Raw genomic sequence first — 57,671 nt, forward strand, 5'->3', positions numbered from 1 at the left:
CGAACGGCGCCAACGCCCGCTCGCACTCCGCCATCCGCTCCGCGAACACCGCCGACGACTCCAGCAGCTCCACACCCATGCCGACCCACTGCGAACCCTGACCGGGGAACACGAACACCACCCGGCCGTCGGCTCCCACCGGGCCACCGGCGAGCACGGCGCCGTCGGCGGGCACGCCACCGTCGGCGAGGACGTCCAACCGTGCGGCGAAGTCCGCCGCGTCCCGCCCGACCACGACGGCCCGGTGCTCGAACGCGGACCGGGTGCCCGCCAGCGCGGCGGCCACGTCCGCGGCCCGCACGTCGCCGTGCCCGGCCAGCCAGGTGGACAGCCCGGCGGCCTGGGCGCGCAGCGCGGCACCGGACCGGGCGGACAGCACCCACGGCACGACGCCGTCGGCCTCGACGACCTCGGCGGGCGCGGCGGCCGGGGCCTCCTCCAGGATGACGTGGGCGTTGGTGCCGCTGATCCCGAAGGCGGACACGCCCGCGCGGCGCGGCCGGTCGGACGCGGGCCAGGCGCGGGCCTCCGTCAGCAGCCGGACCTCACCGGCCGACCAGTCGACGAACGGCGAGGGCTGCTCGGCGTGCAGGGTGCGCGGCAGCAGCTCGTGCCGCATCGCCTGCACGACCTTGATCACGCCGCCGATGCCCGCGGCGGCGGAGGTGTGGCCGATGTTGGACTTGAGCGAGCCGAGCCACAGTGGACGGTCGGCCTCCCGGTTGGCGCCGTACTCCGCGAGCAGCGCCCCGGCCTCGATCGGGTCGCCCAGCCGGGTGCCGGTGCCGTGCGCCTCCACGGCGTCCACGTCGATCGGCGCGAGTTCGGCGGCGGCCAGCGCGTCGCGGATGACCTCGCGCTGCGCGGTGGCGTTCGGGGCGGACAGGCCGTTGCTGGCGCCGTCCTGGTTGACCGCGCTCGACCGCAGCACGGCGAGGACGCGCCTGCCGTTGCGCACGGCGTCGGACAGCCGTTCCAGCAGCACGATCCCGACGCCCTCGGACCAGCCGGTGCCGTCGGCGTCCGCGCCGAACGCCTTGCAGCGCCCGTCCGGGGCCAGGCCGCCCTGCTGGCTGAAGGACACGAAGGGATCGGGCACGGGCATGACCGTGACGCCGCCCGCGAGCGCGAGGGTGCAGTCCCCCGCGCGCAGCGCGCGGGCCGCGAGGTGCAGGGCCACCAGCGACGACGAGCACGCCGTGTTCACGGTGATCGCCGGGCCGCGCAGCCCGAGCGTGTAGGAGACCCGGCCGGACACGACGCTGGTGTGCGTCCCGGTGTCCAGGAACCCCTCCGCGCCGGACGGGACGTCGAACACCGGGGAGCCGTAGTCGTTGGCGATGGCGCCGACGAAGACGCCGGTCCGGCTGTCGCGCAACGACGACGGCGCGATCCCGGCGCGTTCCACGGCCTCCCAGGAGGTTTCCAGCACCAGCCGCTGCTGCGGGTCCATCGCCAGGGCCTCGTTCGGGGACACGCCGAAGAACCCGGCGTCGAAGTCGCCCGCGTCGTCGAGGAAACCGCCCTCGCGGCAGAAGGTCTTGCCGGGCACCGGAGCGCCGGGCCGGTAGAGGTCGGCGGTGTTCCAGCCGCGGTCCCCCGGCCACTCCGCGATCACGTCGCGGCCCTCGGCGAGCAGGTCCCACAGGTCTTCCGGGGAGCGAACCCCACCGGGGTAGCGGCAGCTCATCGCGACGATCGCGATCGGCTCCCCCGCCTTGGCCTCCAGGTCGCGCACCTGGGTGCGGGCGTCGGCCAGCTCCCCCATCGCGCGACGCAGGTACCCGAGCAGCTTCTCGTCCTCGGCCATGTGATCAGACCGTCCCGAAGTGGTCGCCCGCGCGCCGTGACCCGTGCCAGAACATTGGTTACCCCGTCTTCGACTTCCGCGCAGAACTCGGCGGCCCTCCCGGACCCAGCCCAAGCTAAGAAGTGCGCATAGCGCGGAAATATCGCCCTTCACCAGCGACAACACATCGGGGTGCGGCGCTATCGGGACGATAGTGCCGATGCCCGATCATCAGGACCGAGGTCACCCGAACGACCGGGACGCCGCGCGGACGTGGGAACGCGGCGCGGGGCGACCGGGCGTGACGATCCGGCGCGGGCCGCCTCGGGGACCGGTCCGGGAGGAATCACATGAGCACGCAAGGAACGACGCCGCAGTACCCCGTCGGCGACACCAGCAGGTTGACCGCGGACCCGTGGTACGGCGAGGCCCGCGACGAGGCCCCGGTGGCGAGGGTGCGGATGCCCTACGGCGGCGAGGCGTGGCTGGCGGTGCGGCACTCGTCGGTGCGCACGGCCCAGTCCGACCCCAGGTTCAGCCGCGCGGCCTCGGCCGAGCTGGGCGAGGCGGCACCGCGCATGGTGCCGGGCACGCCGCCCGTGGGCTCGGTGCTGACCATGGACGGCGCCGACCACACCAGGGTGCGCAGGTTCATGGCCAAGGCGTTCACCGTGCGCCGCATCGAGAAGCTGCGGCCTCGGGTGCAGGAGATCGTCGACGGGCTGCTGGACGAGATGGTCGCGCACGGCTCGCCCGCCGACCTGAAGAAGTTCGTCGCGGAACCCCTGCCGGTCATGGTGATCTGCGAGGTGCTGGGCATCCCGGTCGACGAGCGCGCCGACTTCCGCGTGCTCACCGAGACCATCATGTCCGGGGTGTTCACCTCGGACGAGGCGCAGGCGTCGATCGCCCAGTTCCTGAACTACCTCAACGGTTTGGTGGCGGCCAAGCGCGCGGAGCCCGGCGAGGACGTGCTCAGCACGCTGGTCACGGCGGTGGACGGCGAGGACCGGCTCAGCGAGATCGAGCTGGCGTCGCTCGCGGTGGCGCTGCTGGTCGGCGGGCACGAGACGATCCTCAACACCGTCCTCAACTTCACCTACACGCTGCTGACCAACCCGGACGAGCTGGCGAAGCTGCGCGCCCGCCCGGAGCTGATCAACCAGGCGGTGGAGGAGCTGCTGCGGCACGTCCCGATCAACTCCGGCGGCGCGTTCGGCACGGTCGCCACGGAGGACGTGGAGTTCGGCGACGTGACCGTGCGCGCGGGCGAGACGCTGGTGGCCGACATCGCCTCGGCCAACCGCGACGCGAGCGTGTTCCCCGACGCGGACGTGCTGGACCTGGACCGGAAGAACATCCAGCACCTGACGTTCGGCTTCGGGCCGCACCACTGCATCGGCGCGCAACTGGCCAGGGTGGACCTCCAGGTCACCCTCGGCACGCTGCTGCGCCGCTTCCCCGACCTGCGGCTCGCCGTGGCGCCGGAGGAGGTCCAGTGGCGCGAGGGCGTGCTCATCCGCGGTGTGGAGGCGCTTCCCGTGACCTGGTGAGCGTTCGGCGCACCCCCGGTTCGACGACGTACCCTCCCGGTCGGACGTGATCACGGTGCACCCGGTCTCATGACAGCCCCGGCCACCGGTACGGGCCCCGCACGCCGCCCGCCGAGATCACGGTCGACAGCACGTCCTCGGCCAGGCGGTCGAGCGGCTGCCACCGGACCGGCAACCGGCACCACCTGGCCGACCTGGACAACGGGTGCCGTTCGTGCACGGGCCACCACCTCCGCCGTGAGGACCGCCGTCGCGGCCGCCACGAGGCGCGCCGTGAGCCGCGGGGCTGCCGCGGCGAGGACCGGAGGACCGACGGAGGGGGCGGGGCCGCTGGCCCCGCCCCCTTCCGCGTCCTCAGGTCACCAGGTGATGGGCAGTTCCACGACGCTGCGCATGAACGTCCCGGTGCGCCACTTCAGCTCCTCCTCGGGCACGGCGATCCGCAGGTCCGGGAAGCGCTCCAGCAGCGTCTCCAGCGCGATCTGCATCTCCATCCGCGCCAGCGCGGCGCCGAGGCAGTGGTGGGGGCCGTGGCCGAACCCCACGTGCGGGCCGGGGTGGCGGGTCAGGTCCAGCTCGTCCGCCCGCTCGAACACGTCCTCGTCGCGGTTGGCCGAACCGAGCGACGCCACCACCGGTTCCCCGGCGCGGACCAGCACACCGCCGACCTCGACGTCGACCAGCGCGTAGCGGGCCAGGACGGGGCCGAGGCCGAGCGGGATGTACCGCATCAGCTCCTCGACGGCCTGCGGCACCAGCTCCGGGTCCGCCCGCAGTCGCGCCAGCTCCTCGGGGTGGCGCAGCAGGGTGTAGACGAAGTTGGGGATCTGGCTGGTGATGTTCTCGTGCCCGGCGCCCAGCAGCACGATCGCCAGGCTGAGGATCTCGTCGGCGGTGAACCGGTCGTCCTGGTCGCGGGCGAGGACGAGACCGCTGAGCAGGTCGTCGGCGGGCTCCTCCTGGCGCTGCCGCAGCAGTTCCGACATGTACCCCACGAGGCTGCCCAGGCGCTGCTGGGTCTCCGCCTCGCTCAGGGTGGTCGCCGACGCGAACACCTCCGACCAGTCGAGGAACTGGTGCTGGTCGGCCACGGGCACGCCGAGCATCGTGCAGATCATCGTGACGGGCAGCGGTGACGCGAAGTTCTCGATGAGGTCGACCGGTGAGCCGTGCTCGACCATCCGGTCCACCAGGTCGTTCGCGACCTGCTTGGCCTTGGGGCGCAACCGTTCCACGTTGCGGTGGGTGAACGCCTTGCCCGCCAGCCTGCGGACGCGCGAGTGCTCCGGCGGGTCCATCGACAGGATCACGCCGGGGCCGACGGTCTGCGGTGACGTGCGCGGCTCCGCAAGACCGGCCGCCGCCGCGGCGGCGCGGCTGAACCGCTGGTCCCCCAGCACGAACCGGACGTCCTCGTGACGGGAGGCGAGCCAGCCGTCCTCGCCGTACGGCATCGTGACCCGGACCAGGGTCCGGCCCGCGCGCGCCGTCGCGTAGCGCTCGTCCAGCTCCAGGTCTTCGGCGCGGTTGAAGGGATAGCCGACCGGCTCGGCCCGAGTGGTGTCCACGGTGTCCTCTCCCAGGTGCTCGCCGGGCCGGGCGGGCGCAACAGGTGGCCCGGCCTGCCGGTCGGGAAGGCTAACCACCCGCCATAGCGCCGATCTAGCGGCGGCGGCGAGGCCTCCACGCTATCGGGACGCTAGCGGCCGTGACCGACGATGGCCCCCGAACACCCCGATCCACGAGCAGGAGGTCCCGTGACGGCCGCGGCACACGAGGAGGCTCGTCCGCTCGTCGTCGTCGGCGCGGGCGTGATGGGCACCGGCATCACCACGCTGGCCCTGGTGCACGGCGTCCCCGTGACGCTCGTGGACGTGGACCGCGCCGTGCTGGACCGCGCCGAGACCGCGATCACCCGCAACCTGCGGACCGCGACACTGCTCGGCGCCGCCCCGTCCGACACGACACCGGGGCCGCTCACCACTGTCACCTCACTGGCGGACGCCCTCTCCGGCCCGGCCCCGGTAGCCGTGATCGAGGCCGTCGTCGAGGACCCGGCGACGAAGGCCGCCGTGCTGGCCCAGGTGTCCTCGGCCGTGTCGGCGGGCACCCCGATCATCTCCAACACCTCGTCGATCCCCGTCGACGAACTGGCCGCCGCCGTGACGCGTCCGGCGGACCTGCTGGGCACCCACTTCATGAACCCGGCCTACCTCATCACCACCGTCGAGGTCGTCCCCGGCCCGCGCACCGCCGCGGACGTGGTCTCGTCGGCGAAGAAGCTCCTCGGTGAACTGCGCCGCACACCGATCGTCGTGCGCGACTCGCCGGGGTTCGTCACCAGCAGGCTCCTGCACCCGATGATCAACGACGCCGCCCGCCTGGTGCAGGAGGGCGTCGCGTCCGCCGAGGACGTCGACGCGCTCATGCGCGGCTGCCTCGGCCACCCCACCGGCCCGCTGCGCACGGCCGACCTCATCGGCATCGACAACCTCGTCGACGCGCTGGACGTGCTGCACCGCCGCATCGGCGACGAGCGCAGCCGCCCGTGCGAACTGCTGCTGGAGAAGGTCCGCGACGGCCACCACGGCCGCAAGAGCGGTCGCGGTTTCTACGACTACGAAGAGGCGCAACCATGACGGTCTCGGCCACCCCGGACACCATCGAGCAGGAGCTGATCGACTTCCTGGAGACCCGCACGAAAGCGGGCTGGACGGCCACGCGCGACCTGTTCGGCGAGGGCGGGCTGTCGTCGCTGTTCGCGATGGAACTGGTGGTGCACCTGGAGCAGCGCTACGGCGTCACCGTCTCCGGGGCGAACCTGAAGCTCGCGAACTTCCGCACGGTGAAGGCGATGGTGGAGCTGGTCGTCCGCCTCCGCGACGAAGCCTGAGAGGCGGGGACGGCCGTCGCGGTGCGCGAGACCGGCGGCTCGTGAGCTCCGAGCGCTAACGAAGCGGGCTTCCGCTCGATGTACGGGAGGAAGCCCACCGCACCGGAGTCGCCCATGCCCCGCAAGCCCGCCCTCACGTTCGCAGGCGCGTTGCGCATCCTCGGCAAGCACGAGCCCGAGGCGGTGGACAAGCTCGACAAGGTGCTGGGCGGCACCATCCTCGCCGCGGGCGCCGTGGCCGTGGTCGGCGGCGGCGCCGCGCTCGTACCGGCGGCGCTGCTGGCCGCGGTGTGGGGCTGGGTCGACCAGAAGAACGAGGCCACCGGGTTGTTGCGGGGCCTGGTCGGGAAGTTGTCCGACCGGATGGCGGGCACCAGGGGTGTGGCGCGCCGGGACCTGATCACCGCCGCGCACAGCACCATCGTGGCCGCCGCGTTCTTCGAGGCGCTGGAGGAACGGCTCGGCGCCCAGCGGATGCGCGCGCTGGCGGTCACCGACGCGGAACGGCGGCTGCTCACCGGCCTGCGCAAGCGCGCCACGAGGGACTACTACGACGCCCTCTACTGGTCGGCGATCCCGGCTCCGTCACCGTCGTGCGGGTTCCAGGATAACCTGCCCCGCCTGGCCCGCTGGCTCGACGAGGTGATGGCGGAGGCACACGACTTCTTCAGCGGTCTCACCGCCGGGGCGGGCGTCGGCAGGGTGTTCGGTCCGGCCTTCCGCGGCCTGGTCCTGGACGGCTACCAGTCGCACTACCTGGCGCTGGCCGAGAAGGCCCCGGAGTTCGTGTTCTGGGCACTGCTCGGCGAGCACGCCGCCACGAGGCACCACTTCGACACCCTCAACGCCGATGTGCGGGCCGCCTTGGAGTCGCACGGGCAAGCACTCTCCCGGATCCAGGTGCTGCTCGGTCTGCTCTCCGACCGCGGCCTCGACATCGGTCGGCAGCGCGAGGGGCTGCGCAAGGCGAACACGGCCCTGCTCGCCAAGCCCATCGTGCCGAGCGACACCGAGCGCTACGACGCCGACGTCACGTTCCCGACGATCGAACGGGCCTTCGTCACGCCGCACTACCGGATGGCGGCGCACGACAAGGACAGCCGCCCCGCGGACGAGGGCTGGTGGTCGACGCGGCCGGTCGCGCAGGACCTGGAACTGATGCTCGCCGCGCACTTCACCTCGGCCGACTCCACATCGGTGCCGATGCTGCTGCTGGGGCACCCCGGTGCGGGGAAGTCGATCCTCACCAAGGTCCTCGCCGCCCAGCTTCCACCGGAGGAGTACACCGTCGTCCGCGTGCCGCTGCGCGGTGTGTCGGCGGGCGCCCCGATCCCCGACCAGATCCAGCAGGCCCTGGACATCGCGAGCAACAACCGGCTGGGGTGGCAGGCGCTGTCCGACCACGCCGACACCGTGCTGGTGGTCCTGCTGGACGGACTGGACGAGTTGTTGCAGGCCGCCGACTTCGACCGCAGCGGGTACCTGCGGGAGGTCATGGAGTTCCAGCGGATCGAAGGCGAGCAGAACCGACCGGTGGCGGTCGTCGTGACGTCCCGGACCGTGGTGGCCGACCGGGTGGACGTGCCGCCCGGCGCGACCGTGGTCAAACTCGGCGAGTTCGACGACGACCAGGTCACCGCCTGGCTGGACGAGTGGCGCGCCACGAACCTCCAGGCGATCCGGTCGGGGGCGGTGCGCGAGCTGACCGCCGCCGAAGCGCTGCACCAGGCCGACCTGGTCAGACAGCCCCTGCTTCTGCTCATGCTCGCCCTGTACGCCGCCAATCCCAGGGCGCCGCAGCTCGACGCGGGCCTGTCGAAGTCGGACCTCTACGAGCGGATCTTCGACAGCTTCGCCCGACGTGAGGTGCGCAAGCACGCGGTGGGCCGGTTGCGCGGCCAGGAGTTGCAGCGCCGCGTGTCGGACCAGGTGTTCCGGCTGGCGGTCGCGGCGCTGTCCATGTTCAACCGCGGCGTGCAGAGCGTGCGGGAGACGGACCTGCGGTCCGACCTCGCGGCGCTCACCGGACGGGACAACCTCCCGGACGACGAAGGTGCCAGGCTGCTCGGCGAGTTCTTCTTCGTCCACGCGCCGGAGGCGACGACGCGGACGAAGGAGCGCGCCTACGAGTTCCTGCACGCCACCTTCGGCGAGTACCTGGTGGCGCGGCACGTCGTGGACGAACTGGCGGGCCTGGCCAACGCCGCCTACGGTGGCCGCTACCAGGACCGCGCTCCCAACGACGAGGTGCTGTTCGCCCTGCTCTCGCACCACGCACTGGCCGAGCGGCGGTCCATCGGCGACTTCGCGAAGGAGATCTTCGCCGCGATGCCGTCGGACGAGCAGGACGACGTCCGCCGGGCGCTGGTGGACCTGCTCCAGTCGTTCCGACAGCGGCGACGGTCGACGGAGTTCGACACCTACCGCCCGACACCGCTCGACTTCGTCCGCCAACTCGCGGCCTACTCGGCGAACCTGACCACGCTGTCGATCCTGTTCAGCGATCCCGAGACCGGGTTCCGACTGGTGGGCGCGTTCGGCGACGACGACACCGAGGCCACGGCGAACTGGCGGTCGACGCTGTCGCTGTGGCGGTCCGGTCTGGACCACGACAGCTGGCGAGCGCTGCTGTCCTCGTTGAACCTGGAGGGCGCCGCACTGGTCGACCGCGCACCGGAGTTCATCTCGTTCGACATGCGCGGTGCGGACGAGTACTGGACCGCCAGGGTCGGCGGGGACGACGCGCACGCCTCTCGGATCCGCCGTGGCATCGCCCTGGTCGACAGCTCGGTGTTCTACAACCAGGGTCCGGACTGGGCTGACGAGACGCTCACGTGGGTGCAAGCCCAGGTGTTCTCCCCCGTGGGCACGGATCACCTGCCAGAACTGGTCGCCCCACCGGAGAACACCCACTACGCGGACGTCGAGGCCGTGGGCGACGCGCTGGTCGTCCTCCTGCGCACGCGTACCCGCACGCTCTCCCAGGAGTTCGTCGTCAAGGCGGTGCAGACCCTCGCCCACTACCCGGACACCTTCGACATCAGCCCGAGGACGGTGCTGGCCATCGCCTACGTTCACCCGAAGGTGCTGCTGCACACCCCGAGGTTCCAGAACCGGGCGTTCTACGCCGGTGTGCGCGACGCACTCCACCTGGTCCTGGACCACGGCAAGCAGCTCCTCGACCCTGGGCTGCACGCGCAGTGGGACAAGCTGCGGACGCGGCTCCTCGGCAAGGACGTCCCCGAGCGGTACCCCTCGGACCCGTTGAGCGAGGTGTTCAGCCACTTCTGAGCGCCGGTCGCGTGGGGATGGGGGACGGCCGTCCCCCATCCCCCTACGTCGTCTTCCGCCGCACCAGCGTCACCCCGTCCGCCATCGTCAACAGCACGATGTCCACCGACTGGTCGTCGCGGATCAGGGCGTTGACCTTCCGCACCCCCTCGGTGTCCGGATCGGTCACCGACGGGTCGGCGACGCGGCCGAAGAACAGCGTGTTGTCCAGCACCACCAACCCACCCGGCCGCACCAGCCGCAACGCCCGCTCGTAGTACGCGGGGTACCCGGCCTTGTCGGCGTCGACGAACACGAGGTCGAACCCGTCCGCCCCACCGCCCTCCAGCAGGGCGTCCATGGTGGACTCCGCCGGTCCGACCCGGAGGTCGATCAGGTCCTCCACCCCGGCCCGCCGCCAGAACGGGACGCCGATGTCGGCCCACCGCCCGGTGATGTCGCACGTCACCAACCGCCCGGTGGACGGCAGCGCCCTGGCCATGCACAGCGTGCTGTACCCGGTGTAGGTGCCCAGCTCCAGCACGGACCGCGCGCCCAGCAGGCTCACCAGGAGCCCGAGGAACTGGCCCTCCTCGGGCATCACCTGCAACGAGCGGCCGCCCGGCAGTTCCGCCGTCTCCTCCCGCAGCTCGCGGAGGACCTCGTCCTCCCGCAACGACATCTCGCGCACGTACTCGGCCAGCGCCGCCGAGACGTCCACCTGCTCAGCCATGGGCCACCTCCAGGTCGACCGCGTCGAGCGTCACGACCGGCGACGCCTGCCGCGGTTCGGGCAGCAGGTGCAGCCGTAGCACCCCCTCGGCCGCGGTGGACCCGAGCGGGAGGAGGCACGCGCAGGCCTCGTCGTCGAACCCGGCGAACCGGTAGGCGATGTCCATCATGCGGTTGCGGTCGGTCGGCCGGAAGTCCGCCGCCAGGTGCACGCCCGCGCGGGCGGCCCGGTCGACGATCCAGTTGAGCAGCGTGCTGCCCGCGCCGAACGCCACCACCCGGCAGGACGTGGCGAGCAGTTTCAGGTGCCACACCTCGGGCGTCCGGTGCAGCAGGACGATCCCGACGGCGCCGTGCGGGCCGAACCGGTCGGACATGCCGACCACCAGCACCTCGTGCTCCGGATCGGTCATCAGCGAACGCAGGGCGGCGTCGTCGTAGGGCACGCCGGTCGCGTTCATCTGGCTGGTGCGCAGCGTCAGCTCCGCCGCGCGGGCCAGCTCCCGCTCGGTGGCGCGCACGACCGTCATGCGGAGGTCCAGCGTGCGCAGGAAGTCCTCGTCCGGGCCGGTGAACCCCTCGCGCTCGGCGTCCCGGCGGAAGCCCGCCTGGTACATCTTCCGCCGCCGCGCCGAGTCCTCGGTGATCACCGGCGGGCTGAACTCGGCCAGCCCGGCCAGTTCCGCGGCCTGCTCGGCCGGGTAGCAGCGCACCTCGGGCAGGTGGTAGGCGACCTCGGCGCGTTCGGTGGGCTGGTCGTCCACGAACGCGATGGTGGACTCGGCGAAGTTGAGCTTCTCCGCGATGGCCCGCACGGACGCGGACTTCGGGCCCCAGCCGACGTGCGGCAGGACGAAGTACTCCGCCAGCCCCACCTGTTCGAGGCGTGCCCACGCCACGTCGTGGTCGTTCTTGCTGGCCACCGACTGGAGGACGCCGCGGGCGTCCAGCTCGGTGATCACGCGCCGGATCTCGTCCGGCACGACCACGTCGTCGCCTTCGGCGAGAGTCCCCCGCCACAGCGTGTTGTCGAGGTCCCACACCAGGCACTTCACGATCACCCGATCGTCTGTCATGCCGCTCCGTTCTCGTCAGCCCGTGCTGAAGTCGGTGTCGAGCAGTGCGAACAGCTCGTCGGCACTGGCGGTCTCCAGTTCGCCGCCGCGGGAGGGCGTTCCCCGCTCGGTGGGCGCGCCGCGCTCGTCCCAGCGCCGCAGCAGCGCGCGCAGCCGCGCGCCGACCTTCTCGTCGGCGGGCAGCCCGTCCAGGACGCCGTTGAGGCGGTCCAGGTCGGCCAGCGCCAGCGCCACCGGGTCCGGCGGCGCGCAGAGCCGCTCGTGCAGGTGCCGCGCGAGCGCGGCGGGGGTGGGCTCGTCGAACACCACGGTCGCGGCGATGGCGAGCCCGGTCGCGGCGACCAGGCGGTTGCGGAACTGCACCGCCAGCAGCGAGTCGAACCCGGCGGCGGCGAACGGCGCGTCGGCCTGGACCCCGCCCGCCCCGGTGTGGCCGAGCGCGGCGGCGGCCTGCTCGGTGACCAGGGTCAGCAGGGCGCGCAGCTGCTCGTCGGCGGAGAGCCCGGCCAGCCGTTCGGCCAGGCCGTCGCCGCCGGTGGTGTCCCGCCGTCGCGCCTCACGGGTCTCGGGCAGTTCCGCCAACAGGTTGAGCTGACGCGGTGAGGACACGGTGGACACGATCGACGTCCAGTCGACGTCGAGCACCGCGACCTCGGGCTCGTCGTGGTCCAGCGCCTGCCGGACGGCGGCCATCACCTCGTCCACGTCGACCGCGCGCTGCTGCGGTTCCCAGCCGCCGACCGCGACCGCGACGGCCCGTCGACCCGCCACCCGCGCCAGAGCGGCCGTCCCGACGCACCGCGCACCGGCCGCGCCCTGCCGCGCCGCGCCCCACAACCCGCCGAGCGGGTGCAGCAGGACGACGGTGTCGGCGGCCGGGATGTCCGGCAACACCCCGAGATCCACGTCCGGCAGCACGCCCCCGGCCGGTTCGGACGGGAGCACCTGGATGACCGTGTCCGGGTTCTCGTCGACCTCCTCCACGCCGTTGCGGTCGAGCCACGCCGTCAGCTCGGCGGCGAGGGCCGCGTCGGCTCCGCGGACCTGGACGCGACCGGGTTGCCACGGCCGGTCGCCACGCGGCGGCGAGCCGAACGGCACCAGCCTGCGAACACGAACCCCGTCGGCCCGCACCCGGAGCTGGTCCTCCTCGCCACCGAGCACACCGGCCAGGCGGGCGATCACCGTGTCGTCGGCCTCACGCGGAAGGTCGACCAGACCGCCCCACCGCTCCGGCTGCTCCAGCCCCAGCACCTGCCCGGTCCCCCACACCCGCGCCTGGTCGGGGTCGTGCTCGGCGTCGGTGGTGACCAGCCACAACGGGATCGCCGGGTCCAGTCGGCGCACCAGGTCGAGGGTCGCGTCGGGCGGCAGCGCCGACACGACGCCGATGGCCATCCCGACGTCCTCGGGATCGGTGACCACACGGGCGCCGGGAAGTGCCGCAGCGGGGTGGCCGTCCACAGGGGTGACGACCACCCAGCCGTCGAGGGGGCGCGGTGCGGGGTCCGGCAGCCTGCGCCATTCCGTGCGGTAGGTGAGCTGCCGGGCGGGCGCGGCACCGGAACGGCCGGGGGTGGGCAGCCAGTACCGCTCGTTCTGGAACGGGTACGTCGGCAGCGCGACGAGCCGTCCCGCGCCGGTGATCGTGGTCCAGTCCACGTGGGCGCCCGCGACCCACGCCTCGGCCAACGCGGTGAGCAGCCTGCGGCGGCCCCCGGCGTCGCGGCGCAGCGTGCCGAGCGCGGCGACGGGCCGGTCCGCCGCGGTGCCCTCGATGGCGGCGACCAGCACCGGGTGCGGGCTCACCTCGACGAACACGGTGTGGCCACCGCTCACGAGCTGGTCGGTGGCCGCGCCGAAGCCGACCGGTTCCCGCAGGTTGCGGTACCAGTACCCGGCGTCCAGCGCGGTGCCGTCCACGAACTCGCCGAGGACGCTGGACAGCAGCGGCACGTCGGTGGCGCGCGGCTCGATGCCTGCCAGCGCGGCGAGCAGCTCGTCGCGCAGCGGCTCGACCTGGGCCGAGTGCGCGGCGTAGTCGACCGGGATCGACCGGGCCCGCAGGCCGTCGCGCACGCAGTCGGCGACCAACTCGTCCAGCGCGTCCGGCTCCCCCGCCACCACCACGGCGTCCGGCCCGTTCACCGCGGCGATCTCGATCCGACCGGCGTACCCGGCCAACCGCTCCCTTGCCACGGCCTCACCGGCGGCGACCGCGACCATGCCGCCGTGCCCCGAGATGGCCAGGATCGCCCTGCTGCGCAGCGCGACCACCCTGGCACCGTCCTCAAGGGACAGCGCCCCGGCCACCACGGCGGCGGCGATCTCACCCTGCGAGTGACCGACCACGGCCGTGGGCTCGACACCGTGCGAACGCCACACCGCCGCCAGGGACACCATCACCGCGAACAGGGCGGGCTGCACGACGTCGACCCGCTTCAACGCCTCCTCGTCGCCCAGCACCTCCCGCAGCGACCAGTCCACGTGCGCCGCCAACGCCCGTGCGCACTCGTCCAGCCGCGCCGCGAACACCGGCTCCTCGGCGGCCAGTTCCAGCGCCATGCCGGTCCACTGCGTGCCCTGACCGGGGAAGACGAACACGACACCGCCACCGGTCGCACGGCCCCGCACGACGTTCGGCGCGGTGTCCGGCGACGCGAGCCCGGCGAGGTGGTCCCCGACGACCACGGCCCGGTGCTCGAACCGCGGCCTCGCCGCGAGCGTCCGCACCAGGTCCGCCGGGGCGACGGGACCGCCCCGCAGGAACTCACCCAGCCTGGCGGCCTGGTCGCCCACCGCGCGAGCGGTCCGGGCGGACAGCGGCAGCGGCAGGTCATCAGCCGGGGCGCGCTCGACGACGTCGTCGGGGACGTGTTCGAGGACCACGTGCGCGTTGGTGCCGCTCATGCCGAACGCGGACACGCCCGCGCGGCGCGGGCCGTCCCACGGCCGGGGTTCCTCCAGCAGCAGCGCGTTGCCGGTCGACCAGTCGACCTGGGCGGACGGCTCGGCCACGTGCAGGGTGCGCGGCTGCACGCCGTGCCGCATGGCCATGACGACCTTGATGATCCCGGCGATGCCCGCCGCGGCCTGGGTGTGGCCGATGTTCGACTTCACCGACCCCAGCCCGAACGGCCGGTCGCGGTCCTGGCCGTAGGTGGCCAGCAGCGCCGTCGCCTCGATGGGGTCGCCCAGGGTGGTGCCGGTGCCGTGGGCCTCCACGAGGTCCACGTCGGACGGTTCCAGGCGCGCGTTGGCCAGCGCCTGCCGGATGACCCGCTGCTGCGCGAGCCCGTTGGGCGCGGTGAGGCCGTTGGACGCGCCGTCCTGGTTGACCGCGGTGCCGCGCACCAGCGCCAGCACCGGGTGCCCGAGGCGGCGGGCGTCGGACAGCCGTTCCACGACCAGGACCCCGACGCCCTCGGACCAGCCGGTGCCGTCGGCGCCGGCGCCGAACGACCGGCACCGCCCGTCCGCGGACAGCCCGCGCTGCCTGCTGAACTCCACGAACAGGTCGGGGCTCGCGACGACGGCCGCACCGCCGACGAGCGCGAACGAGCACTCGCCCGCCCGCAGCGACTGGCCCGCCAGGTGCAGCGCCACCAGCGACGACGAGCACGCCGTCTCCACCGTGACGGCGGGGCCCTCGGTGCCGAGGGTGTAGGCGATCCGGCCGGACGCGACGCTGGTCACCGTTCCGGCGAGCAGGTGGCCCTCGACCTCGCCCGCGGGGCCGGTGCCGTACCCCTGCCCGGCGACGCCCACGAACACGCCGCCCGTGCTGCCGCGCAACGAGGACGGGTCCACGCCCGCGCGTTCCAGGGCTTCCCAGCTCGCGGTCAGCAGCAGCCGCTGCTGCGGGTCCATCGCCAGGGCCTCGCGGGGTGAGATGCCGAAGAACGCGGCGTCGAAGTCACCCGCGTCGGCCAGGAACCCGCCGCCGCGCGCGTAGAACGTGCCCGCGTGGTCGGGGTCGGCGTCGTAGAGCCGCCCCAGGTCCCAGCCCCGGTCACCGGGCAGCTCGCCGATGGCGTCGCGGCCCTCGTCCACCAGCCGCCACAGGTCCTCCGGGCTCGCGACCCCGCCGGGGAACCGGCACGCCATCGACACGATCGCCAGCGGTTCGTCCGGGGCGGACGCGGTCGTGGGAGCCGCGGTGGCGGGCACGTCGTCGCCCAGCGCGGCGGCGAGCGCGGCGATGGACGGGTGGTCGAACACCACGGTCACCGGCAGCGCGCGACCCGTGCGCTCCACCAGGCGGTTGCGCAGGTCCACGGCGAGCAGCGAGTCGAACCCGAGGTCGCGGAACGAGCGGTCGGCGTCCAGGGCCACCGCGTCGGCGTGCCCGAGGACGTCCGCCGCGAGTTCGGCCACCTCCCGCCGCGACAGCGCCCGCACGGGTGCGTCCACGGTGGGCTCGACCGCGGGCCGGGCCTCGGGCAGGTCGCGGAACAGCGCGCTCGGGCGGGTCGCGGTGAACGTCGGCAGGAAGCGCGACCAGTCCACGTCGGCCACGACGATCGCGGTCTCGTCGGTGTCCAGGGCGTGCCGCAGCGCAGCCAGCGCGACGGCGGGCGACAGAGCGGTCAGGCCGAGCCGCTGGGCCCGGAGGCCCGTCTCGCCCGCGCCCATGCCCTCCCCGGCCCACGGGCCCCACGCCACCGACGTGGCCCTGCGCCCGCGCCTCCTGCGGTCGACGGCGAGCGCGTCCAGCGCGGCGTTGGCGGCGGCGTAGCCCGCCTGTCCCCCGCTGCCCCAGGTCGCGGCGACCGAGGAGAAGAGCACGAACGCGTCCACGTCACCGACGAGGGCGTCCAGGTTCTCCGCGCCGAGCACCTTGGCCGCCGCCTGCGCGGCGAGGTGGTCGGGCGTGCAGTCGGCGAAGGCGCGGTCGGTGGCGACCCCGGCGGCGTGGAACACGCTCGTGAACGGCCCCGCCTCGGCGACCAGCCGCTCCACCTGCTCGCGGTCGGCGACGTCGCACGCCAGCACGGTCGTCGGCACGCCGAGGTCGGGGACCTCGCCGCCGGACCGGCTCACCAGCACCAGCTCGTCGGCGCCGTGCTCGGCCAGCCAGCGGGCGACGTGCCCGCCGAGCCCGCCGGTGCCGCCCGTGACCAGCACCCGGCCGCTCGGCCGCCAGCGCGAGCCGGACCGGGTCCGGTCCGCGCGCACCAGCCGGCGGGCCCGCACGCCGTCCCGGCGGACCGACACCTGGTCCTCGCCGGACTCCCCGCCCAGCACCGCCACCAGGTCCGCCACGTCGGCGTCCGGCGACCAGTGGACGAGTCCGCCCCAGCGGTCCGGGTGTTCCAGCGCGGCCACGCGGCCCATGCCCCACAGCTGGGCCTGGCGCGGGTCGTCGGGGTCGGCGAGCACCCACACCGGGGCCTCGGCGCCCGCGACCACGTCGACCAGTTCGGCGGGCGAGGTGCCGGGCAGCACCAGCACCCCGGCGGGCTCGCCCTCGCCCAGCGCGGCGGCGATCCGGTCGGCACCCGGCGCGTCCCCGACGAGCCGCCACGACCCCGTCCGCGAGGCCTCGACCGGGACGGGCGTCCACTCGACCCGGTACAGCAGCCGGTCCACCGCCGCCGTGGCCGCGAACCGCCCCTCGGGCCAGAACCTCTGGCGCTGGAACGGGTACAGGGGCAGGTCGACGTGCTCGCCGCCCGCGAGCCACCGCACCGGCACGCCCCGCACGTGGGCGTGGGCCAGCGCGCCGACCACCGTCTCCACCTCGGAGCGGTCGTCGCGCAGCAGCGGCACGGCCCCGTCGACCAGCGTCGACAGCACCCCGCCGGGGCCCACCTCGAACACGGTGGCCGCCCCCAGGGCGCGGACGCCGTCGGCGAACCGCACGGTCTCGCGCACGTGCCGCACCCAGTGGTCCGGCGACCGCAGCTGCTCGGCGCTCGCCGGGGCGCCGGTGCGGTTGGAGATCACGTCCAGCCGCGGCGCCCGGTAGGTCAGCCCTGCCGCGACCTCGCGGAACTCGGCGAGCACGGGGTCCATGCGGGCCGAGTGGAACGCGTGGCTGACCGGCAGCAGCTTGGTGCGCCTGCCCAGGGCGCGGAAGGCGTCCGCGACCCGCTCGACGGCGTCGGCGTCACCGGACAGCACGACCGCGGTGGGACCGTTGACCGCGGCGACGTCCAAGCCGGAGTCGGCGACCTCGTCCTCGGTCGCCTCGACCGCGACCATCGCCCCGCCCGGCGGCAGCGCGTCCATCAGCCTGCCGCGCGCGGCGACCAGGTCCACGGCGTCGGGGAGGTCCAGCACGCCCGCGAGGTGCGCGGCGGTCAGCTCTCCGACGGAGTGGCCGAGCAGCACGTCCGGCCGCACCCCGCGGTCGTCGAGCAGCCGGGCCAGCGCGACCCCGACGGCGAACAGCGCGAGCTGCGTGTACCGGGTGCGGTCGAGCAGACCGTCCCCGCCGTCGAACAGCACCTCGCGCAGCGGCCGGTCGAGGTGCCGGTCGGCGAGCGCGCACACCTCGTCCAGCGCGGCGGCGAACACGGGCTCCGCCGCGTACAGCTCCGCCCCCGCCCCGACCCGCTGACTGCCCTGGCCGGGCAGCAGGAAGGCGATCCGGCCCGGTTCACCCGCGACGCCGGTGGTCGTCCGCTCGCCGATCACGGCGCGGTGCGGCAGGTGCGCGCGCCGGGTGGCCAGCGCGTCGGCGAACTCCGGACGCGCCCGCTCGACCTGGACGCGCAGCGCCTCCGGGCTCGCGGCCGACACCAGCAGCGGCGTGGGCAGCCCGGCCGGTCGGGGCGCGGGGGCGGGCGCGGGTGGGGCGCTCTCCAGGATCACGTGGGCGTTGGTGCCGCTGACGCCGAACGCCGACACGCCCGCGCGGCGCGGACCGTCGTGGGCGGGCCACGGCTCGCGCTCGGTGACCAGCCGCAGCACGGCCGGGTCCCAGTCGATCTCCGGGTTCAGCTCGGTGGCGTGCAGGGTCGGCGGCAGCTCGGCGTGCCGGAGCGCGAGCACCGTCTTGATCACGCCCGCCACGCCCGCCGCGGCCTGGGTGTGGCCGATGGCGGACTTGACCGCGCCCAGCAGCAGCGGCCGGTCCCGCCGCCCGTAGGCGGCGCGCAGGGCGTTGCCCTCGACCGGGTCGCCGAGCCGGGTGCCGGTGCCGTGCGCCTCGACGACGTCCACCTGCTCCGGCGCCACGCCCGCGTCGGCCAGCGCGTCGGCGATCACCCGCTGCTGCGCCACACCGTTGGGGGCGCTGAGGCCGTTGGACGCGCCGTCCTGGTTGACCGCGCTGCCGCGGATCACCGCGTGCACCCGGTGGCCGCGGGCGTGCGCGTCGGACAGCCGCTCCAGCACCAGCACGCCGACGCCCTCGCTCCAGCCGGTGCCGTCGGCGTCGGCGGAGAAGGCCTTGCAGCGGCCGTCCGGGGCCAGGCCGCGCTGCCTGCTGAACTCGGTGAACAGCCACGGCGTGCTCATCACCGTCGCGCCGCCCGCGATGGCCTGCTCGCAGTCGCCGCGCCGCAGCGCCTGCACGGCCAGGTGCAGCGCGACCAGCGACGCCGAGCAGGCGGTGTCCACGGTCAGGGCCGGGCCCTGGAGGCCGAGCACGTAGGAGATCCGCCCGGACAGCACGCTCGCCAGGTTCCCGGTGAGGCGGTGGCCCTCGGGCACGTCGGCGCCACCGGCCAGCGCGACCGGGTAGTCCTGGCCGTTGGTGCCGACGAACACGCCGACGGGACGGCCGCGCAGGTCGGTGGGCGCGATCCCGGCGTCCTCCACCGCGTGCCACGTGGTCTCCAGCAGCAGCCGCTGCTGAGGGTCCATGGTCAGCGCCTCCCTCGGCGAGACGCCGAAGAACCCGGCGTCGAAGTCGGCCGCGCCGCTGAGGAACCCGCCCTCGCGGGAGTAGCTGGTGCCGGGGTGGTCGGGGTCGGGGTGGTAGAGCGCGCCGACGTCCCAGCCGCGGTCGGTGGGCCACGGCCCGACGGCGTCCCGCCCGGACACCAGCAGCCGCCAGAGGTCGTCGGGGGTGTCCACGTCGCCGGGGAAGCGGCAGCCCATGCCGACCACGGCGATCGGCTCGTGCTCCGCCGCGGCGGCCCTGGCCGCGACCGGCGCGTCCGTCGGGCCGTCGAGGTGGTCGGCGAGCGCCTGCGGCGTCGGGTGGTCGAACAGCGCGCTGGTGGGCAGGCGCAGGCCGAGCGCGGCGTTGAGCCGGTTCCGCAGCTCCAGCACCGTCAGCGAGTCCAGGCCCAGCTCGGCGAACGCCGTGCGCACCGGCACCGCGTCCCCCGACGCGTGCCCGAGGACGGCGGCGAGGTGGGTGCGGATGACCTCCACGGTGGACCCGCGCGCCTCGGGTTCCGCCGCCACGCCGGGGAGTTCGGCGACCAGCGCCCTGCGCAGCCCGGCCGCCTCGGCGTAGCGGCCCCAGTCGACGTCGGCGACCACGGTCAGCGGGTCGGTGACCCGGCCGAGCAGCTCCACGGCCCGCTCGGGGTCCATGCCCGGCAGCCCGCGGGCGGCCAGCTTCGCGGCGAGGGCGTCCTCCAGCATCCCCGCCCCGCCCCACACGCCCCAGGCGACGGACAGGCCCGGCTGCCCGGCCGCGCGGCGGCGGGCCACCAGCGCGTCGAGGGAGGCGTTCGCGGCGGCGTAGTTGGCCTGCCCTGCGTTGCCGACCACGCCCATCACGGACGAGAACACGACGAACGCGTCCAGCTCGCCCGCGAGGTCGTGCAGGTTGACCGCGGAGGTGACCTTGGCCCGCAGCACGGACTCCAGCCGCTCCGGGGTGAGCGCGTCCAGCGCGGCGTCGTCGCGGACACCCGCGGCGTGCACCACGGCGTCCACCGGGTGTTCGGCCAGCAGCCGCGCCAGGTCGTCGCGATCGGCCACGTCGCAGGCCAGCGCGGTGACCGCCGGTCCGAGGTCGGGAAGGCCGGGGGTGTCCGGGCCGCGGCGGCTCACCAGCAGCACCCGCTCGGCGCCCGCGTCGACCAGCCAGCGCGCGACCGTCACGCCGAGGCCGCCGGTCCCGCCGGTCACCAGCACGGTGCCCCGCGGCGTCCAGCCCTCCGGGGAGCGCAGCCCCGGCAGCAGCCTGCGGCCGTGCAGACCGCTCCGGCGCACCGCGAGCTGGTCCTCGTCGCCGAACGCGAGCGCGGCCACCACCAGCGCGGCACCGGCCGGGTCCAGGTCGCGGGGCAGGTCGATCGCGCCGCCCCAGCGGTCCGGGTTCTCCAGGCCGAACGACTTGGCCAGCGCGATCGTCGCGGCCTGCTCGGGTGAGAGGTCCTCGGTGCCGTCGACGGCCACCGCGCCGCGGGTCAGCACCCACAGCGGCCGGGTCGTCGACCGCGCCAGCTCGACCGCAGCCCACAGGTCGGCGTGCTCGCCCAGCGCCAGCACGCCCGCGAAGTCGCCGTCCGGCAGGCCGTCGGTGGTGACGTCGAGCCCGGCGTCCCGCAGGGCCGTGACGACGTCCGCGCCTGCCCCGTCCTCGGGCAGCACCGCCAGCCACCGCCCGGTGGGAGCGGCCTTCGGCGTGAGCCTGCGCCAACCGATCCGGTAGCACCACGAGTCGTCCACCGCGGCGGACGCCACCGCCCGCGCGGGCTCCAGCCACAGCCGTTCGCCCTGGAACGGGTAGGTCGGCAGGTCGACGCGCCCGGTCACGCCGTCGAAGAACGGCGCCCAGTCCACCGCGACCCCGTGGACGTGCAGCCTGCCCACCGCGGTGAGGAACTGCCGCGGCCCGTCCTCGTCCCGCCTCAGGGTGCCGGTCACGGCCGCGTCCGGCACGGCCTCCGCGATCCCCGGCGTCAGCACGGGGTGCGCGCTCGCCTCGACGAACGCGCGGAAACCGCGGTCCGCCAACGCGGTCACGGCGTCGGCGAACCGCACGGGCTGCCGGAGGTTGCGGTACCAGTACCCGGCGTCCAGGTCGGCGCCCTCGGCCCAGTCCGCGGTCACCGACGACAGGAAGGGCACCCGCGCCGCCCGCGGCGCGATGCCGTCCAGCGCCGTGCGGACGTCCTGCTCGATCCGTTCGACCTGCTCCGAGTGCGACGCGTAGTCCACCGGGATACGCCGGGCCCCCGGCACCGACGCCACCCCGGTGACACCACCGGACACCACGACCGACGACGGGCCGTTCACCGCGGCCACCGACACGCCGTCCGGCAGCAGGGCCAGCACCTCGTCCAGCGGCAGCTGCACCGACGCCATCGCACCGCTGCCCGCGAGGGCGAGGATCGCCCTGCTGCGCAAGGACACCACCCGCGCACCGTCCTGGAGGGACAGCGCCCCGGCGACCACGGCCGCGGCGATCTCGCCCTGCGAGTGGCCGAGCACCGCGTCCGGCTCGACACCCGCCGAACGCCACAGCTCCGCCAGGGACACCATCACGGCCCACAGCACGGGCTGCACGACGTCCACGCGCTCCAGCGCCTCGGCGTCACCGAGGACGTCCGCGAGCGACCAGTCCACGAACGGGTCCAGCGCGGCCTCGCAGTCGGCCATCGACCGCGCGAACACCGGCGACCACCCCAGCAGGTCGCGGGCCATCCCGACCCACTGGGAACCCTGGCCGGGGAAGACGAACACGACCTTGCCGCCGGGACCGGTGCCCTCGACCACGAGCGACCGCAGGCCGTCCAGCAGCTCCTCGCGGCCGGCACCCACGACGACGGCCCGGTGGTCGAACGACGTCCGCGTGCGGACCAGCGACGCCCCCACCGCGGCGGGGTCGAGCGCGTCGTCCGCGCGCACCCGTTCCAGCAGCCGGGCCGCCTGCTCGCGCACCGCGTCCCCCGTGCGGGCCGACAGCACCCACGGCCGGACCGCGAGCGGCGCGACGGCCGCCGCGGGCTCCTCCTCGGGTGCTTCGGCCAGCACCGCGTGCGCGTTGGTGCCCGAGATGCCGAACGACGAGATCCCCGCGAGCCGGGGCCGGTCGGCGGTCCGGGGCCACGCCCTCGGCTCGGCGAGCAGCGCGAGGTGCCCCTGCGACCAGTCCACCCGCGTGGACGGCACGTCCGAGTGCAACGTCCGGGGCAGCACCTCGTGGCGCAGGGCGAGCACCGTCCTGATCACCCCGACCACACCGGCCGCCGCCTGCGTGTGGCCGATGTTCGACTTCACCGAGCCCAACCACGCCGGACGTTCCGCGTCACGGCCCTGCCCGTAGGTCGCGAGCAGCGCCTCGGCCTCGATGGCGTCGCCGAGGACCGTGCCGGTGCCGTGCGCCTCGATCGCGTCGACGTCGCGGGCGGTCACCCCCGCGTCGGCCAGCGCGGCCCGGATCACCCGCTGCTGCGACGGCCCGTTGGGCGCGGTGAGCCCGTTGGAGGCACCGTCCTGGTTGATCGCCGTGCCCTTGACGATCGCGAGCACCCGGTGGCCGTTGCGGCGCGCGTCGGACAGCCGTTCCAGCACCACGACCCCGACGCCCTCGGCCAGGCCGAACCCGTTCCCCTCCTCGGCGAACGACCGGCACCGCCCGTCCGGCGACAGCGCCCCGAGCTGCGAGAACTCCACGAACGTGTCCAGCGTCGGCAGCACGGTCGCCCCGCCGGCCAGCGCGAGGTCCGACTCGCCCGACCGCAGCGACCCGACCGCGAGGTGCAGCGCCACCAGCGACGACGAGCACGCCGTGTCCACGGTGACGGCGGGCCCCTCCAGGCCCAGCGCGTACGCCACCCGACCCGACGCGACACTGCCCGTGGACCCGGTGAAGCCGTACCCCTGCAACCCGGACGCCGGGTCCAGCGGCGACCCGTACCCGAGCGTGTAGAGCCCGGTGAAGACGCCGGTCCGGCTGCCCGGCAGCGTGTCCGGCACGATGCCCGCCGACTCCAGCGCCTGCCACGACGTCTCCAGCAGCAGCCGCTGCTGCGGGTCCATCGCGAGCGCTTCCCTCGGTGAGATCCCGAAGAACGCGGCGTCGAACCGGTCCGCGTCGTGCAGGAACCCGGCCTCGCGCTGGTAGTGGCGGCCGGGCGTGCGGGGTCGCGGGTCGTAGCCCGCGGTGTCCCAGCCCCGGTCCACCGGGAACGGGCCGACCGCGTCCACGCCGCGGGCCAGCACCCGCCAGAGGTCGTCGGTGCCGTTCACCCCGCCGGGCAGCCGGCACCCCATGCCCACGATGGCGATCGGATCGTCGTGCACCCGAGCGGGCCGTGCCTCTTCGACGGCCGTGGTCCGTCCGTCGAGGTACTCGGCCAACCTCGCCGGGGTCGGGTGGTCGAACACCACCGCGACGGGCAGCGGAACGCCCAGCGCCTGCGAGAGCTTCGCCCGCACCTCCAGCGCCGTGACGGAGTCCAGCCCCAGTTCCACGAACGACCGCCGCCGGTCGGCCGCGCTCAGCGCCTCGCCACCGAGCACCGACGCGGTCACCGAACACACCACGTCCAGCGACTCGACGGCCGGGCTCGCGACGTCCACCACGGGCGTGTCGACGTCGAGGTCCAGCGGCGGGACCTCCGCGTCCGCACCGTGCGCGTTGACGGCCCAGTCGGCCCGCGCACCGGCCGCGTACAGCTCGCCCATCGCCGCGTACACGGCCCGCGGCCCGCCGTGACCTCGCCGGAGCGTGGCGCACACCGCGCTGGTGCTCCCCGCTTCCTCCACCATCTCCAGCATCGCCCCGGTGAGCAGCGGGTGCGGACTGACCTCCAGCAGCACGCGTCGCCCGCCGTCGTCGAGCAGCGCCCGGAACGCCTCGTCGAACCGCAGCGGATCACGCAGGTTGCGGCACCAGTAGTCGGCGTCCATCGGCACCTCGCCGAGCAGCCCACCGGTCAACGACGAGTAGTACGGCAGGTCCGGCGTCCGCGACCGCACCGACGCCAGGTCCGCCCGCATCCGCGGCACGATCGCGTCGAACTGCGGCGAGTGCGTGGCGAGGTCCACGGCCGACCGACGCGCCGACACCCCGGCCGCGGTCATGGCCGCCACCAGGTCGGCGGCGGCCCCGCTCCCACCGGACACCAGCACGGTGGTGGGACCGTTCACCCCGGCGACCACCAGTTCGCCGTCGTAGCGACCAACCCACTCGCGCACCACGTCCACCGACGCCCGCACCGACACCACGTCACCGAGCCCGGCGAGCGGCACCTGCGCGATCCCCCGCAACGCGGCCACCCTCGCCCCGTCGTCCAGGCTCAGCGCACCGGCCACGACCGCCGCGGCCACCTCACCCAGGCTCTGCCCCACGACAGCGGCGGGCCGCACCCCCAGCGACAGCCACACCTCGGCCAACGACACCTGAACCGCGAACAACAACGCCTGCACCACATCGACCCGATCGAGCATCCCCCTGGTGGTCGGGTCGGCCACCACCTCCACCACCGGCCAGTCGACGAACGCCTCCAGGGCCTGCGCGCACTCGTCCATCCGCGCCCTGAACACCGGCGAAGCGGCCATCAACCCGCTGGCCATCCCCGGCCACTGCGAGCCGATGCCGGAGAACACGAACACCGGATCAGCCGTCTCCGCGGCCCCCACGGCCACCTCACCACCGAGCCGCCCCGACGAAAGCCCGACCAGCCCGTCCAGCAGCGCCTCGCGGTCCCGCCCACCGACCGACGCCCGCCACGACCGCGCCGCGGGCCCTCGTTCCGCTGCCTGCCCCGGTTCCAGCCGCCGCTCCGACGAGCCTGCCCGCGCCATCAACCAGCGCCCGACCTCGTCCACACCCACGTCAGGCAGCCCCCGCAGCCGCCCCTCCAACCGCCGGGCAACGTCCCGCAGCTCAGGCAGCCCCTCCGCGGACAACACCCAGGGCACCGAGCCGCCGTCCTCGCCCAGCGACATCTCCATCCGCTTCCTTCCCCAACGTTCGGCGCTAGTCCCACCCCGCCGGGGCCCGCCGACAACGGGCGCGCGGTCGACTCACCGGCCATTCCACCGCCCCCACGCCGCGCGCCGATAGCGCCCGCATATCTCGCCTTCGCCGCCACCGGGCGGAACGGCCGCCAGGGCACCGCACCGTTCGTCCGGCCGCCGTTCACACCCGCGGCCCACGGGCGGACTCACCGCCACCAGGACAATCCACAACGGACGTGCTCGGAGCCTGACCCAGCGGACACTTCGCGGTCCATCCCTCCCGCGCGCGGGGTTCCGGCGTGCGACAGCCGGGTTTCACGGGTGCGGGGCGGTGCGGACGGAGGAGCCGGAATGCCACCCGTCGCGGGACGCGGCTCTGCGACGAGGGACATCAGGACCGGTCGCGCGTTCACCCGCCCGTGCTTCGAACCGGCCGGTGATGGCCACCACCGCGAGCACGAGAGGTGGAGCCTCGCGTGACGAGCTGGACCCGCGCCCCGGTTCCCGTGCTCGGCGCACCGCACCACCGAGCACGGGAACGCTCCGGCCCCGATGCCCGTGGCGGCGCCCGCACCGGGAGGCGGGACGCGAGTTCGGCCGGGCCCCCTCGACCGCTCACCGTCCACACAGGACCGCGACCCCCGTGACCGTCACGCTCCCCCGTGGAGGTCGAGCGGTCAGTACAGACCTTCCACCCCGGTGCGAACGGCCGCCAGCGGGCGCACGTTCGCCACGCCGTCCGCCAGTCCCGAGCTCGGCCGGTGGTGGATCGCCTCGTCCCGCTCCAGCACGTTGGGCAGGAACAGGTCCCGGTGCAGCACCGTCAGCCGCACCCGCCCCACCGCGCCCACCGGCACGACCGTACGACCGTCCGCGCGATCCACCACGGCCATCGTCACGTGCGGGTAGTTCGGCGTGTAGGGCATGAGGTCACCGCCCTGCTCGACCGGCAGCCCGGCCGCGTTGCCGAAGGTGTTGCCGTAGCTCAGACCGCAGATCCCGCCGTCGAGCGCGGCGACGAACTCGCGGTACATCCGCGGGCTGAGCTGGGTGCCGCTCAGCCGCACGCCCCCGAGCCGCGCCACGGCGGCGGGATCGCGGCGCAGCAACGCCTTCAGCAGCGCGGGCGTGGTGTTGAGGTAGTCGATCCCGCCGACCCGGAGGACGTCGAGGACCTGGTCGAGCAGGTGGTTGGTGTAGTCCGTGGCCTCGGCGAGCTTGCCCGCGCTGATCAGCCGCTTCACCCACCGCGGGTCCATGTCGATCGCGTAGGTCAGCCCGCCGTGCAGCCCGGAGGTCTCCCACGTGCCGTTGCCGATCAGGTGCGGCCCGGTCGGCGTCGCCTGCAACCAGCGGCGCCGCGGCTCGAAGCCCTCGGTGACGAACGACCAGCGCCGCCACACACCGCGGTGCACGATCATCTCGGGGGTGTAGAACACGCGGCACGGCGACCCCGTCGTGCCGCCCGAATCCCACACCCGCCCGGAGAGCGGGCGCGGCACGGCCAGCGGCACGAAGTCGGCGGGATCGTTGTGCCGCAACAGGTCGAGGTCGGTCGGCCCCAGGTCGGGAAGCTGGTCGTACCGGGTGATGTCGCGCGGGTCGAACGGCAGCCCGGCCGCCGTCCGCAGCCAGTACGGGCTGCCGGTCTCGGGGTCGAAGTGGCGCCGCACCACCTCGCGGGTCCACGCGTCGAGGTCGGTGCCCAGCCAGCGGTCGACCAGCTCGTCGCACTCGGCGGCCGTCGGGTCCGGCGCGGTCACGGGGCGGTGCCCAGCTCGACTCCCAGTTCGTAGCTGGTCAGCAGCAGCTTCTCGACGTCCTCCGGGCGCTGCACGTGCACCACCGGGAAGGGGAAGGACAGCAGCCCCTCCGGGATCGACCCGCCGACCACCACGCCCAGCTCCACGCCGCCCGCGTGCATCGCCCGCGTCACCTGGGTCAGGTCGATCGGGTCGACGGCGTTGCGCAGGAACACGTCCCGCACGTCCTCGGCCGTGGTCAGGCGCTTCTCGTCGAAGCAGGAGTACAGCGGCACGTCCGGCGCGGTGAAGGCCATGCCCGCGACGTGCGGGGCGAGCGCGTCCCGCAGGTGGTTCCGCAGCGGGGTGTGCACCGCCACGGCGCGGCCCGGCAGCACGGTCACCTGCCCGGCAGGCCGCTCACCCGCGACCCGGTGCAGCGCGTCCAGGTGTCCGGCCAGCAGGTAGATGCCCTGGGCGCCGTCCGCGGTGCGGCCGAAGTACCCGGCCCGGTACACCTCGCCGTCGACGGTCAGCTCGTCCGCGCCGTCCGGTCCCGGCACCGCCGCGATGGCCAGGCCCTCCTCGGGCCCGCCCGACGGTTCCTCGTGCGCGCCGGAGCGCAGCAGCACGTCCAGGAACGCGGGCCGGTCCACCGCACCGGCCAGGCAGGAGGCGGTCATCGCGCCCAGGCTCAGCCCGCCGATGGCGCCCGGCCGGATGCCCGACGCGGCGAGCTGGTCGTGCACGGCCAGCGCCAGCGCGGCCTCCCGCACCATGCCGATGGTCCGGCGCTCGCGCAGCTCGTCGGGCAGCTCCCCGGCGAGCATCCGCTCGACCGGCACACCGGTCAGACCCGAGACCTCGTCGTAGGTGCGCTGCACACCGGGGAACGCGTCGTAGAGCTCCGTACCTTGCGGCACGGCACCGACGCCGCCACCGAGCAGGTATCCCAGCGTCATCGCATCACTCCAGAACTGGGGCGCGGCACGCCCATCCGCGGGGGCTCCCGGCGACCGGAATCCGGTCGCTGGGCCGAAGTCTGCGCAGGGCGCATAGCGGCGGGGTATCGCGTTCCGCACTCGCGGCAGGCAATTCGGACAATCGGCTCATTCAGTCCACTGAGGTCGTGCCACCGGGTCGTTCGTCGAGCGTGAGCAGCGTGACGCCGGGGAATCCGCTCCCCCAGCCCTCGCGGTCCAGGCCGGGACGGGCCGTGGCCACGACGAGCATCGGCACCGCCCGACCACCGGACGCGACCAGCTCGACCAGCTCGCGCAGAGGACCTCCCACGGCCCGGTCGACGTCCTCGACGACGACCACCAGCGCGCGGTGCGCCGCGGTGAGCTCCAGGAGCCCGCGGACGGCGGCCAGCCGCGCCCACCGCTCGTCCGGGACCACCGGCCAGGGGTCACCGGTCAGCAGTTCTTCCAGGCAGGGCAGCAGGTTCGGTGCCCGTCCCGGTCCGGCCAGCCTGCGGACGACCACCCCGAGCCGCTCCAGCGCGGCGGCGGGCGGGTCGAGGTCGCCGATCCCGCAGCACGACCGGACCAGCGCGGCCACCGGGTCCGCGGCGGACCGGTCGTCGGCCGGGGCCCTCGCCACGAGGCAGCGGAAGGTCCGCTCCTCGTGCGCGGACGCCGCGAGTTCGTCCACCAGCCTGGTCTTCCCGCTGCCCGGCGCGCCGAGGACGGTGGCGAGGTGCGGACGCCGCCGCGACCGGGTGAGCGCCAGCAGCCCCCGCAGCACGTCGAGTTCGGGGCTCCGCCCGGCCGCGGCTGGCCGGGGTGGACGACGGGGGTCCGCCGCCTGCCGGGGGCGGTCCGGCGGCGCGAGCGGCCTCGGTCCCGCGCCCCCGATCAGCGAGAGCGCGGCGGGCTGGTCCAGCACCGGGTCGTGGGTGAGGATCGCGCGTTCGAGCAGCCGCAGGGCGCGGCCGGGTTCGAGCCCGAACCGCTCCCCCAGGTGCGTCCTCAGCCGCTGGAACACCGCGAGCGCGTCGACCTGCCGCCCGCAGCGGTAGAGCGCGAGCATGAGCTGGCCGGACAGCCGTTCCCGGTCGCGCCGCAGGTCGACGGCCACCTCCAGCTCGGCGGCGATCCCGTGGTGCCGCCCGCACGCGAGGTCGGCTTCGAAGCGGTCCTCCAGGACCGCGCTGCGCAAACCCCTCAGCTCCACCAGTTCCGACCACGCGACACCAGTCTCGACGAGGTCGGCGAGGGCGCAGCCGCGCCACAGGTCGAGGCCCTCGCGCAGCGCCGAGGCCGCCCGCTCCCAGTCACCCGCGGCGAGGTCGGACCTGCCCTGCGCGGCGAGGCGCTGGAACCCCGCCAGGTCGACGGCCGACGGGGCCACCCGGAACTGGTAGCCGGAGGCGTGGCTGAGCAGCGCCGCGACGTCGGCGCCGACCCCGTTGCGGGTCAGGGTCCCGCGCAGCGCGGAGATCGCGTTCTGGAGCATCTTGCGGGCGCTGGGCGGCGGGCCGCCGGTCCACAGCGCGCGCACCAGGTCGCTCGTCGTGACCACCTGGCCCGCGTTGAGCAGCAGGAAGCCCAGCGCGGAGCGCTGCACGACCCCGCGGACCGGCAGCGGGCGCCCGTCGACCGTCACCTCCAGCGGTCCGAGCACGCGGAACCGGACCGACGGCCGGTCCGGCAGGCGCACCGGCGCCACCTCCACCAGCGAAGTGCTCACGGTTGTGCCTCTCACCGGCGTGCCCCTCGGCCACGCGCCACGGAACCGGGGTCCTAGCGGCCCGCGTACCGGGCGACCAGGTCCCGCTTGAGGACCTTCCCGCTCGGTCCCAGGGGGAACTCGCGGGTGAACCGCACCAGCCGCGGGTACTTGTACGGGGCGATCCTGGCCTTCGCCCACTCGACGATGTCCGCCGCGCACGCCTGGTCGTCGGCCACGCCGGGCCGGGTGCGCACGACGGCGCAGACCTCCTCGCCGTACCGCTCGTCGGGGATCCCGATGACGGACACCTGCGCGATGTCCGGGTGGCGGGCCAGCAGGTCCTCCACCTCGCGGGGGTAGACGTTGTGCCCGCCCCTGATGACCATGTCCTTCTTCCGGTCCACGATGGACAGGTAGCCGTCGGCGTCCTTGACGCCCAGGTCCCCCGAGCGGAACCAGCCGTCCACGATCGCCTCGGCGGTGGCCTCGGGACGGCCGAGGTAGCCCGCCATCACGTTGTGCCCCCGGATCACGACCTCGCCGACCTCGCCGGGGGGCAGCAGTTCGACGCGGTCCGCCACGTCGGCGCGCGCGACCTCCACCTCTACGCCCCAGATCGGCTTGCCGACCGTGCCGGGCCGCCGGGGCCAGTGCTCCTGGTTGTAGCTGACCACCGGGGACGTCTCGGTGAGGCCGTAGCCCTCGTAGATCGGGCAGCCGAACACCTCCTCGAACCGCTCCAGCACCGCGACGGGCAGCGCCGACCCGCCGGAGAACGCGCGGTCCAGCGCGGGCCTGCGCGGGTCGGCCGCGGCGGCGTCGAGCAGGTCGAGGTACATCGTGGGGACGCCCATGAACACCGTGCAGCCCTCGGCGACCATCAGCTCCAGCGCCGAGCGGCCCTCGAAGCGGGACATCAGCACGAGGGTGCCGCCCGCCAGGAAGCAGGTCGCCATCCCGCAGACCTGCCCGAAGGTGTGGAACAGGGGCAGGCAGCCGAGCAGGACGTCGGTGGGGCGGAACGCGAACGGCGCGACCGCCGTCGTGGCGACGTTCATCACCAGGTTCAGGTGGGTGATCATCGCGCCCTTGGGCTGCCCGGTGGTGCCGGACGTGTAGAGCACGACGGCGAGGTCCTCCGGCGCGCGCGGCACCGGCACGCCCTCGGCGGGTTCGGCCGCCGCGGCGAGGACGTCGAGCCGCGGGTGCCCGGTCCCGTCGTCGGCCATGACCGTCAGCACCGGCACGCCTGCGGCCTCGGCGGCGGGAGCGCCCTCGCCCAGCATCTCGGCGCCGCACACCAGCCCGGTCGCGCCGGAGTCGCGCAGCACGTGCTCGACCTCGCCCGACCGCAGCAGGCCGTGCACCGGGACGGCCACGGCCCCGATGGCCAGTACCGCGAAGTACACCTTGGGGAAGTGCGGCGTGTTGGGCAGCAGCACCGCGATCCGGTCGCCCGCGCGGACACCGCGGTCGAGGAGCACCGCGGCGTAGCGGCGGGCGTCCTCCCACAGGTCGCCGTAGCCGATGCGCTCCTCGCCGAAGACGACGGCCGGGTGCTCCGGGCGGCGCCGCGCGGTGTCGGCGAGGATCGCGGCGGCCGACAGCGTCACAGGACCATGTCCTCGGCCACCAGCAGGGTCTTGTCGGGTTTGCCCGCGCCGTCGAGCGGGATGTGCTCGCGGAACCGGATCACGTCGGGCACGTGCTTCTCCGACAGCTCCACGGCGACGTGCGCGGCCAGCGCCTCGGTCGAGACGTCCTCGCGCGGCACGACGACGGCGTGGACGTGCTCGCCCCGGTCGGCGTCCTTCACGCAGTAGACGGCGGCCTGCGCCACGGCGGGGTGGGCCAGCAGGGCCTGCTCGACGGTGCTCGGCCGGATCTTGATGCCGTGCGCCTTGATCACCTCGGCCATCCTGCCGTGGATGCGGAGGTAGCCCTTGTCGTCCAGCGAGCCGAGGTCGCCGGTGTGCAGCCAGCCGTCGCGGATCGTGCGCGCGGTCAGCTCGGGCTCGCCCCAGTACCCGATCATGGTCAACGGCGACCGCACGCAGATCTCGCCGGTCTCGCCCGTGGGGAGCACCCGGTCGGTCTCCGGCTCGTGGACGCGGACCTCGGCCATCATCGGGCGGCCGACGGTCCGGCGCAGTTCGGGGTCGAAGTGCTCGGCCGGACCGAGCATCGTGATGCCGCCGGTCTCGGTGGTGCCGTAGAACTGCACCAGCCGTTCGCCGAAGACCTTGACGGCCTCCGCGAGCCGGGTCGGCGAGGCGGGGCTGCCCACGTACATGACGCCCTTGAGGGACGACAGGTCGGCCGTGTGCACGCGGGGGTGGTCGAGAAGCTGGTAGAGCTGGGACGGCGAGACGACCGCGAGGGAGATGCCCTCCTGCTCCACGGCGTCGAGGAACCGGCCCGCGTCGAAGCCCTCGTGGAACACGATGGTCCCGCCGGAGGCCAGGGTGTTGTCGGCCATGCCGCCGGTCGAGTGGCTGACCGGCAGCGTCGCGAGGTAGACCAGGGTCTCCCCGGACGACAGCGCGGCCTCGATGTAGAGGCGCCGCAGGCGGAACGGGACCGCGATCCCCTTCGGGGCGCCGGTGCTGCCGCTGGTGTAGAGCACCACGGCGGGCTCGTCCGGCCGTTCGGGCACGGAGTCGAGGTCGATCGCGTCCGGGTCGCCCGAGGAGAGGTCGAGCACGTCCTCGGCGAGCGGTTCCACGGCCGCGAGGCGCGGCGGCCGGTCCACGCCGTCCAGCAGTCGGCGGGCCAGCGGCAGGTTCGCCGCGTCCACGGCGAGCACGGTCGTGCCGGTGGCGCGGAGGATGTCGCGCCGGTGCCGCTCGGCGAGCTGGTCGGTCGGGTCCACGGCGTTGGTCGAGTGCAGGTGCACCACCATGGCGCCCGCCAGGTTCGCCGCGTACCGCAGGACGAGCGTGGCCGGGGTGTTGATCTCGGTCAGGATGGCCACGACCGGGCGCACGCCCTCGGTGACCGTCCCGGAGAGGACGTCCGCGGCCGCGCGGACCGCGCGGCTGAACCCGTCGGCCGTCAGCGACCCCCCGGAGAACGTCACAGCGGTGCGCTCCGGCTCGCGGCCCAGCACCCCGAGGATGGTGGAGACGTAATGGCCGGTCGGCGGTTTCGTCACCGTCGTCAACTCCAGTCCGCGTTTTTCCCGTCGACCCGCGAATTCGGATCACATTCTGCCGCCGCACAATGGCACGGCGCGCGTAGCGTCGCGATATCGTTCCACCGGACGCCAATCCGGACACCAATTCCGCGATGCCCCGATTACCGGCGAGTGGAACGCGGGGCGTTGCGCACGGCACTCCGTCGGCTACCTTTCCGGCAAGGGCAGCATTCTTCACCCGTGATCAACCGCGGAGCGGAGCGAATCGACGCGATGGAACGTTATCTGGACATTTTCTCGCACCTCACCGAGGGGTTCGAAGGCGGTAAGCGGGATTTCCTGGAGATCGGCCGGATCGCGGGCCGGTTCCCGTCGGCGACCGCGCGCGTGGCCGACGGCGCCGACCTCACCCCCATCAGCGTGTGGTGCAGCAACGACTACCTCGGCATGGGCCAGCACCCGAAGGTGCTGGAGGCTGCGACGACCGCCATCGCCGAGCACGGCGTCGGCTCCGGCGGCTCCCGCAACATCGGCGGCACGAACCACTACCACGTGCTGCTGGAAGCGGAACTGGCCGGGCTGCACGAGAAGGAGGACGCCCTCCTGTTCTCCACCGGCTATTCCGCGAACGACGGGTCGCTTTCGGTCATCGCGGGCAGGCTGCCCGACTGCCTGGTGTTCTCCGACGCGCTCAACCACGCGTCCATCATCGACGGCCTCCGGCACAGCAAAGCGGAGAAGCGGATCTTCCGGCACAACGACGTGGAACACCTGGCCGAACTGCTCGCGGCGGCCGACCCGGCCCGGCCGAAGCTCATCGTCGCCGAGTCGGTGTACTCGATGAACGGTGACGTGGCCCCGCTCGCGGAGATCGCGGACCTCGCCGACCGGTACGGCGCGATGACCTACCTCGACGAGGTGCACGCGGTCGGCATGTACGGCCCGCAGGGGGCCGGGATCGCCGCGCGGCTCGGCATCGCCGACCGGTTCACCGTCATCATGGGCACCCTCGCCAAGGGCTTCGGCGCGACCGGCGGCTACCTCACCGGGCCGTCCGCGGTGATCCAGGCGGTCCGGATGTTCGCGCGCTCCTTCATCTTCACCACCGCGATGCCGCCCGCCGTCGCCGCGTCGGCGCTGGCCGCCGTGCGCCACCTCCGCTCCTCCGAGGTGGAGCGCGACCGGCTGGCCCGCAACGCCGCGGCGCTGCACGCGCTGCTCGACGAGCGCAAGATCCCCTACATCTCGGGGGACTCGCACATCGTCTCCGTGCAGGTCCACGACGACGAGCTGTGCAAGCGCGCGTCGCACCTGCTCCTGGAGCGCCACGGCCTGTACGTGCAGGCGATCAACGCGCCCAGCGTCCCGCAGGGCCAGGAGATCCTCCGGGTGGCGCCCAGCGCGGTGCACACCGAGGAGGAGGTGGAGGCGTTCGCGCGGGCCCTCGGGGACATCTGGCGCGAACTCGGCCTGCACGACGGCCGGGACGCCGCCTGACCGGGGGCGGTGCGGCGGGCTCCCGCCGCGCGCCGCCGTCACCGGACCGGTTCCAGGGCCACCACGGGGATGACCCGGCTGGTGGCCCGCTGGTCGTCGCCCAAGCCGGGGTGCGGCGCGGTCTGACGGGCGTGGGCGCGGTTCCACCGCGCACCGGGACCCGCTCGGCGCCGACCTCGACCGTGGTGGCCTGGTCGGCCCTGAGGTTGTGCCACCACACCGGATCGGTGTCCGCGCCGCCCTTCGTGGCGAAGACGAGGTAGCGCCCCCCGTCCGCGAGGTGCGCCAGCGGGGTGACCTGCTCCGCGCCGCAGCGGGCTCCGGTGCCGCGCAGCAGGAGCAGCGTGGCGCCCGCGACGCGGCCACCGACCCGGCCGCCGCTCGCCCGGAACTCGGCGGTGACGGACGCGGTGGGGTCGTCGGGGTGGTCCACGCACCCCTCCGCGCCGCCGCCGGACAACGTCGCCGGGTCGGGGTCCGCGACGACGGCGATGGCCGCGTCCAGCGCCGCGCCGCGGGCGGTCAACGCGCGCTCCTCGCCCACCCCACCGCCTTCGGCGCGTCCGCACGGGGTGCGAACGCGCCCGATGGCCACCCGACCGCCGCGGGACGCGTGTCCGTCCGCGCCCCGCGCGGTGGCGCGGTTGATCAACCGTAGGATGGCTCACGTTCTCGCGGGAGCGCGCTCCGCGCGACGACCGCCGGGGCGTCCGGATCCGAGGCGCCCCCGACCCGCTCGAAGGGATTGCCGTGAAGCCGCTCGGTGCGTCCGACCCGACCGCGATCGGTCGGTACCGGATCCTGGCAGAGCTGGGCCGGGGCGGCATGGGCCGCGTGCTGCTGGGTTCCGGTCCGGACGGGCGGCTGGTCGCGGTCAAGCTGATCCACGTCGGGCTCGTCGGGGACGAGGGGTTCCGCGTCCGCTTCAGCCGCGAGGTCGAGGCGTCCAGGAAGGTCTCCGGGGCCTACACCGCCGCGGTCGTCGAGGCCGACGCGGAGGCCGAGATCCCCTGGCTGGCGTCGGTGTTCGTGCCCGGCCCCTCGCTGCACGACGCCGTGGCGGCGACCGGGCCGCTGTCGGAGGAGTCCGCGCTGCGCCTGGCGGCCGGGCTCGCGACGGCGCTGATGGAGATCCACCGGGTCGGCCTGGTGCACCGGGACCTCAAGCCCTCCAACGTCCTGCTGACCGACGACGGCCTCCGCGTGATCGACTTCGGCATCGCCAAGGCCGTGGACGACCCCGGCAACAACCTCACCCACGCGGGCTCGATGGTCGGCTCGCCGGGGTTCATGTCGCCGGAGCAGATCGAGGACGGCACGCTCGGTCCGGCGAGCGACGTGTTCTCCCTCGGCGCGGTGCTCGCCGCCGCGTGCACGGGCCGGAGCCCGTTCACCGGCGCGTCCACGCTCCAGACGCTGAACAACGTGGTGAGCGTCCGCACCGACCTCTCGGCGCTCCCGCCGCGGGTGCGGCACATCGTGGAGCGGTGCCTGGAGAAGGACCCGAGGAGACGGCCGCGACCGGAGCAGGTCCTCGACCTGGCGCACCCGGTCCCGCCGTCGGTGCGGCCCTGGCTGCCCGCCGTCCACCGGCTGATCGACGACCAGCGCGCCGCCGTCTCCCGCTTCCTGCCCGCCGGGCCGGGGTCCGTTCCCCTGGAGGAGCAGACGATCCGCGTGGCCGTGCCCCGGCCGCAGCCCACCTCGGTCTACGCCGCGGTCGAGCGCGCCCAGGTCCAGCACGGGGGCGAGGCACCGCCGCCGCCCGCGCGCCGGGGCCCTCGGTGGGGTGTGGTGGTCGCCGCGAGCGCCGCCGTCGTCGCGCTGGTGGCGGGCGGGGCGGTCGTCTGGCAGAAGTGGCCGCTGTCCGGGAGCGCGAGCGGCGACACGGGTGGGGCGTCGCGGAGCACCACCGCGGGCACGACCACCACCACGGCCGGTACCACGTCGACCACGACCTCGGCGAAGTCCTCCTCCCCCACGACCACCACCACGGCCGAGCCCCCGGCCCTGAAGGAGCTGCGGCTCTACTGGAACGGCGACCTCCAGGACAACGCGACCTGCGCGGACGAGAACTGCCTCGTCCGCGAGCGCGGCGGGTACGGCCTCGCGGGGGTGCAGGGCCGGGTCCTGGTGTCCCCCGAGGACGGCGCGGTGCCGCTGAAGAGCTTCTGGAACGAGGCCCGCGGCGACGTCGTCACCTGCGGCACCCAGGCGTGCGTGGACGAGCAGGCCGTGGTGGGCTACACGTTCCTCCGCGACGAGGGCTTCGTGTACAGCTCCCCCCGGCCCGGCACGGTCCCGCTGCGGCTGTTCTGGAACGCCGAGCGCGAGGACAACGCCACGTGCGCGACCGAGCAGTGCGCCGCGGACCAGGCGAGCGTCGGCTACGTGTACGTCCGGGACGAGGGCTTCGTCACCGCGGGCTGACGTGGTGCTTGCCCACCGGGAGCATGAGCGGCCTGCCCGAGACCGGGTCGACGATGATCCGGCACTCCAGGCCGAACGCGGCGCGCACGCCCTCCGCCGTCAGCACCTCCTCGGCGGTGCCCGCCGCGTGCAGGCCACCGTCGGCCAGCGCGACGAGGTGGTCGGCGTAGCGCGCGGCCAGGTTGAGGTCGTGCAGCACCATCACGATGGTCGTCCCGCGGTCGCGGTTGAGGTCGGTCAGCAGGTCGAGGACCTCGATCTGGTGGCTCACGTCCAGGAACGTGGTCGGCTCGTCGAGCAGCAGCAGGTCGGTCTGCTGGGCGAGCACCATCGCGATCCAGACGCGCTGGCGCTGGCCACCCGACAGCTCGTCGACGGAGCGGTCGGCCAGGTCGGCCGTCGAGGTCGCGTCCAGCGCGGCGGCCACGGCGACGTCGTCCTCCCGGCGCCACCGCGACAGGACGCCCTGGTGCGGGTGGCGGCCCCGGCCCACCAGCTCGGTGACGGTGATGCCCTCGGGGGCCAGCGGCGACTGCGGGAGCAGGCCCATCGTCCTGGCCAGTACCTTGGCCGGGGTGCGGTGCACCAGCTTGCCGTCGAGCAGCACCCGGCCCGCCTTCGGGGCCAGCAGCCGGGACATCGAGCGCAGCAGGGTCGACTTGCCGCAGGCGTTCGCGCCGACGATCGCGGTGATCTCGCCGGGCGGGATCACCAGGTCCAGCGAGGTGATGACCGCGCGGTCGCCGTAGCCGATGGTCAGCTCCTCCACCGCGAGGGTGTGGGTGGTGGTCACAGCGAGCCTCCGGCCCGGTTGGTGCGGACGATGAGGTAGATCAGGTACGGCGCTCCCAGCACGCCGGTGACGACGCCGACCGGGTAGCGCGCGCCGAGCAGGAACTGGCCGCTGAAGTCCGCCACCAGCACCAGCAGCGCGCCGACCAGGGCCGCCGGGATCATCAGCGACCCGCTCGGTCCGACGAGCCTGGCGGCGATCGGTCCGGACAGGAACGCCACGAACGCGATCGGCCCGGTGGCCGCCGTCGCGAACGAGATCAGGCCGACCGCGGAGACGATCACGACGATCCTGGTGAGGTCGAGGCGCACGCCGAGCGCCGAGGCAGCGTCGTCGCCGAGCTGCGTGGTGGCCAGTCGGCGGGTCTGGGCGAGCAGCACCGGGCCGAGGACGACCGCGGCGCACAGGACGGGGACGACGTCGGACCAGGCGACGCCGTTGAGGCTGCCGGTGAGCCACCGCAGCGCCTGCTGGAGGTCCCAGTTGCCCGCGCCGTCGAGCACCCAGTTGATGGCGCTGGTGAGCATCGCGGCCATGCCGATGCCGATGAGGACGAGCCGGGTGCCCGCGACGCCGCCCCGGTAGGACAGGAGGTAGACGAGCAGCGCGACGCCCAGCCCGGCGGCGATGGCGAACACCTCCACGGCGGCGCCGGACAGCGAGAGCGAGACGATCGCGAACGCGGCGGCGGCGCTCGCGCCCGCGCTGATGCCGATGACGTCCGGGCTGGCCAGCGGGTTGCGCAGCATCGTCTGGAAGGTCACGCCGCCGATGCCGAAGCAGAGCCCGACGAGCGTGGCCAGCACGGCGCGCGGCAGCCGCAGCCTGCCCACGGTGAACGACGCCCCCGGCACCTGCTCGCCGAGGACGACGGCGATCACGTCGGCGGGCGGGTAGAACCGCTGGCCGACCATGAGCGAGGTCGCGACGGCCGCGAGGACCAGCGCGCCGAGCAGCGCGATCACGGTGCGGCGGCGCCGGGACCGGCGGGTCCTGGTGCGCGCGACGAGGTCGACGGTGGCGCTCACAGGGCACGGACCTTCTGCCGTCGGACGATCCAGATGAAGAACGGCGCTCCGACGAGCGCGGTGATGATGCCGACGTCGATCTCCTCCGGCCGGGTCACCAGGCGGCCGACGACGTCGGCCGAGGTGAGCAGCACCGCGCCGCCGAGCGCGGAGAACGGCAGCAGCCAGCGGTGGTCGACCCCGATCAGCAGCCTGAACAGGTGCGGGACGACCAGGCCGACGAACCCGATGGGGCCTGCCGCCGCGGTGGCCGCGCCGCACAGCACCACCGCCCCGACCGAGGCGCTGAGCCGGGTGAGCGCGACCCGTTCACCGAGACCGGCGGCCAGGTCGTCGCCCAGCGCCAGCGAGTTCAGCCCGCGCGCGGTGACCAGGCACAGGACCGCGCCGACCGCGAGGAACGGCAGCACCAGCGAGATCCGGCCGAACGACGCGCCGCCGACCCCGCCGACGTACCAGGACCGGAACGTCTCGGAGATGTCGTTGCGCGCGAGCACGACCGCGCTGATCATCGACGTGAGCGCCGCCGAGGTGACCGCGCCCGCGAGGGCGAGCTTGAGCGGCGTGGGTCCACCGCGGCCGAGGGAGCCGACGGCGTAGACGAACACCGCGGCCGTCGCGGCACCGCCGATGGCGACCCAGACGTGGGCGGTCTCGCCGACCAGGCCGAAGGAGACCATGCCGGTCACGACGGCGAGCGAGGCGCCCGTGTTCACCCCGAGGATGCCGGGGTCGGCCAGCGGGTTGCGGGTCACGCCCTGCATCACCGCTCCGGCCACGCCCAGGGACGCGCCGACCAGCACGGCCAGCACCGTGCGCGGGACGCGCTGCGAGACGGCGGCCTGCGCCAGCGTGTCCCGCGTGCCGGTGAGGCCCGCGAGGACGTCGTCCAGGCCGACGTCGCGCGCGCCCGCCACCACCGACGCGACCGCGGACACGAGCAGGGCGGCGAGCCCGAGGAGCAGCCAGGAGGTCCGGACGCGACCGGGGTGCCGCGCGGTGGCGGCACCCCGGTCCTCTCCCCGGTCCGTCGACGTGGTCACTTGACCTTGTCGGCGGCGGCCGCGAGCTTGCCCGCGTAGTCGTCCAGCACCCACGACACGGACATCGGCGTCGGGTTGGCGGCGGTCCCGGCGGGCGAGCTGCCGGACAGCATCACCACGGCGCCGTCGGCCACGGCCCGCATCTTGGACAGCAGCGGGTCGGCGGCGAGCGTGCGGCCCACCTGCTCGTCGCCGTAGCCGACGACGATGTCGACGTCGTCGAAGGCGTCGATCTGCTCCGCGCTCTGCTGGAGGGCGAACTTGTCGGTGGACGCCGAGGCGGTGGCGATGCTGCCGGGCGTGGTCATGCCGAGGTCGAGGAAGAACTCCGCGCGGGTGTCGTGCGTGGTGTAGAAGCCGACCTGGCTCAGGTCCGTGGTGTCGAAGTGCGTCATGAACATCGTCGACTTGCCCTGGAGCTGCGGGTACTTCGCCTTGACGGCACCGATCCGCCCCTCGATGTCGGAGATCATCTTCTGGCCGTCGGCGGACCGGCCGATCGCCTTGCTGCTCAGGGTGATGCTCTCCCGCCACGGGGTCGCCCAGGCGGCCTTGGGGTAGGCGACGACGGGGGCGATCTCGCTCAGCGTCGTGTACTCCTCCTGCGTGAGCCCGGAGTACGGGGCCAGGATGACGTCGGGGCGGGTGTCGGACACCGCCTCGAAGTCGATGCCGTCGGTCTCGTCGAACAGGACCGGCGTCGGGGCGCCCAGCTCCTTCAGCTTCGCCGAGACCCACGGCAGCAGGCCGTCGGTGTCGTCGTCGCCGAAGTTGGCCTTGGCCATCCCCACGGGCACGATGCCCAGCGCGAGCGGCACCTCGTGGTTGGCCCAGGCGACCGTGGCGATGCGCTCGGGCTTCTTGCTGATCGTCGTCTTCCCGAGCGCGTGCTCGACCGTGACCGGGAACGAGTCCGCGGCGGGGGTCTGCCCCGCGCCGGCCTCACCCCCGCCGTCCCCGCTCGGGGACGAACAGGCGCTGAGGACCAGCGCGGCGGCGACGGCCCCGGCCAGGAAACGGCGTGAACGCACGGGAAGAACCCCTCTCATCTGCGGCAGAGCACCGGCGGCGGTGCCGCACCCCACGCGTCCGGTCGGTGGAGGTGACGCTCCCACCACGGCGCGAAGTGTGCTTAGCCTTGCCTAAGCTAAGCGGCAGACGAGGGGGTCGGAAGATCTACCCGGTGTGATCTGAAACCCGTTTCAGCGAGGTCCCGTGCCCGTGCGGTCACGCCCCGTGTCGACCACTCATCCGGGGAGGAACCCGGCGGCGGGCAACGGCCGTTCGACCTCGACGCGCCCCTCGAACAGCCGCGAGACCGCGGGCGCGGCGTCGGAGTACTCCGGCCAGTCGGCGGTGCCGTCGGTGGCGAAACGGAGCCAGGTCCGGTGGACGTGGTCGGCCAGCGCCTGCGGCGGGTCCTCCCCCACCATGCCGCGCGGGCCGGAGACCGAGGGCAGCGTGTCGAACACGAAGCCGAGGTCCACGCCGTGGGCGGCCCCGAGGCGCCCGCGGGAGGCCGGTGAGCGCCAGTCGAACTCGAAGAAGTGGGTGCGGCCCCGGTGGGCCGCCGCGTACCGCCGGGCGGGCAGGCGGAACGACAGGTCGCCGAGGACGCGCGAGAGCACCTCGCCTCCCCGGAGGCCGGGGTGCTCCTCGCGGTAGCGGCGGAAGAGGTCGCCGCCGCGGGGGACGAGGCGCCCGAGCGCCAGGCGGGCCGCCCACGCGGGAACGCCGAGCAGGCGGTACGGGGCGAACCACGAGTTCGCCTCGTCCTCGGTCGTGCCGATCAGCAGGTCGACCTCCCGGCCCGCCCCCGCGCGCAGGGCGTCGAGCGGGTGGACCGGGAGCACGTCGTCCCCGACGACCGGGTTGACCACCCCGAGGCCGAACGACGGGTCGAACCCGGACTCGTCCCGCATGGACACCGCGCCCGGCCGGGCGGCCTTCCGCAGCGCGGTGACGAGCGCCTCCGGGTCGACCGCCCGGAACCCGTCGCGGTCCGGCGCGACGCCGAGGGTCGAGGCGAGCCGGTGGGTGACGCGGTGGGCGATCTCGACCGGGTACACGGCCGAGCCGTGGCCGCTCTGCACGATCGCCCTGCCGAACAGCCCGACCGACAGCGGACTGGTGACCAGGGCCGACACGGCGATGCCGCCCCCGGACTCGCCGAAGAGCGTCACGTTCTCCGCGTCACCCCCGAACGCGGCGATGTTGGCGCGCACCCACCGCAGGGCGGCCAGGACGTCGCGCAGCCCGAGGTTCGTCGGCGCCCCCGGCACGGCGACGAAGCCCTCGACGCCGAGGCGGTAGTTCACCGCGACGACCACCGCGCCGTCGCGGGCGAACGCGCGACCGTCGTGGACGGCGGCGTCCTTGCTGCCCAGCACCAGTCCCCCGCCGTGCACGTAGACCAGGACCGGGCGGCGCTCGGCCCCCACCGGGGCCCAGACGTTCAGGGTCAGGTAGTCGTCCCCGCGCCGCCACCCCGGACCCGTGATCGGGACCGTGTCGATGCCGGGGAACGCGAGCGCCCCCTGCGGCGCGGACGGCCCCGGCACCAGCGCGTCGCGGACGCCGATCCACGGGAGCGCCGGTTCGGGCTCGGCGAAGCGCAGGTCCCCGACTGGTGGAGCGGCGTAGGGAACACCCAGGTACGCGGCGACGCCGTCGCGGACCGATCCGCGCACCCGGCCCGCGGTCGTGTCGGCCGACTCGTGGTCCGTCATGTCGTCTCCTCACGTCGATGACGGCACGCTACGCCAGGCTGGCACTCGGTGCCAACCTGGCGCGTCCGGTAGCCTGTCGGCCGTGCCCCAGCCACCGCCCGTGCCGACCCTGTGGGACAAGACCCGCGCCCTCGTGCACTCCCAGGTGACCGACGTCGCCCTCGACCTGTTCCTCGCCCAGGGGTTCGAGGAGACGACGATCGACCAGGTGGTGGCCTCGGCGGGGATCTCCAGGCGCTCCTTCTTCCGCTACTTCGGGACGAAGGAGGACATCGTGCTGGGCGACGCCGACACCCTCGGCCCGCTGTTCGCCGAAGCGCTGGCCGCCCGCCCGAGCGACGAGGACCCGTGGACGGCGCTGGAAAGGGCGGCGTCCGCCCTGCCGTCGTCCCGCTTCCCCGAGGACCGCGCGTTCGCCATCGCCAAGCTCGTGTTCACCACACCGTCCCTGCGCGCCCGCCACGCCCAGAAGCACGCGGCCTGGCAACGCGCCCTCGTCCCCGTCCTCCAGCGGAGGATGGGCACCGCCGACGGCCCGGACATCCGCGCCACGGCCATCGTCGCGGCGGCACTCGCGTGCCTGGACGCGGCGCGGGAGGTGTGGGTCGCCACCGGGGGCACCACCCCGTTCCCGGCCCTGTACCACGAGGCCGTCGCCGCGATCAGGGACTGAACCGTCCACACCGGACCCAACCGGCATCACGGCGGACCGAGCACCACGTCATCCACCAACACCCGCAAATCCCGCCCCGCAACCGACCAACCACCCACGAACACCTCCAGATCCACCTCAACCCCAACCGCGAAGTCCACGCTCAACCACGTGTACCCCGACAGCTCACCGAACGACCGCTCCACCACCACCCCCTGCCCGAACGGCCGCCGCACACCCAAGAACCCCGCCGAACCACGCACGAACGCGGTCAACCGGTACCGCCGCCCCGGCTGCACCACGATCGGCTGGAACAGGTCGTTCCACCCCGATCCGGGCCGCACCCACCCGTTGTTCGTGCCCGAGTGGGACTGGCCGTCGTAGTCGATCCCGCCGCGGCCGGTGACCCGCCACGGCGCCGGACCCGCGCCGGGCGGCCGGTTCTCGAAACCGCCGTCGTGCAGCAGGTTGGGGTCCAGCGCGACGTCACCGAGCCGCAGCCGCATCAGGCGCACGTGGTAGGGCCCCCACTGGGACATCGCGAAGTAGAGGTCGGGGCCGTCGGCGCTCGCCGGGTGCAGGTACGAGCCGTACAGGCCGGGGAAGTCGCCGTCGTGGGCCACGACCTGGCCGCCGGTCCACGGGCCGGTGGGCTCGGTGGCGGTGCGCAGCACGACCGCCCGCCGGGTGAGGTCGAGGTGCAGCGCGACCCACCGGCCCAGGTAGCCGTTGTACAGCACGGAAAGCTCGCCCACCGGGCCCGACATGACCGGCAGCGAGCTGTCCACCGCGCCGACCCGCCACCCGGCCGCGGTCCAGTACTCGTACGCGGCGGTGTCGAGGACGCGCGCCTTGGCGACGCGGGCGACGTGGGCGTTGCCGAACCTGCCGCTCGGCGTGCCGAAGAGGTAGGCGTACCCGTCCCGCTCGGCGAACGCGCCGAGCTGGAACCGGCCTCCTCCGCCGCTGTCGGGCCAGCGGGCGGAGGTGGACTTCACCCAGGTCCGGCCGCCGTCGTCGGAGTGGGCGATCCCGGCGTAGTTGGTGCGCCACTGCCCTTCGCCGGGTCCCCACTCCCGCACGGACATGTAGTGCAGGTAGTCGCGCGAGCCGTCGCTGAAGCCCGCCGTCGGGATCACGGTCACCTCCGGCACGGAGGGGTCGGCGGGCAGGACCTGCCGCGCGTGACCGGGCCGGTCGGTGACCATGGAGTCGATGGTCATGCCGTCGGTGAGGTCGGTGTCGGTGGAGTGGGCCAGGGTGTTGAAGCGCCAGTCCGCCGGACCGCCCGCGCCCGGTCCCGTCCAGTCCGCGCCGTAGGTGTCGCCGAACGCGGTCGCGACCCGCCCCCGGCTGTCCCGCCACATGATCCCCAGGTCGGTGGCGTGGACGGTGAAGCGCTCGGCGGTGCGGTTGACGTCGCCCGCGCCCTGCCCCGCCACCAGGGCGACGGGCTGGGCCGGGGAGAGGGTGGTGGTCTGCCGAATTTCGGCACGGGCGGTGGTGACGCCGGTCGCGGCGGTGGCGACCAGCGCCGCCGCCGCGACGAGTGCGGTGGATCGGGACATGTCCTTCCCCTCCGGGGAGTCGTGCGCCGGGTCAGCAGGTCCGGTTCACGTAGGCCGAGGACAGCGAGTCGTTGGGCACGGCACCCCACGGGAAGTTGCCGCGGCTGAACCCCGGCATCCCCTGGCGGGGGTCGGTGTCCGGCTGGCCGGCGAAGAACGTGCCGCTCGCGCACGAGTCCCACGAGCTGGCCTGGTCGTTGAGGTCCAGCGGCACGTAGTGGGTGCCGGGACCGCCGGTGACGCACACCGACCAGCCCGCGTCCCACTCGGGCGAGCCGTACGGGCCGTTCTCGTAGTAGGCGAACGAGCAGGCCTCCGCCGCCACCGCCGGACCGGTGCGGGTGGCGGGCGTCAGGCAGGTCCGCCCGACCTCGCTGCCGACGTCCGGGACGAAGGTGACCTCGCACCCCGCCAACGGCACGGCGGCCCCCTCGACGCGGCCCGCCGGAGCCGACGCGCTCGCCGCGTGCCCCCCGGTGGCCAGCAGCAGGATCGCACCCGCCGCGAGGAGAGTCGTCCGCTTGACGTCCATGAGAACCCCCTGATCGGGAAGTCCGGCGACTGCCGACCAGTCGCCGCGCTGGGGTCATCCCTAGCGCCGCCCGGTTGTTCACGGTCGGGCGGCGGAGGTGCGGAACGGGACGCCGAACAACCCGACCCGACGCCGGGGGTGGGTGCGGCACCCGGAGCGGCGCACCTCGGACACGGCTGCGTCCTCGCGCCGGGCGGACCGGGCGGACCGGGCAGACCGGGCAGACCGAGCAGACCGAGCAGACCGAGCAGACCGAGCAGACCGGGCGGACCGGGCGGACCGGGCGGACCGAGCGGACCGAGCGGACCGGGCGACGATCCGGTGACCACCGCCGCGAACGCCCGCGGGCCTGCCCCACCGCACACGACGACGGCCGTCCGGCGCTCGTGCTCACACCGGCGCTCGCGGGATCTCCCGGACGCGCCGCTCCAGGTCGCGTTCGATGCGGGACATGGTCTCCCCGTAGGCGCGGTCCAGGTCGATGCCCAGGCGGTCGGCCAGCACGAAGCTCCACCAGACGCTCTCGGCGAGCTTGTGCTCCAGCTCGGCCGTGGGATCGCCGGGGACGGCCCGGGTCCCCTCGTGGGCGAGCAGCAGCCTGCCGATGCAGCCGACGTCGTTGCCGAAGCCCAGCACGAGTTCGTGCAGCGTCCACGTCTTGCCGTTGAGGTGCTCCTCCAGCCGCTCGTAGAGCGCGCGCACCCGCAGTGCGCGGTCCTTCGCCGCCGCGAGTTCCCCGTGGTGCCCGGTCGTGGTGCTCTCCTTCACAGGTCGACGATCCGGCTGTCCGCGATGGCGGTGACGATTTCCGGACCGTAGGCGGATGCGGGCGTCTGGAAGCCCGGCCTGACGTCCCCGGCGAGCACCCGGCGGGCGATCTCGACGGTCGACAGCCGGGTGAAGCCGTAGCCGGTGGGGGTGTCGGCGAACGACCGCACCACGGTGCCGTCGTGGTCGGTGACCTCGACCGCGACCCGGCTCCTGCCCAGCGCGCGCTGCCGCTCGGTGGGGCCGTCCGGCAGGTCCGCCAGGTCGCCTGAGGGGGCGGGCAGCGCCCGGCCGTTCTCGAAGTACACCTCGATGTTCGGCACCCCGGTCGAGCGCCACGCCGTGACGAGGTCCCCCATGGGCAGCAGCACGGAGCTCTCCGGGCCGTCGCCGTAGTCGAGGAGGGCCGTGGTCGGCTCGGGCAGCGCCGTGATGCGGCCGTCGGCCCGCACGAGCGCGCCCAGCTCACCGATCGAGCCGTTGCTGGCGAGCGACCCGCGCGAGAACATCGACCCGCCCGCGAACACCTCGTCCGGGTCGGGTCCCCGGTAGAGCTTGAGGCCGATCTTGAGCGTGCGCGGGCGGGGCACGCGGCGCGCGGTGTGGGCGGCGAGGCCGTCGCTGGGCACGACGTCCCACCCGGCGCCGGGCAGGAGCATCACCCCCGCCGCCTCGGCGGCGTCACCGAGGGACTCCGCGAGCGCGAAGACGGCGTACTCGGCGGTGGTGTCGAGGTAGTGCACGCCCGCGCGGACGGCGGCCCGCATCACGGGGCCCGCGGTGCGGTCGAAGGGGCCCGCCGCGTTGAGCACCACCGCGATCCCGGCCAGCCCGGCGAGCAGCGCCTCCTCGTCGTCCACGGGGAACACCGCGGCGGGCACGCCGAGTTCCTCGGCGAGCGCCGTGACCCGCGCGGCGTCGCGGCCCGCGACGGTGAGGTCGAGGCCGACCTCCTTCGCCCGGTGGGCGATCAGCCGCCCGGTGTAGCCGGTGGCCCCGTAGACAAGCAGGTGTCCGTTCATCAGTCCCGTTCCTCCGTTCAGCGCTTGCGGTCACCGGGGACGCTAGGGCGAGATCCGGACAGGTTCTGTCCGGGTCGTGCCCTACCATCCGCAGGTGTGATCAGCACCTCCGCCCGTCTGCTCCGGCTGATCTCCCTGCTGTCGTCGCGTCCGTCGTGGACGGCGGGGGCGCTCGCGGAGCGCATGGAGGTCACCGAGCGCACGGTCCGGCGCGACGTGGCGCGGCTGCGCGAACTCGGGTACGGCATCGAGTCCGATCCCGGTCCGTGGGGCGGGTACCGGCTCGGTGTGGGGCGCAGCGCCCTCCCGCTGGTGCTCGACGACGAGGAGTCGCTGGCCGTCGCCGTCGCCCTGCGCGAAGCCGCGCGGACCGGCGTGCTGGGCGGCGACCAGGCGGTGCTGTCGGCGCTGCTGAAGCTGAGCAGGCTGCTGCCGTCGGGTGTCGCGGCCCGGCTCGCCGGGATGGACACGGCCGTCGAGCACACCTCCGGTCCCGGTGAGCAGCCGCTGTCCTCGCGACTGCTGGCCGCGCTGGCCAGCGCCTGCCGCCGGGGTGAGCGCGTGCGACTGTCCTACCGCGACCGGCAGGGGCGCGAGACGGTCCGGGAGGTCGACCCGCACCGGCTGGTGTTCACCGGCCACCGCTGGTACCTCGTGGCGCTCGACGTCGCGAGAGGACGGTGGCGGACGTTCCGCGCCGACCGCGTGGCCGACGCCAGGTCGACCGGGCAGGCGGTCGAGCTCGGCACACCGCCGGACGCGGCGGAGATGGTGGCGCGCGTGCTCACCAGCGACTACCCGGTGTACGCGCGGGTGGCGCTGGCGCGGTCGCCCGACCAGGCGCGCCGTCTGGTCCCGCCGACGGCGGGCACGTGCGAGGCCGACGGGGCCGGGGGCACGGTCGTCACGATCGGCGGCGTGGACCCCGAGTCGCTCGCACGGCGGCTGCTCCAGCTCGGCACGCCGTTCCGCGTGCTGTCACCGGACGCGGTGCGCGACGCCGTCCACCGGCACGCGCTGGCGCTGGCCGAGGACAACCCGCCCACCGCCCCCTGACCGCGGCGCGTCAGCTCCCCGCGTGCTGGGAGACCAGGCGGGACAGCGCCTCCGCGCTGCGGCTGCCCGGTTCCGCGGTGCCGACGAGGAGCTGCTGGCCGGGCGCGTCGTGCACGTCGAAGGTCTGGTAGGTCAGGTCGACACGACCGACCACGGGGTGCGCGAACACCTTGAACGCGCGGGTCAGCCCGCCGACGGACTGGTCCTCCCACAGCTCCCGGAACTCCGGTGAGGCCTCCAGCAGGTCGTCGACCAGCTCGGAGATCTCGCGGTCGTTCGGGAACCGGCCCGCGTTGAGCCTCAGCGCGAACACCGTGGCGCGGACGACCGTCGACCACTCGACGAACACCGACCGCGCCACCGGGTGCTGGAACAGCACCCGCACCACGTTGGCGGTGCCCTCGAAGGGCGCCAGCAGGGCGGTGGCGACGGTGTTGGCGGCCAGCACGTCGAACGACGGGCCCAGCACGTAGGCGGCCGACGTCGGGAACGCCTCCAGGAGCTGGAGCAGCGACGGGTGCACGAGGGCGAGGGGGCTGTCCTGGCCGAGGCGGGGGGTCAGCCCCGCGAGCCGGTACAGGTGCTCCTCGGCGTCCGCGCGCAGCCGGAGCGCCCGGCCGATCGCCGCCAGCACCTGCGCCGACGGGTTGCGCTCCCGGCCCTGTTCGAGCCGGGCGTAGTAGTCCGCGCTCACCCCGGCCAGGACCGCCACCTCCTCCCGGCGCAGGCCCGCCACCCGACGGCTGCCGCCCGCGCCGACGAGTCCCGCGTCGGCGGGGTCCAGCCGCGCGCGGCTCGCACGGAGGAAGGCGCCGAGCGGGTTGTCCTGGTCAGCGGGCATGGCCGCGACGGTACCGGCGGGGCGTGCCGCTGTCCTCGGCACGGGTACCGCCACGCCGCGGCTCACGCCGGGCGGGAGGCCGTCGAGCCGGCACCGGTGACGGTGGCCGTCCCCCGCTGGGCGCCGGGCAGCGGCGCGGAGCCCAGCGCGGTCTCCAGCCGCTCCCACCGCGTGACCACGTCGGTCATCATCAGCATCAGGACGTCGGGGAAGGCGTGCAGGAAGCTCCGGTACCGGTAGTGGTCCAGGTAGTACACCACCACGTCGTCCGTGAGCGCCGTGACCGACGTCGTGCGGGCGTTGAAGAACAGGTCGTGGTGGCCGAGCAGGGCGCCGCGGCCCAGCACCGCGCGGTCGTAGACGCCGCCGAAGTCGACCTCGACCCGCCCGCTCGTGACGAGGAAGACCCCGTTGGCCTCGTCGTCCTCCCGGCAGAGGGAATCGCCCGCGCCGTAGGGGATCTCGTCGAACATCGAGGCCAGCGTGTCGAGTTCCGCGTCGACCAGCGGGGCCAGCAGCCGCACCCCGTGCGGGTCGACGGCCTCCCGCAGGCACGCCACCCGCTCGGCCAGCTCGCGCTCGGAGAGGTGCGTCATCCGCATCCGCGCGAAGCGCAGCGTCCGGTCGGTGTCGCGCGTCCGGCGGCGGGACGTGCCGGTGCCCGGCGGGACGTGGAGGGTCTCGTCCCCGCTGATCCGCGCGGCCTCGCGCCTGCCGGACTCGTAGGCGCTGTGCACGCAGCCCCAGTGGTGGGGGTTGGTGGCCTCACCGGCGAAGAACAGCCGGTCGCCGACCGGTTCGGCGAGCGTGCCGAGGTCCTTGGCCGAGGAGCCGACACCGATGCACGTGTACGAGCCGAGGGAGTGGGGGTCGGTGGACCACGCGGTGCGAGAGACGTGCTCGGGCGCGGGCGCGTCGGCGCCGAAGACGTCCCGCACGACCGTCGTGGCGTAGGTGGAGACGTCCTCCTCGGACCACGTCTCCACCTCGCGGCCGAGGGAGCCGCCCAGCAGCATCACCAGGATCGGCTTGCCGTGGGACTTCCACATGCTGATGACCACGGTCGGGTAGCGGTCGGTGTCGCGGCACAGGTAGCCGAAGACGTACTGGTCCCTCGGCCAGAACGGTTCCCGGTAGTGCAGGGCGATCTTGTTGAGGGTGCCGAAGCCCAGCCGGGCGATGGCCGAGCGCTTGGCCTCGGGCAGCGGCGGCTCGAAGCGCACCGACCCGGCCTTGAGCACCCCGAGGGGCACGGTCACCAGCACCTTGTCCGCCTCGAAGACACCGCGGTCGGTCGTGACCCGCACGGGCCGGGCCCCGGTGTCGATCCGCGTGACCACGTGCCGCGGCCGGACGTCCAGCCCCTCGGCGACGGCGTCCACCACCGACCGGTAGCCGTGGCACAGGGTGCTGTCGCCGTAGCCGTAGACCAGGTAGCCGTCCTCCCAGTACTTCAGCGACAGCTTGTCGGCGTCCTCGCCGACGTCCTCGCGCAGGATCACGTTGAGGTGGTAGCGGACCGCCTGCGCGTCCTCCTCCGACAGCCCGCGCTCGGCGAGGACCTGGCGGACGGCCTCGCCGAGCGGGATGTCCGGGTGCTCGCCCCGGCGCGCGGTGTCGGCGCGGCGCTCCAGCTCGTGCAGCACGTCGTCGGCCAGTTCCAGGGTGCGGCGCTTGTGCCGGTGGCCCGCCGCGCGGCCGTCGGCGCCGAACAGGTCCAGGCTGTCGAACCCTCCCGTGTAGGCGCTGTCGCCGCCCACGTAGCTGTGCGGGATGCCGAGGTCCTCGACCAGTTCGGTGATCGGGTTGCCGTCCGTGCCGTGGATCCAGTGCGCGCCGAGGTCGACCCCGTGCTCGTCGGTCCAGATCCGACCGCCGAGGCGGTCGCGCGCCTCCAGGACGGTCACGGGGTGACCGAGTTCCCGCAGCGCTCGCGCGGCGGCCAGACCGGACATCCCGGCTCCCACGACCAGAACGCTGGGTGGACCGTCCTCTGTGGCTTCTCGCGGCATGGTCCGATTGTCGGTCGTCGTGCTCGGTCCGGGACAGTCCCGGATCGTGTGCTCGCGCTGGGCCGTCCGGGTTGTCCCCGTGCCCGGCCCTGCTGACTACCCTGGTCCGGTGACCACTGAGCTGGCCCTGCTGTCACGGGTGGCCTACCGCGGCGAGGAGATCACGAGGCCGCGGCTGCGCGGACTGCTCGCGCTCCTCGCGGGCGACCTGCGCTCGGGCTGCGGGACGGCCCGGCTCGTGGAGGGGCTCTGGCCGGACGAGCGGCCGGAGAACCCGCCCAAGGCCCTCCAGGTCCTCGTCTCCCACGCCCGCGCGCGGCTGGGGTCCGAGGTCATCGTCACCACCCCCGTCGGCTACCGGCTCGCGCTGGGCGAGGACCAGGTCGACGCCTCCGCCATCCTGCTCAGGGCCGCCGCGAGCGCCCGGCACGCCCGGACCGGCGACCACTCCTCGGCCCTCGACCACGCCGAGGCCGGGCTCGCGCTGTGGGACGGGCCCGCGGCCTGGGACGCCGACCGCCACGACCCGCTGTCCGACCTGCGCGCGGAGCGGGCGTCGACCTTCCGGTCGCTGGTGCGGTCCCGCGCGCTCGCGCTGGCCAGGCTGGGTCGCCGCGCCGAGGCGGCCCACCCCCTCACCGACCTCGCCCGCGAACGCCCGCGCGACGAGGAGGTGCTGGCCGAGCTGCTGCGCTGCGAGGCGGAGACGCTCGGGCCGTCCACGGCGCTGGCCAGGTACGAGACGTACCGGCGGGCGCTGCGCGAGGAGCTGGGCAGCGACCCCGGTCCCGAGCTGCGGGCCGTGCACGAGCGGCTCCTGCGCGGTGACGCCCCCGCGGTCCGGCACCGCGTGCCGCACGACCCCAACCCGCTGCTCGGCCGCGAGGCCGACATCGCCGCCGTGACCGGCCTGCTGCGCACGTCCCGCGTCACGTCGATCGTCGGAGCGGGCGGGCTGGGCAAGACCCGCCTCGCGCACGCCGTCAGCCGTCGGGCGGAGCAGCGGGTCGTGCACTTCGTCGCGCTCGCGGGCGTCACGGCCGAGAGCGACGTCGTCGCGGAGGTCGCGGCCGTCCTCGGCGGCGGCGAGTCGGGGCTCGGCCAGCTCGGTCGGCCCACCGCCGGGCGGGACGTCGCCGCCGTCGTGACCGCGCTCGGCGGCGGCCCGGTGCTGCTGGTGCTGGACAACTGCGAGCACGTCGTGCGCGGGGCCGCCGAACTCGTGCGGGCGCTGGTGGCCGCGACCGAGGACGTCCGCGTGCTCACCACCGGCCGCGCCCCGCTCGGCCTGTCGTCGGAGTCGGTGTACCCGCTGCCCGCGCTGAGCCCGTCCACGGCGGTCGAGCTGTTCCGGCAGCGCGCGAGGGCGGTGCGGCCCGGAGTCGACCTGCCGGACGCGGTGGTGCGGGAGCTGTGCGGGCACCTGGACGGGCTGCCGCTCGCCGTGGAGCTGGCGGCGGCCCGCGTGCGGGTCATGTCGGTCACCGAGGTCGCGCGCCGCTTGGACGACCGGCTCGGCCTGCTGCGCGGCGGGGCGCGGGACTCCCCGGAGCGGCACCGCACGCTGCACGCCGTCATCGACTGGAGCTGGGCGCTGCTCGACCCCGCCGCGCGGGCCGCGATGCGCGCGCTGTCGGTGTTCCCCGGCGGTTTCGGCGCGGACGCCGCGCGCTCCGTGCTCGGCGGGGACGCCGTGCCGGTGCTGGAGCGGCTCGTCGACCAGTCGCTGCTCGCGGTGTCGGACGACGGGACGGACGCGCGCTTCCGGATGTTGGAGACGGTGCGCGAGTTCAGCGCCGCCCGCCTCCACGAGGCCGGTGGGGCGGACGCGGCGACCGACCGCTTCCTCGGCTGGGCCCGCGACTTCGGCCTCGCCCACCACGAGTCGCTGCTCGGGGCCGACCTCTCCCGCGGCCTCCGGCTGATCCGGCCCGAGCAGGACAACCTCGTGCGGGCGCTGCGCCTCGGCGTCGACCGGGAGGACGGCCCCACCGTCGCGGCGACGGCCGCCGTGCTGGGCAGCCTGTGGACGATCGAGTCCAACCTGACCCGCATGGCGACGCTGACCGGCGACCCGCTGCGGGTGCTCTCGCACTTCCGCCCCGACCCGGAGTTCGTGGAGGTGACCAGGACGGCCGCGGTGCTGAGCGCGCTGACCGCCTACCTCCTCGCCCGCGGCCCGAGCCCGCTGCGCGCCCTGTTCGTCCTCCGCCGCCTGCCACCGGTCGCTCCGACCACGCCCGTCCGCGCGGTGGAGGCCGTGCTGCGCGCGACGGTCGACGGCGGCGCCACCGCGGAGTCGCTCGGCGAGCACGGGAACCGCCTGGTGGCCGGGATGGCCGACAGCACCGCCAGCTACGCGCGGGAGCAGGCCAACCACCTCGACGCGGCGCTGGTCTCGGCGAGGCGGATGCTCGCGGCGTTCGAGCACGCGGACACGCCCTGGCTGCGGGCCGTCGCCCACTCCCGGATCGGCGAGCTGTGCCTGAGGCTCGACCGCGGCGACGAGGCCAGGCAGCACTTCACGGCCATGCTGCCCGTGCTGGAGCACCTGGGCACGAGCACCAGCGCGGCCCGCGTGCGGTGGGCGCTGGTGCTCGCCAACCTCCAGTGCGGCTCCTTCGACGAGGCGGAGCGCTGGCTGGAGCAGGCGGTGCTCGACGGCGAGGACGACACCCTCGACGTGCTGATGTTCGACCGCGGCGCCCGCGCCGAGATCGCACTGGCACGGGGCGACGCCGAGGCCGGGCTGGACCTGTGGCGCCGCGCGGTCGACCGGCTCAGGACCACGGGTCTGCTGGACGTGCCCGCCGACGAGGAGCCGTGGCCGCTGGAGGTCCAGTCCGCCGCCGTGGTCGCCCACGCCTACGGCGGCGCGGCCGATCGGGTGGCGGACGTCGTCGACCGGCTGCCGCACGCGCTGGTGGCGCTGCTCGACCGGCGGGCCGGGGTGTCGGCGATGCCCTTCGCGGAGTTCCCGGCCCACGGCGCGGTGCTGCTGGCGCTGGCCGTCGTGCGGCTCGACCTCGCCGAGCGCTCGGGCGACGAGCGGGCCGCGGCGGCGGGAGCGCGGATGGTCGCGCTGGCCGAGCGCCTCCGCTTCCCGTGCGGGTTCCAGCCCACCATGTCCCCCGCCCGCGCGCGGCGGGCCGCGCGGCGGGCCGACCGGCGGGCGTACGAGGACGCGGTGTCCACCTACGCCCGCCTCGACGACAGCGACCTGGCGGAGGCCGTCCTCGCGGTCCTGGGAACCCCGGCTACCGCGTCGGATCACGCCTGAACAGGGCCGTCGCCCAGAGGAACCCGGCCACCGCGAGACCGGTGCACCACGCGACCGCGGCGACCGCGCTGCCACCGACCGGCGTGCCCAGCAGCAGCCCCCGCATCGTGTCGATGACGGGGGTGAACGGCTCGTTCTCCGCGAACCAGCGCAGCACCCCCGACATCGAGTCCGGCGGCACGAACGCGCTGCTGGTGAACGGCAGCACCTGGACGAGGAGGGTGAAGAGGCTGACGCCCTCCGCGTTGCGGGCCGCGAGGCCGATCGCGACCGCCAGCCAGGTGAGCGCGAGGACCAGCAGCGCGAGCACGCCGATGGCCGCGAACCACCCCGCGGGCCCCGCGGCGGGCCGGAACCCCAGCAGCAGCGAGACCGCGATGACGAGGCCCGTGCTCACCATCGTCCGGACGGCGGCGGCGACCACGTGGCCCACCAGGACCGCCGGGCGGAAGATCGCCATGGTGCGGAACCTGGCGATGACGCCCTCGGTCATGTCCTTGTTGACCGCGAGCGCCGTCGTCGTGGCCCCGTACCCCACGGACATGGTGATGATCCCCGGCACGAGGTAGTCGACGTAGTCGCCGCCGCGCGCGGCGCCGCCGAGGCCCGCGCCGAGCGCGCTGCCGAACACCCCGACGAAGAGCAGCAGCAGGATGACGGGCAGCCCGAGGGACATGACCAGCACGTCGGGGAAGCGCAGGACGTGCCGCAGGTTGCGGCGCAGCATCGTCGCCGAGTCGGTCACGGCGTGGGAGGTCGTGGTCATCGGGCGCCCTCCTGCTCGGGGGTGGACCGGGTGGTGAGGGCGAGGAACACGTCGTCGAGGTCCGGTGTGTGGATGGACAGCTCGGCGACGTCGATCCCGGCGCGGTCCAGCCGGTCGAGCAGGTCGCGCAGCGAGCCCGCACCGCCGTCGCCCACGACCTGGAGGACCGGTTCGCCCTCGTCGCGGACCACCCCGCCGAGCAGCGCGGACGCCGCTGCGAGACCGGCGGTGTCCGGGAACCGCAGGCGGACGTGCCCGCCGGGCACCCGGCGCTTCAGCTCGGCCGGGGTGCCCTCGGCGACCACCCTGCCGCGGTCGAGGACGGCGATCCGGTCGGCCAGCTCGTCGGCCTCCTCCAGGTACTGCGTCGTCAGGAGGACGGTGGCGCCGTCGGCGACGAGTTCGCGGACGGCCTGCCACGTCGTGCGGCGGCTGCGCGGGTCGAGACCGGTGGTCGGCTCGTCGAGGAAGATGACCCTCGGGTCGCCGACCAGCGTCATCGCGAGGTCGAGCCGCCTGCGCATGCCGCCGGAGTAGGTCGCGACCCGCTTCCGCGCGGCCTCGACGAGGTCGAACCGGGCGAGCAGCTCGGCGGTGCGCCGCCTGCCCTCCACCCGGCCGAGGTGGCGGAGGTCCGCCATCAGGACCAGGTTCTCCTCGCCGGTGAGCAGGTCGTCCACCGCCGAGAACTGGCCGGTGACGCCGATCGCGGAGCGGACGCCGTCGGGGTTCGCGGCCAGGTCGTGGCCCGCGACGCTCACCTCGCCGCCGTCGGCGCCGATCAGCGTGGACAGGATCCGGATCGCGGTGGTCTTGCCCGCGCCGTTGGGACCGAGCAGTGCGAAGACGGTTCCCGCCTCGACCTCCAGGTCGATGCCGTCGAGCACCACGTGGTCGCCGAAGGCCTTGCGCAGCCCGGTCACCCCGACCGCGGGCTGGGATGCGGTGGTGGTCACGGTTCCCCTCTCGTCCCGGTGGCCTGGTGGCCACGTCTGGGCAGAGGGTGCGCGCGTCGGGGTTCAGCGGGGTTCCACCGCGGTTCAGCGAGGTTCGGCGGACACGGGACCGGCCCCGGACGAGGTCCGGGGCCGGTGGTGCCGCGGGGGTGGTCCCCCGGTCGTTCAGCGCGAGGGCAGGACGGCCCACAGCGCGAGGTAGACGACGAACTGCGGTCCGGGCAGCAGGCAGGACAGCACGAACAGCAGCCGGACCGTGCCCGCCCCCATGCCCCACCGCTCGGCGAGCCCCGCGCACACGCCCGCGATCTTGCGGTTGTTCCTCGGCCTGCTCAACGCTCGTGGTGCCGTGCTGTCCACTGGTAGCCCTCCGGACGTTCGAGGTGGTGTCGGCCTGGGTCGGGACGTCAGCTCTTGAAGACGTCCTTGACCTTCTCGGCCGCCTGCTTCAGGTTGCCCTTGGCCTGGTCGCCCTTGCCCTCGGCCTCGAGCTGCTCGTCGTCGGTCGCGCGACCGACGCCCTCCTTGGCGTGGCCCTTGAGCTCCTCGGCCTTGGCGTCGATCTTGTCGTCGAATCCCATCAGCTGTTCCGTCCTTTTGTGCGGCAACGGTTCTCCCGGGGAATTCCCCATCCGGCGAGCGGGTAAACCCGCACCGGTCCACCGCGGCCCCGTGGTCGCTCGGGACCGTGCGCGACGGCGTCGCTTGTGGACCCAGCGCGGTGGGTCCGACCCGGCCGCGGTCTGCGGGATGATGGCCCCATGACGCACAGCAGGACGATCCGGTGCGCACCGGGGAGCGGACCGCGATGAGCGTCCGGTCCGACCCCTACGCGCTCACCTTCCCCGTCGTGGCGCTGGTCGCCTCGGCCGGTGGCCTGGCCGCGCTGTCCGCGGCGCTGGGGCCGCTGCCCGCCGACCTCCCCGCCGCGCTCCTCGTGGTCCAGCACCAGAGCCCCGAACACCCGAGCTACCTGGCGCGGATCCTCGACGAGCGCACCGCGCTGGAGGTCCGTGCGGCCCACGACCGCGACGAACTGCGACGGGGGACGGTGCTGGTGGCACCACCGGCCCGGCACCTGCTGGTCACCTCCGAGGCCCGCCTCGGCCTGATCGACTCCGGCGCGCTGCCCCCGGCCCGCCCGTCGGCGGACCTCCTCCTGGCCACGCTGGCGGTCACCTGCGGCCCTCGCGCGCTCGCCGTCGTGCTCACCGGGCGGGGCACCGACGCCCAGGCGGGCATCCGCGCCATCTCCCACTGCGGCGGCACCGTGTTCGCGCAGGACGAGGCCAGCTCGGCGCACTTCGGCATGCCCGCCGCCGCCATCGACACGAGCCTCGTGCACCGGGTGCTGCCGCTGGCGGACATCGCCGAGGCCGTCGTGGCGCACGTCCTCACCCACCGGTGAGCCGACCTCGCGCCGACGACCCGCGCCGGTGGGCCGGTGGGCCCGACCGGCGCGGGCGCCGCTACGCCAGGCCCAGCGCGTCCACGACGACCTCGGTGGCACGGGCCAGGAGCACGTCGTCGCGCGTGGCGTCGACGGTGTCCCGGTCGGTCAGCACGGCCAGCACGACCGGGGCCCGGCCGGGCGGCCAGACGACGGCGATGTCGTTGCGCGTGCCGTAGGCGGCGCTGCCGGTCTTGTCGCCGACGACCCACCCGTCGGGCACCCCCGCCCGGATCGTCTTGTCACCGGTGGTGTTGCGGCGCAGCAGGTCCACCAGCACCTCGCGCTTCTCGGCGGGCAGCACGTCGTCCACGGCCACGGCGCGCAGGCTCGTGGCGAGCGCGCGGGGCGTGCTGGTGTCCCGGACGTCGCCGGGGGCCGTGTCGTTCAGCTCGGTCTCCAGCCGGTCGACGTGCGTGGTGGTGTCGCCGATCGCCCGCAGGGCCTCGCCCAGCGCCGCCGGACCGCCCAGTTCGCGGAACAGCAGGTTCGCGGCGGTGTTGTCGCTGTACCGGATCGCCGCGTCGGCGACCTCGCGCAGCGTCATGCCGGTGTCC

37 protein-coding genes and 2 pseudogenes (1 of these 39 running past the window's edge) are annotated in these 57,671 nt (G+C 74.4%); 11 read left to right on the top strand and 28 right to left on the bottom strand.

All coding sequences use genetic code 11. The annotated features are described in order from the left end of the window. A pseudogene (locus tag AC156L_RS27655) lies at nucleotides 1-1,792 on the bottom strand (type I polyketide synthase); the annotation flags it as partial. Nucleotides 1,793-2,139: 347 nt separating this feature from the next. Here AC156L_RS27655 and AC156L_RS27660 point away from each other — a divergent pair. Continuing rightward, the gene (locus AC156L_RS27660; RefSeq protein WP_330878501.1) at nucleotides 2,140-3,342 is read left to right on the top strand and encodes a cytochrome P450; all 1,203 of its coding nucleotides are present in this window, start codon (nucleotides 2,140-2,142) and stop codon (nucleotides 3,340-3,342) included. Between the two features lie 67 nt (nucleotides 3,343-3,409). Here AC156L_RS27660 and AC156L_RS27665 read toward each other — a convergent pair whose 3' ends face one another. Beyond that, complete coding sequence (locus AC156L_RS27665) at nucleotides 3,410-3,562, bottom strand: hypothetical protein (protein ID WP_330878502.1); 153 nt, start codon at nucleotides 3,560-3,562, stop codon at nucleotides 3,410-3,412. A 139-nt stretch (nucleotides 3,563-3,701) separates the two neighbouring features. Next, the gene (locus tag AC156L_RS27670) at nucleotides 3,702-4,910 is read right to left on the bottom strand and encodes a cytochrome P450 (RefSeq protein ID WP_330878503.1); all 1,209 of its coding nucleotides are present in this window, start codon (nucleotides 4,908-4,910) and stop codon (nucleotides 3,702-3,704) included. Nucleotides 4,911-5,099: 189 nt separating this feature from the next. Here AC156L_RS27670 and AC156L_RS27675 point away from each other — a divergent pair, with 189 nt between their 5' ends. The 3 genes from AC156L_RS27675 to AC156L_RS27685 all read left to right on the top strand — a co-directional run bounded on the left by AC156L_RS27675 (nucleotide 5,100) and on the right by AC156L_RS27685 (nucleotide 9,526). Then, nucleotides 5,100-5,981, top strand: a complete 882-nt coding sequence (locus AC156L_RS27675) for a 3-hydroxyacyl-CoA dehydrogenase family protein (RefSeq protein ID WP_330878504.1) — start codon at nucleotides 5,100-5,102, stop codon at nucleotides 5,979-5,981. Beyond that, nucleotides 5,978-6,235, top strand: coding sequence for an acyl carrier protein (locus tag AC156L_RS27680; protein ID WP_330878505.1), 258 nt, complete (start codon nucleotides 5,978-5,980; stop codon nucleotides 6,233-6,235). Before AC156L_RS27675 ends, AC156L_RS27680 begins: the two co-directional genes overlap by 4 nt. A gap of 114 nt (nucleotides 6,236-6,349) precedes the next feature. Beyond that, entirely contained in the window at nucleotides 6,350-9,526 is a 3,177-nt protein-coding gene (locus AC156L_RS27685; RefSeq protein ID WP_330878506.1) for an NACHT domain-containing protein, read from the top strand. Between the two features lie 43 nt (nucleotides 9,527-9,569). On the opposite strand, the gene AC156L_RS27690 is transcribed toward AC156L_RS27685, so the two are convergent. The 8 genes from AC156L_RS27690 to AC156L_RS27725 form a co-directional block, all read right to left on the bottom strand. Then, entirely contained in the window at nucleotides 9,570-10,238 is a 669-nt protein-coding gene (locus AC156L_RS27690) for an O-methyltransferase (RefSeq protein WP_330878507.1), read from the bottom strand. Then, entirely contained in the window at nucleotides 10,231-11,313 is a 1,083-nt protein-coding gene (locus AC156L_RS27695; protein WP_330878508.1) for an HAD-IIIC family phosphatase, read from the bottom strand. The genes AC156L_RS27690 and AC156L_RS27695 overlap by 8 nt, the downstream gene beginning before the upstream one ends. 15 nt (nucleotides 11,314-11,328) lie before the next feature. Continuing rightward, on the bottom strand, nucleotides 11,329-25,131 hold the full coding sequence (locus AC156L_RS27700) for an SDR family NAD(P)-dependent oxidoreductase (protein ID WP_484407386.1): 13,803 nt from the start codon (nucleotides 25,129-25,131) through the stop codon (nucleotides 11,329-11,331). A 683-nt stretch (nucleotides 25,132-25,814) separates the two neighbouring features. After that, the gene (locus AC156L_RS27705; RefSeq protein WP_330878510.1) at nucleotides 25,815-26,900 is read right to left on the bottom strand and encodes a hypothetical protein; all 1,086 of its coding nucleotides are present in this window, start codon (nucleotides 26,898-26,900) and stop codon (nucleotides 25,815-25,817) included. Then, nucleotides 26,897-27,841: a hypothetical protein gene (locus tag AC156L_RS27710; RefSeq protein WP_330878511.1), complete on the bottom strand. Its 945-nt coding sequence runs from the start codon at nucleotides 27,839-27,841 to the stop codon at nucleotides 26,897-26,899. The genes AC156L_RS27705 and AC156L_RS27710 overlap by 4 nt, the downstream gene beginning before the upstream one ends. Nucleotides 27,842-27,992: 151 nt before the next feature. After that, nucleotides 27,993-29,573 (bottom strand): AfsR/SARP family transcriptional regulator, encoded by a 1,581-nt coding sequence (locus AC156L_RS27715; protein ID WP_330878512.1) that lies wholly within the window; start codon nucleotides 29,571-29,573, stop codon nucleotides 27,993-27,995. Between the two features lie 53 nt (nucleotides 29,574-29,626). Beyond that, nucleotides 29,627-31,168 (bottom strand): long-chain-fatty-acid--CoA ligase, encoded by a 1,542-nt coding sequence (locus tag AC156L_RS27720; RefSeq protein WP_330878513.1) that lies wholly within the window; start codon nucleotides 31,166-31,168, stop codon nucleotides 29,627-29,629. Further along, nucleotides 31,165-32,709, bottom strand: coding sequence for an AMP-binding protein (locus AC156L_RS27725; RefSeq protein WP_330878514.1), 1,545 nt, complete (start codon nucleotides 32,707-32,709; stop codon nucleotides 31,165-31,167). Before AC156L_RS27725 ends, AC156L_RS27720 begins: the two co-directional genes overlap by 4 nt. 255 nt (nucleotides 32,710-32,964) lie before the next feature. On the opposite strand from AC156L_RS27725, the gene hemA reads away from it, so the two are divergent. Beyond that, nucleotides 32,965-34,188, top strand: coding sequence for a 5-aminolevulinate synthase (hemA, locus tag AC156L_RS27730; RefSeq protein ID WP_330878515.1), 1,224 nt, complete (start codon nucleotides 32,965-32,967; stop codon nucleotides 34,186-34,188). 190 nt (nucleotides 34,189-34,378) lie between these two features. Here hemA and AC156L_RS27735 read toward each other — a convergent pair. Next, nucleotides 34,379-34,531 (bottom strand): annotated as a pseudogene (locus AC156L_RS27735) (nitroreductase/quinone reductase family protein); the annotation flags it as partial. Between AC156L_RS27735 and AC156L_RS27740 the strand changes: the two are divergent. Then, nucleotides 34,469-34,846, top strand: a complete 378-nt coding sequence (locus AC156L_RS27740) for a hypothetical protein (protein WP_330878516.1) — start codon at nucleotides 34,469-34,471, stop codon at nucleotides 34,844-34,846. The pseudogene AC156L_RS27735 and the gene AC156L_RS27740 sit on opposite strands and share 63 nt — an antisense overlap. Nucleotides 34,847-34,938: 92 nt before the next feature. After that, nucleotides 34,939-36,618, top strand: a complete 1,680-nt coding sequence (locus tag AC156L_RS27745; RefSeq protein WP_330878517.1) for a serine/threonine-protein kinase — start codon at nucleotides 34,939-34,941, stop codon at nucleotides 36,616-36,618. Here the strand turns inward: AC156L_RS27745 and AC156L_RS27750 are convergent. The 5 genes from AC156L_RS27750 to AC156L_RS27770 form a co-directional block, all read right to left on the bottom strand. Next, on the bottom strand, nucleotides 36,605-37,411 hold the full coding sequence (locus tag AC156L_RS27750; protein WP_330878518.1) for an ABC transporter ATP-binding protein: 807 nt from the start codon (nucleotides 37,409-37,411) through the stop codon (nucleotides 36,605-36,607). The two genes, AC156L_RS27745 and AC156L_RS27750, sit on opposite strands and share 14 nt — an antisense overlap. Then, nucleotides 37,408-38,439 (bottom strand): FecCD family ABC transporter permease, encoded by a 1,032-nt coding sequence (locus tag AC156L_RS27755; protein ID WP_330878519.1) that lies wholly within the window; start codon nucleotides 38,437-38,439, stop codon nucleotides 37,408-37,410. The genes AC156L_RS27750 and AC156L_RS27755 overlap by 4 nt, the downstream gene beginning before the upstream one ends. Continuing rightward, a complete protein-coding gene (locus tag AC156L_RS27760) occupies nucleotides 38,436-39,482 on the bottom strand; it encodes a FecCD family ABC transporter permease (RefSeq protein WP_330878520.1) in 1,047 nt (348 codons plus the stop codon). The genes AC156L_RS27755 and AC156L_RS27760 overlap by 4 nt, the downstream gene beginning before the upstream one ends. Then, a complete protein-coding gene (locus AC156L_RS27765; RefSeq protein WP_330878521.1) occupies nucleotides 39,479-40,513 on the bottom strand; it encodes an iron-siderophore ABC transporter substrate-binding protein in 1,035 nt (344 codons plus the stop codon). The genes AC156L_RS27760 and AC156L_RS27765 overlap by 4 nt, the downstream gene beginning before the upstream one ends. A 216-nt stretch (nucleotides 40,514-40,729) precedes the next feature. Further along, nucleotides 40,730-42,211, bottom strand: coding sequence for a carboxylesterase/lipase family protein (locus AC156L_RS27770; RefSeq protein ID WP_330878522.1), 1,482 nt, complete (start codon nucleotides 42,209-42,211; stop codon nucleotides 40,730-40,732). A gap of 82 nt (nucleotides 42,212-42,293) precedes the next feature. Between AC156L_RS27770 and AC156L_RS27775 the strand changes: the two genes are divergently transcribed. Then, entirely contained in the window at nucleotides 42,294-42,884 is a 591-nt protein-coding gene (locus tag AC156L_RS27775; protein WP_330878523.1) for a TetR/AcrR family transcriptional regulator, read from the top strand. Nucleotides 42,885-42,910: 26 nt separating this feature from the next. On the opposite strand, the gene AC156L_RS27780 is transcribed toward AC156L_RS27775, so the two are convergent. The 4 genes from AC156L_RS27780 to AC156L_RS27795 all read right to left on the bottom strand — a co-directional run bounded on the left by AC156L_RS27780 (nucleotide 42,911) and on the right by AC156L_RS27795 (nucleotide 46,753). Beyond that, nucleotides 42,911-44,431 (bottom strand): DUF4185 domain-containing protein, encoded by a 1,521-nt coding sequence (locus AC156L_RS27780; protein WP_330878524.1) that lies wholly within the window; start codon nucleotides 44,429-44,431, stop codon nucleotides 42,911-42,913. Between the two features lie 31 nt (nucleotides 44,432-44,462). Beyond that, nucleotides 44,463-44,963, bottom strand: a complete 501-nt coding sequence (locus tag AC156L_RS27785; protein WP_330878525.1) for a hypothetical protein — start codon at nucleotides 44,961-44,963, stop codon at nucleotides 44,463-44,465. A 390-nt stretch (nucleotides 44,964-45,353) separates the two neighbouring features. Then, nucleotides 45,354-45,731, bottom strand: coding sequence for a nucleoside triphosphate pyrophosphohydrolase family protein (locus AC156L_RS27790; RefSeq protein ID WP_330878526.1), 378 nt, complete (start codon nucleotides 45,729-45,731; stop codon nucleotides 45,354-45,356). Beyond that, complete coding sequence (locus tag AC156L_RS27795) at nucleotides 45,728-46,753, bottom strand: saccharopine dehydrogenase family protein (protein ID WP_330878527.1); 1,026 nt, start codon at nucleotides 46,751-46,753, stop codon at nucleotides 45,728-45,730. The genes AC156L_RS27790 and AC156L_RS27795 overlap by 4 nt, the downstream gene beginning before the upstream one ends. 96 nt (nucleotides 46,754-46,849) lie before the next feature. On the opposite strand from AC156L_RS27795, the gene AC156L_RS27800 reads away from it, so the two are divergent. After that, the gene (locus AC156L_RS27800) at nucleotides 46,850-47,809 is read left to right on the top strand and encodes a helix-turn-helix transcriptional regulator (RefSeq protein WP_330878528.1); all 960 of its coding nucleotides are present in this window, start codon (nucleotides 46,850-46,852) and stop codon (nucleotides 47,807-47,809) included. A gap of 10 nt (nucleotides 47,810-47,819) precedes the next feature. On the opposite strand, the gene AC156L_RS27805 is transcribed toward AC156L_RS27800, so the two are convergent. Both AC156L_RS27805 and AC156L_RS27810 read right to left on the bottom strand, forming a co-directional pair. After that, a complete protein-coding gene (locus AC156L_RS27805; RefSeq protein WP_330878529.1) occupies nucleotides 47,820-48,650 on the bottom strand; it encodes a helix-turn-helix domain-containing protein in 831 nt (276 codons plus the stop codon). Between the two features lie 62 nt (nucleotides 48,651-48,712). Beyond that, nucleotides 48,713-50,662 carry an FAD-dependent oxidoreductase gene (locus AC156L_RS27810; RefSeq protein ID WP_330878530.1) on the bottom strand — a complete coding sequence of 650 codons (1,950 nt, stop codon included), beginning with the start codon at nucleotides 50,660-50,662 and terminating at the stop codon, nucleotides 48,713-48,715. Nucleotides 50,663-50,771: 109 nt separating this feature from the next. Here AC156L_RS27810 and AC156L_RS27815 point away from each other — a divergent pair, with 109 nt between their 5' ends. Next, on the top strand, nucleotides 50,772-53,942 hold the full coding sequence (locus tag AC156L_RS27815) for an ATP-binding protein (protein WP_330878531.1): 3,171 nt from the start codon (nucleotides 50,772-50,774) through the stop codon (nucleotides 53,940-53,942). On the opposite strand, the gene AC156L_RS27820 is transcribed toward AC156L_RS27815, so the two are convergent. The 4 genes from AC156L_RS27820 to AC156L_RS27835 all read right to left on the bottom strand — a co-directional run bounded on the left by AC156L_RS27820 (nucleotide 53,920) and on the right by AC156L_RS27835 (nucleotide 56,245). Next, on the bottom strand, nucleotides 53,920-54,708 hold the full coding sequence (locus AC156L_RS27820; protein ID WP_330878532.1) for an ABC transporter permease: 789 nt from the start codon (nucleotides 54,706-54,708) through the stop codon (nucleotides 53,920-53,922). The two genes, AC156L_RS27815 and AC156L_RS27820, sit on opposite strands and share 23 nt — an antisense overlap. Then, a complete protein-coding gene (locus AC156L_RS27825; protein WP_330878533.1) occupies nucleotides 54,705-55,664 on the bottom strand; it encodes an ATP-binding cassette domain-containing protein in 960 nt (319 codons plus the stop codon). Before AC156L_RS27825 ends, AC156L_RS27820 begins: the two co-directional genes overlap by 4 nt. A 165-nt stretch (nucleotides 55,665-55,829) precedes the next feature. Next, the gene (locus AC156L_RS27830) at nucleotides 55,830-56,000 is read right to left on the bottom strand and encodes a PspC domain-containing protein (RefSeq protein WP_330878534.1); all 171 of its coding nucleotides are present in this window, start codon (nucleotides 55,998-56,000) and stop codon (nucleotides 55,830-55,832) included. 71 nt (nucleotides 56,001-56,071) lie between these two features. After that, nucleotides 56,072-56,245 (bottom strand): CsbD family protein, encoded by a 174-nt coding sequence (locus AC156L_RS27835; protein ID WP_484407389.1) that lies wholly within the window; start codon nucleotides 56,243-56,245, stop codon nucleotides 56,072-56,074. Nucleotides 56,246-56,472: 227 nt separating this feature from the next. Between AC156L_RS27835 and AC156L_RS27840 the strand changes: the two genes are divergently transcribed. Beyond that, nucleotides 56,473-57,072, top strand: coding sequence for a chemotaxis protein CheB (locus AC156L_RS27840; protein WP_330878536.1), 600 nt, complete (start codon nucleotides 56,473-56,475; stop codon nucleotides 57,070-57,072). Between the two features lie 61 nt (nucleotides 57,073-57,133). Here the strand turns inward: AC156L_RS27840 and bla are convergent, their stop codons facing one another. Then, nucleotides 57,134-57,671: the 3' portion of a class A beta-lactamase gene (bla, locus tag AC156L_RS27845; RefSeq protein ID WP_330878537.1), read on the bottom strand. 368 nt of this gene lie beyond the right edge of the window; only the last 538 of its 906 coding nucleotides appear in the window; its start codon lies beyond the right edge, outside the window; its stop codon occupies nucleotides 57,134-57,136.

The organism is Umezawaea sp. (genome assembly GCF_057122925.1).

Coding starts and splice junctions, on each gene's coding strand:
- AC156L_RS27660 (WP_330878501.1), top strand. CDS start 2,140: ATGAGCACGCAAGGAACGACGCCGCAGTACCCCGTCGGCGACACCAGC.
- AC156L_RS27680 (WP_330878505.1), top strand. CDS start 5,978: ATGACGGTCTCGGCCACCCCGGACACCATCGAGCAGGAGCTGATCGAC.
- AC156L_RS27685 (WP_330878506.1), top strand. CDS start 6,350: ATGCCCCGCAAGCCCGCCCTCACGTTCGCAGGCGCGTTGCGCATCCTC.
- AC156L_RS27690 (WP_330878507.1), bottom strand. CDS start 10,238: ATGGCTGAGCAGGTGGACGTCTCGGCGGCGCTGGCCGAGTACGTGCGC.
- AC156L_RS27695 (WP_330878508.1), bottom strand. CDS start 11,313: ATGACAGACGATCGGGTGATCGTGAAGTGCCTGGTGTGGGACCTCGAC.
- AC156L_RS27700 (WP_484407386.1), bottom strand. CDS start 25,131: ATGGAGATGTCGCTGGGCGAGGACGGCGGCTCGGTGCCCTGGGTGTTG.
- AC156L_RS27710 (WP_330878511.1), bottom strand. CDS start 27,841: ATGACGCTGGGATACCTGCTCGGTGGCGGCGTCGGTGCCGTGCCGCAA.
- hemA (WP_330878515.1), top strand. CDS start 32,965: ATGGAACGTTATCTGGACATTTTCTCGCACCTCACCGAGGGGTTCGAA.
- AC156L_RS27770 (WP_330878522.1), bottom strand. CDS start 42,211: ATGACGGACCACGAGTCGGCCGACACGACCGCGGGCCGGGTGCGCGGA.
- AC156L_RS27780 (WP_330878524.1), bottom strand. CDS start 44,431: ATGTCCCGATCCACCGCACTCGTCGCGGCGGCGGCGCTGGTCGCCACC.
- AC156L_RS27785 (WP_330878525.1), bottom strand. CDS start 44,963: ATGGACGTCAAGCGGACGACTCTCCTCGCGGCGGGTGCGATCCTGCTG.
- AC156L_RS27795 (WP_330878527.1), bottom strand. CDS start 46,753: ATGAACGGACACCTGCTTGTCTACGGGGCCACCGGCTACACCGGGCGG.
- AC156L_RS27805 (WP_330878529.1), bottom strand. CDS start 48,650: ATGCCCGCTGACCAGGACAACCCGCTCGGCGCCTTCCTCCGTGCGAGC.
- AC156L_RS27810 (WP_330878530.1), bottom strand. CDS start 50,662: ATGCCGCGAGAAGCCACAGAGGACGGTCCACCCAGCGTTCTGGTCGTG.
- AC156L_RS27820 (WP_330878532.1), bottom strand. CDS start 54,708: ATGACCACGACCTCCCACGCCGTGACCGACTCGGCGACGATGCTGCGC.
- AC156L_RS27835 (WP_484407389.1), bottom strand. CDS start 56,245: ATGGGATTCGACGACAAGATCGACGCCAAGGCCGAGGAGCTCAAGGGC.
- AC156L_RS27840 (WP_330878536.1), top strand. CDS start 56,473: ATGAGCGTCCGGTCCGACCCCTACGCGCTCACCTTCCCCGTCGTGGCG.